This window comes from Amycolatopsis sp. lyj-108, assembly GCF_046549005.1.
Lineage (GTDB): Bacteria > Actinomycetota > Actinomycetes > Mycobacteriales > Pseudonocardiaceae > Amycolatopsis.
The window spans coordinates 114380-169153 of the sequence record NZ_JAJPWQ010000004.1; the positions used below are offsets into that span (position 1 = coordinate 114380).

Consider the following 54774-nt stretch of genomic DNA (forward strand, 5'->3'; position numbering starts at 1 on the left):
ACCGGGCTTCCCGGCGGGCCGGTCGTCGTGGTGGCCAACGGCGACGCCGACAGCGTCGCCACGCTGTTCGGCCTGATGACGTCGGGAGTGGACGTCGTGGTGCTGGAATCACAGTCGTCCACAGTGGACGACCCTCGTTCGGTGGTGCACCGGATCGGCGCGTCCACTGTGGTCGGTGTACCGGAGCGGCCACACCGGGCCTGGCGTGCGGAGGCGGCACCGCCGGGCACCGCCGGGTTCGGCGCACCGGACGGCGAGGTGTTGCAGCTGACGTCCGGGTCGACCGGTGAACCGAAGCTGGCCCGCCAGCCGCTTCGCAACGTGTTGTCAGGTGCGTTGACCTACCGGCGGACCTTCGAGCTGACCGCGGACGACTCAGTCGTCGTCGCCGTCCCCGTCGCGCATTCGTTCGGTCTGATCGGCGGACTGCTCGCGTCCTTGGTGTCCGGGGCGGATGTGTGGACGTTGCCCCGGTTCACCGTTCGCAGGGTGGTCGAGGCGCTCGACGGTGGTGCCACGGCACTGCTGGCCACGCCGCTGGCCTACCGGTTGCTGATCCCGGCGCTGCCCGCGGCGGAGCGTGCGCTGAGAGTGGCGTTGTCGTCCGGCGCACCGCTCACCGACGAGCTGGCGAACGGTGCGCGACGCCGTCTGGGATGTCCCGTGCGCCAGGTTTACGGCAGTACTGAGACGGGGTTGATCGCCTGCCATCCGGCGTCGGCGACGGTGTGGCCCGCCGGTTCGGTGGGCACCGCGCCGCCGGGAACGGAACTGCTGGTCGACGAAGCGGGAAGGGTGCTGGTGCGAACTCCGACCCTGTACGAGGGCTACGCGGGCGCGACCGGCGCGGTCCGCGTCGAAGACGGCTTCTACGACACCGGTGACACGGGTCGCATCGAGGACGGCCACCTGTTCCTCACCGGCCGCAAGACGACGTTCGTCAACGTGGGCGGGAGAAAGGTCAACCCGCGACGGATCGAACGATTCCTCGGTGGGACGCCGGGTGTGCGGGATGTCGCGGTCTACGGCGACACCGACGACAGGACCGGTGAGCAACGCCTGCACGCCGCGGTGGTGCTCGCGCCGGGCACGACCAAGGGGGACGTGTTGGCGTCCTGCCGCGAACTCGGATTGCTGCCTTACGAGACACCCCACCGCCTGGTGGTGCTGGAGCGCGTACCGCGGACGGCGATGGGGAAGGTCGACGCGCGGCGACTACGGGAGGCGCTCGGCGCCGTCCGCGACGACGAGAGCGAGGGAGTCACATGAATCATCCAGGAGCCTCTCCGGGCAGCGGCCCGATCGCCGTGATCGGCTTGGGGTACGTCGGACTGCCACTGGCACTGTCGTTCGCGCGACAGGGCAGGACGGTGGTCGGGGTGGAGACGGACCCCGAGGTCAGATCGTCGCTGGCCGCCGGCCGTCCGCGGTTCCACGAGCCGGGGGTGGCCGAGCTGCTGAGGGAACAGCTGGGGGAGCGGTTCACGGTCGCGGCGCAGCCGCCGTCATGGCCGGACGCGGTGGTGATCTGCGTCGGCACCGCCGTGGACCCGGAGACGAAGCGGCCGAATCTGGCCCATCTGCGCGCCGCCGTCGACGACATCGCGCCACGGTTGGACGACGACACACTGGTGGTCGTCCGCAGCACCGTGCCGGTGGGCACCACTCGGAAGCTGGTGCGTGCCCGGCTGCGGGACCGGGGTGTCGATCCGCTGCTCGCGTTCTGCCCGGAACGCACGATCCAGGGGCGCGCGATGGCGGAGCTGTCAGAACTGCCCCAGGTCATTGGCGCGATCGACGAGCGGTCCCTCGCCAGGGCGAAGGAGTTGTACGCGCCGGTCGCTCCGGATCAGGTTCCGGTGTCCAGCCCGGAAGCCGCAGAGCTGGTGAAGCTCGTCTGCAACGCGCATACCGATCTCATCTACGGTTTCGGCAACGAGGTCGCGTTGATCGCGGAGGCACTCGGGGTCGACGCCAGTGAGGTCATCGCGTCGGCGAACCTGCGGTATCCGCGGCCGGATCTGTGTCGTCCGGGATATGTCGGAGGCAGCTGCCTGACCAAGGATCCGTACCTGCTGGCGCATTCGGCCGAGGAAGCCGGTTACCACCCGCCGATGGTCGCCGCCGCCCGTGAGGTGAACGAGCGGGTCCCGCGGGCGGCGGTGCAGCACGTGCTCGCGGCGCTGGCCACGGCGGGGCGTTCGGTCAAGGACGCGAAAGTCCTGGTGTGCGGCGTCGCCTACAAGGGCCACCCGGAGACCGACGATGTGCGTGGTTCGGCCGCGATCGATGTCGTCCGGCTGCTCGGGGGCCGGGTGGCGGAGCTGGCGGGCCACGACTACGTGGTCGGCGCCGAGCCGACCGCGCGGATCGGCCTCACCCCCGCGTCACTCGACGAGGGGATGGCCGACGCCGACGCCCTGATGGTCCTTGTCGACCACCCCCGCTACACGCGGGAGATCACCGCCGAAGCGGTGCGGGCGCGGATGCGTCCGTCGGCCACCGTCGTCGACATCTGGGGCGTGCTCGAAGACGAGCTCGGCGCTCTTCCGGACGTGAACTACCGGAGGCTGGGCAATGGGCGCTGAACGGGTCATGATCACCGGCGGCGCCGGGTTCGTCGGGCTGCACCTGGCCCGGCACCTCGTCAGCGGGGGCAGCGAAGTCACCCTCGTGGACGACTTCTCCCGTGGACGGCAGGACGAGAACTTCCGCGAACTCGGCGAGCACGTCGCGCTGTTCGAGCACGACCTCCGGGAACCGTTGCCGTTCGACCCGCCCGACGACGGATTCGACGCCGTCTACCACCTCGCGGCGGTCGTCGGGGTGGCCAGGGTCAGCCAGAACGCGGCATTGGTGCTCGACGTCAACCTCCGCTCGGCGCTGAACGTACTGGAGTGGTGTCACCGGTACCCGCCGGGAGCGTTGTTCCTCAGCTCCACCAGTGAGGTCGCCGACGGCGCCGCCGGCCTCGGCCTGACGGCGTACCCGACGAAGGAGGACGGACCGTTCGCACTCGCGGCTCCCGCCGCCCCGCGCGCTTCGTACGCGCTGAGCAAGGTGGTCGCGGAATCCCTGTTCCGGCAGAGCGGTCTGTCGCGCGTGCGGATCGGGCGGTACCACAACATCTACGGCCCGCGGATGGGAGACGAACACGTGATCCCCCAGTTCGTCGCACGCGCGCTCGGGAGGCTCGATCCGTTCCCCGTCTACGGCGGTACACAGGCCCGCGCGTTCTGCTACATCGAGGACGCGATCGACGCGACCGTAGCGCTCACCCGGCTCCCCGATGCCGACCCGATGGTCGTGAACATCGGGAACGACCGGGAGGAGATCCGGATCGACCGGCTCGCCGACAAGGTCGTCACGCTCGCTGGTTACCGGCCGGCACTCGACATTCACCCGGCACCGGCAGGGTCGCCCGAGCGGCGGCTGCCCGACCTCGGCAGGCTGCGCGACGCCGTGGGATACCGACCGCGGGTGAGCCTGGACGAAGGGTTGCGCCGCACCTTCGAGTGGTACCTCGCCGAGCGCACCCGGACCGAGCCATGACCGGGTTCACCGTGCGTGCGGGCCGATTGCTGCGCGACGGCGAGGACTTCGTCCCGGTCGGGGTCAACTATCACCCCTCGGTGGCGGGCTGTCGCATTTGGACGGACTGGGATCCGCACGCGCTGCGGTCCGACTTCGTCCGGATGGCCGCGGACGGCTTCGACACCGTGCGCCTGTTCGTCTTCTGGCGCGACTTCGAGCCCGAGCCCGGCGTTTACCGCGACGAGTCGTTCGAACGGCTGCGTGACGCGGTGCGGTTCGCCGGAGAAGCGGGGCTGGTGTGCGTGCTGTCCCTGCTGACGATCTGGATGAACGGGCAGCGGCTGGATCTGCCGTGGCGGCGGGGCAGGGATCTCTGGCTGGACAAGGGCATGCTCGAACGGCAGGTCGAGTTCGCGAAACGGGTCGCCGGGTCGCTACGCGGCCTTGGCAACGTGCTCGCCGTCGACCTCGGCGACGAGGTGTCCAACGTCGAGCCCGCCGCGGCCGCGGCGCTGTCCCGCACGGATGTCGCCGGGTGGCACTTGCTACTGGCATCGACGTTGCGACGTGAACTGCCAGGCGTGCTGGTGACTCAGGCCAACGACGCCACGGGTGTTTTCGGCGGCTCGCCGTTCGGAGTGGACAACGCGGGAGGCCTGGATCTCATCGCTGTCCACGGATTCCCGACCTGGGCGCCAGGATCCATCGAGTCGACCATGTCGTACAAGGCGACTTCGCTGGTGCCCTTCCTCGCGCGGTTCGCGGGGGCGTACGGCCTGCCTTACGTCGACGAACTGGGTGGTTACGGGGTGAGCGACGAGGTCGCGGCCCGGTACCTTGGCGCGGCCGCGGCGGCGGCGCTCGCCAACGGCGCCGCCGGGCTCGCCGTGTGGTGCTGGCAGGATCTCACCTCGGCCACCGAGCCCTACGACCAGCGCCCTGGCGAGCGCCACACCGGGCTGCGCCGGATCGACGGCAGCCCGAAGCCCGCGCTCGCCCGGCTGAGCCGGGTAGCGGCGTCGGCGACGGAGCTGGCGGGCTTCTCTCGCGGAGGTACCGCGTCCATCGCGCTGTACCTCCCGGAGGCCGTCCGCGCCGGACGGGGCTCATATCTGGACCCGGATTCGGGAACCGTCGCGTCGTTCTACGCGTACCTCCTGCTCAAACGCGCGCATCTCGACTTCGACGTCGTGTCCGGTCCGATCGACGGCTACCGGCTGGTGGTGTGCCCCTCCGTGACGAGGGTCGGCGCGGTGGACATCGAGCGGCTCGGTGCGTGCCTCGCGGACGGCGGCAGTGTCTATTACTCGCTGGGTGACCATCTGCACGGTTTCCCCGGCGACGCGGTGGCCGGCGTGCGGCTTCAGGACTTCCGCCGGTGCGCGGACGGGCGGGAGTCGTTGCGCTGGGGCACGGGCGAGTGGGCGTTGGACTGGGAGAAGGAGACCGCCTCGGACGTCGTGCCGACCACGGCCGACCCGGTCGGGTTCTACGGAGACGGCAGCCCCGCGGTGTTCGTCAACGCCGTCGGGCCGGGGCGGATGCTGTTCTGTGGCGCGCCGGTGGAACGGCAGCTCGACCGGCCGGGACGTCTCGATGCCTGGGGAGGTGAGCGGTTCTACCGTCGGATCGCCGAGTTCGCCGGTGTCCTCCCCGACGTCGACTGCACGCTGCCGGAGGTGGAGGTGGTGCCCGCCAGAGCCGATCCAGGCGGGGCCGCGCTGGTCGTCAACCACGGCGCCGAACCGGCGCGAGTGGTCCTGAGCTGGCGGACGGGCGCCACGGCGGAGGTGGAGCTCGAACCGAAGGACTGGCGGATCGTCCCGGCCGGAACGGGGGTGTCCGGATGAGGGGCGTGGTGTACCACGGGCCGGGAGACGTCCGGGTGGAACCGGACCTGCCGATGCCGACGGTGCGAGGACCTCGGGACGCGGTCGTCCGGGTCACCAAGACGGCGATCTGCGGTACCGACCTGCACCCGTACCGAGGTGAGATTCCGGGGTTCGAGTCTGGCACGGTACTTGGACACGAGTTCACCGGCACGCTGGTCGAGGCCGGATCGGGGGTCTCTTTACATGTGGGGCAAAGGGTCGTCGCCTCGGACATTGTCGCATGTGGACGGTGCGAACGGTGCGCGCGTGGCGAGCATTACCAGTGTGAGCTGGTGACCCTGTTCGGCTACTCGACCGTGGTCGGTGCCGCCCTGCCCGGTGGCCAGGCGGAGTACGTGCGTGTCCCGTACGCGGACGTCGTCCTGGCCGCCGTACCCGACGATCTCACCGACGAGGAAGCACTGTTCGCCGGTGACATCCTGTCCACGGGATACGCCGCGATCCAGGCCACCGCGATGCTGCCGGGACAGGTCGTCGCGGTGGTGGGCGGCGGGCCGGTCGGGCTGTGCGCGGCCATGTGCGCCATCGCCGCCGGCGCCGCTCGGGTCGTCGTGACCGACCTCGACCAGGAACGCCGGGAACGCGCGAACCGGCTCGGGTTCACCGCGTCGTCGCCCGCCGGACTCAGCGCGGCGCTCGCTCGCGCCGGTGCGCCGGATGGCGCACCGGCGGTGGTCGAGGCGGTCGGGACCGATGCCGCGCTGGCCGCGGCCGTGCGCGCCGCCCGCCCGTGCGCCACGATCGCCGTCGTTGGCGCGCACCACGCACCGGATCTGCCATTCCCCGCGGGCACGGCTTTCGCCAGGGAACTCACGGTGAGATTCGTTGTCGGAGACCCGATCCGATACCGGGACCAGGTGTTGGCGCTCGTCCGGGCGGACCGGCTCGACCCGGCCGCCCTCGTGTCGCACCGCATGCCGCTTTCCGCCGCCGCCGAGGCCTATCACCTGTTCGACCGGCGCGAGGCCTTCAAGGTGGTTCTCGACGCCTCCGGATGAGGACACCCGATCAGCGGTAGCCGTTCGTACCGCTCAGTGGCCCGCCCGTTCGCGCATTACCGAGGTCGGCGGGGGTCTGGGAACGTGAGGACATCAGCAAGCGAGGAGGACGGATGACGGCGTTGGCGGCGGTATCGGTGCATCTGCCGGAGGAGGTCACGTCGATCACCCCGTACCTCGCCGATGTAGGCCTCAGCCCGGCGCAAATCAAGCTGTACCACAGGTTCTACGGATTCTCCCGGCTACGGCTCGCACCGTCGGAGTCGATCACCGAGCTGATGCTCGCCGCCGTGGAAGGGCTCGACGCGTTGCGCGGCAGGGAGAACCACGTGCGGTACCTCGTGCAGGCCAAGACGATTCAGCTCGCCGCGCCCTATCCCCGCAACCCGTTGCACGAAGTTCGCGAGGCGCTCGGTCTCGACCACGCGATCGCCTTCTCCCTCACCCAGCACGCCTGCGCGTCCGGACTGCTCGCCGTCGACCTCTGCGGCAAGCTCCTCGCCGCGGACGGCGACCCGGACGCGCTGGCGCTGATCCTGTTGGGGGAAAAGGCGTTCACGCCTTCCGCGCAGCTGATCGCGGACTCCGCGATCATGGGCGAAGGGATGGCGGCCGTCCTGGTCACCGCGAGCGGCGAGCGGGACCGGTTGATCGGTTACGCGACCAGGACCCACGGCGAGTACCACACCGGTCCCTTTCTTTCTCCGGAACTGATGGCGACCTTCGATCGGCTCTACGCCCCCGCGCTCGCGGAGGTGATCCTCGCGGCGGTGGACAGGGCAGGACTGGAAGTGTCCGATGTGGACCTCGTGCTGCCGCACAACGTCAACCAGATGTCGTGGCTCCGGGTGGCGAAGTCGATCGGTCTGCCGAGGGACCGGATCCTGCTGGACAACCTGCCCGAGCTGGGGCACTGCTTCTGCGCCGACTCGTTCATCAACTACCGGACGGCGATCGAAGGCGGGCGTCTCCGCCGGGGAGCCCACTACGTGATGACGTCGGTCGGTCTCGGAGCGACCTTCGCCGCGATGGTCTTCCGGCATTGAGCCACGAGGACGACCGACTGCACCACCCACCCAGAGAAGAACGGCAGGCTGGAGGCAACAACCATGGAGTCGCACAGCGTCGAACGCGGCAAGATCGTCGAAACGGCCATCGGTCTGCTGGCGACGATGAGCCGGCGGGAGCCGGCGACCATGTCCGAGGAGACACGCCTGTTCGAGGAACTCGGCCTCGACTCGGTCAACACGTTGGAACTGCTGATGCAGCTCGAGGAGCTGCTGGACTTCCAATTCGACGCCGAAACGCTGGAGCAGCGGTATCTGGAAACCGTCGGCACCCTGGCCACCTACGTGGCCAAGCAGGCGAGTGTGTGACCGATGTACCTGGCGACTTCACCGGCGGTGGCGCCGATCGCACCGGAGTCCGGCAGACAAGTACCGTTGCGGCTGGAACGGGCCGCGAGCCGCGTCTTCGGCGAGGGCCGCCCCTACGATCCGGGCCTGATCCAGTACTTCGCCGATCTGGCAGCGCTGTACGGCCTGCGGCATCGGGACGACTACTTCACCCGCGTCCGCCGCAACACCTTCACCGACATGATCGGCGGTGTGCTGGCGGATCTGGCACCACTGGACGAGCCGTTCGACCTCGTCGTGCTCGCGCACAGTACGCCCGACGCCGAACCGGGCTGGCCCGCGTGCTTCGCCGCCGACGCGCTGCCTGGCGACCCGCTGGTGCTGGCGGTGTCGGATCAGGGTGCCGCGGCCGCTTTCACCGCGCTCCGGATCGTGGCCGACTACGCGACCGCGGACGGGTTCAATCGCGCACTTGTGCTGATCCTGGACCAGACCACCTTGATGGACGACGATCAGCCTGCCCCGCGCGAGGTGAGGCCCACTCACGACGCCGTGGTCGCACTGGTGCTGAGCCGTCACGCGGACGGCGGCGGCCCGGCGATCCGTTGCCAGGCCGACCTCGGGCGCGATGAGGCGATCGCGTCGGTGACCGCACTGCTGGCCGGCAGCCGGCCCGCGGCACTCGTGGCGGGACCCGCGGTCGGCGTCGAACGGCCGGGCGTCGATCTGGTGGTGGCCGAACCCGGCAGACCGTGCACGGGCGTCTGGGCCGCACTGGTCGATCGGCTCGGCGACTGGGACGCGGGACGCCGGGTGGTGCTGGCCGAATACGACCCGGCACTGCGCTATCTGGGAACCTGCTCGATCGAGACACCCCCGCGAGCGATCGCCCTGCGGTGGACGCGCTGCCGGGCGGTGACGCGGGGCGAGAGCATCGGCGCTGGATTCGACGTGCTGCTGGAGTCGTTCCCGGGCGGGCCCCCAGCGGGGCCGGGTGGGCATGTCCTCGTCCGGCGAGGGGAAGGCGAACCACCCGAGGACGACCTGCCCGCGACGTCAAGGGAATTACTCGCCGCCGAGGGCCTCGCCGTCGGAGAGCGCGATCCCCGCCCGGCCGTCGACGACGCGACGTGGTTGACCGGACTCGCCTGGCTGCGGCTGGGGGCGTCCGAACAGCTCACCGACCGGTGCGTCGCGTACCTGGGGGAGCGTGCCAGCGGCGAAGGCAGCCTTCTCGACCGGCAGCTGGTCGCCGGTCAACTGGCGGACGCCCTGATCGAGCAGTTCGAAATCGAGGCCGTACTCGGTGCGCCCGGCCTCGATCCGCCGACCCTGCGCCGGGTGCACCGCCGGATCACCGACGCAGACCGCCTCCTGTCGCGGCTGCTGGCGGCCAGCGGCTTCCTCAGCGACGGGCCGGGGCGGGTGGCCTACGTGTCCCAGCTGATCGCCGATGTCTGGCTCGGCACGGAGAGCACCGGGGAACGCGGATGACCGAACTGGATGACCGTCTGCTCGCGCTGCGAACGCACGCCCGTGGTTGGGCGGGTGATCTGCGTGCCGTCGCCCTGCGGCTCGAACGCGAGCCCGACCGGATCGTGGAGTCGCTCGGCCTGCCCGCGATGGACCACGTCGGATTGTTCCAGAGCCCGCCGCGGTTCCGTCCCGCGCCACTGGTCGTCGGGTCGCACCGGTTCACCGGGGACAGCCTGCTGGAGCAGGTGGTGCTCGTCGAGGAACTGGCCTGCGGTGATCTCGGGGCGCTGATGGCGGCGCCCGGCGCGCCGATGGCGGGACCGCTGGTCGCGCTGCTGGGTGACGAACAGCAGCAGGAGAGCTTCTTCGGCAGGCTGGCGTCCCGGCCGACCTGGACGTTCTTCGCGCTCACCGAACCGGGTGGCGGTTCGGCGGCCACCAGTCTCGAAACCCGTCTGCGTCGTGACGGCGACGGTTATCTGCTCGACGGCGTGAAGAAGTACATCGGCAACGCCTGCCGCGCCGGGGTCGGCGTGGTCTTCGCCCGGTCGGATCCGGGCCCGCTCGGCATCCGCGCGGTGCTCGTCGACGCCGAAGACGCCGGGTACTCCCCGGTCGCGTTGCCGACCCTCGGGTTATGCGCGGCGGGGCTGAGCGAACTCACGCTGCGCTCCGTCCGGCTGCCGTCGGAGCGTCTGCTCGGACGGCAGCTCTCGGCGGTCCGTCGCGGCATGCTGGGCTGGACCCGGACGTTCGACCGGCTCCGTCCCGTGGTCGCGGCGATGGGGATCGGTGTGGCGCGGGCCGCCCACGACTACGTGCGGGCGCACCGCCGGGTCCTGCGGGGCGACGAGCGCACTCGCTGGGAAGAGCTCGGGCTGCGGATCGACGCGGCGCGACGGCTCGTGCGGCACGCGGCCGTCACCGTCGACGCGAATCCGGCGCAGGGCCACCTGGCCTCGGCGGCGAAAGTGCGCTCCACCCGGCTGGCCGAGGACGTCACCCTCGCGGCGCTCGGATTCTTCGGTCCCGGCGCCCGGCTCGATCACCCGTTGCTCGACAAGTTCGCCAGGGACGCGCGCGGCGTCGAGTTCATGGAGGGCTCGGGCGACGTGCAGAAGCTCGCCGTCCACCACCAGCTCACCCGAGGGAGGACATCATGACTCAGCCGAACAAGCACGGCGGCCCAGGAGAGGCGGCTCCACCCATGCCATCCGGTCCGGGCGGCGGACCGCCGGATCCGGCGGGTGGTCCGCCTCCCGGTGGCGGCCCGCCGCCGTGGGCGGTGCCGGGGCCGGACCGCCGTTCGATCCGCGCCGCGCTCGCGCGGCTGGCCGTTCCCATGGTGCTGGCCGAGGTCATCGGTCTGCTGGTGGTGGTCGGCGTCCAGGCGTTGCTGGGCAGGATGGACGGGGACGCGCTCTACGTGCGTGCGCTGTACATGCCCGTGGCGAGCCTGTTCCTCGCGTTGTTCATCGCGTTCGACATCAGCAATCAGGTCGCCGCGGCCATCAACCGCGGCAGGGGACGGCCTCAGGACGTGGTGCCGATGGCGCTGAGTTTCAGCCGGATGTGGCTGGCGTTCATCTCGGCCCTCATCGTCGTGCTGGCGCTTGTCGCGCCGTTGCTCGCCGACGCGCTGCTGGTGCCGCCGTCGTCCCACGACCACTTCGTTTCCTTCGTCCGTTGGATGGCGCTGGCCGAGCTGACCTACGTCGGCGTGGTCCTCTGCGCGTCCAGCCTGCGCGGGTTCGGCCACGCGCGGCACAGCGCGGCGGTGATGCTGGTGGGAGCGGGTGTTCAGTTCGGCGGGGTGTGGGCACTGGGCATCGGCGCCGGAATGGGCGCGAGCAGTGTTCCGCTGTCGATCGCGCTGTCGTCGGTCGTCGGACTGGCGCTCGGCCTGTTCTTCCTGCGCCGCACCGGTCTATGGCGGCCGGGGCAGCCGAAACCGTGGCAACCGGACGCCGTCCGGCATCTGCGGCAGGTCGGTCTGCCGGTGGCGACCACTCAGGTCATCCTGTTCGGCTCCAACCTCGTGCTGCTGCGGGTGCTCGGGGTTTTCGATCCTACGGTGGTCTCGGCCTACTCCGGCGCGTCGAGCCTGCAGATCCTGGTATTGATGCCCGGTATCGTCCTTGGCTCGGCGACGGCCATCGTGCTCAACCAGCAACGGGGGGCAGGCAAGGCCGAGTGGCTGCCCGGAACGCTCCGCGCCGGCCTGGAGATCGCGATCGGGACCTACGTCGTGCTCGGCGTCGCGGTGTGGGCGGCGAGCGGACCGCTGGGTTCGCTGATGTCCGACGTGCCCGAGGTGTCCCACCAGACCGCGCTGTACCTTGGCACGATCGGGCTGACCTATGTCCTGCAGGGGCCGGTCCTGTCCTCGCTGAACATCATGGAACAGATCGGTTCCGGGCTGGTCGCGGTGTTGTTGAACATCTTCTATTACGTGGTCATCGTGGTCGCCAGTGCGCTGGTCGTTGCCGCGGTGCACGACCCGGTCGCCTTCTACCGCACGGTGGCGTTGGCCAACCTGGCGGGAATCACCGTCGTAGTGGCGGTGGTGGTCGTGGTCCGCAGGGCGAGCCGGATCGAGTCGGGGCAGCCCTGACGTGCGGTTTGGCACGGTCGTGCCGTCGCGGACGGCGGACCGCTGCCGCACATTTGGCATGGCCGGTCAGTGATTCTGCCGGGCCGGGCGCCGAAACCCGCTGCTATCAATGAGAAGCGGCGTTGTTCCGGCCGCAGCGGCACGAGCCGCGACGAGGGGAAGGGGCACAGCCATGACGCATACCGTTCCGGTCGCCGAGGACGCCGGCATGTTCAGCATCGCACTCCTGTCCGGCAACGAGGTCCTGCGGCACGGGCTGGAAATCGTGTTGAGGTCCGTACCCGGTGTCGGGACGGTTCACCGGTGCGGCAGCCGGGAGGACATCGACGGGCTGGCCGCGCTGCCGGTACTGGACTTCGTCATCGTCGCCTCGGCCGACGCGCGGTGGCTGGACAGCGTCGCGGGCGCGTTCGCCGCGAAGACGAAGATCCTCGTGGTGATCGACGAGATGTCGGTCACCGGTCCGGTTCTGCCCACCTCGGTTCCGGTGGACGGCTTCCTGTCCCAGCAGGACCTGTCCGCCGAGACACTCGGCGACGGCCTGCGCCGGTGCGCGCTCGGCGAACTGCCGATGCCTTCGCGGCTCGCCCGGGAGTTGCTGTTCAGGGCGGACGACCCCACCTCGCGTCAGCGGATGCGCGCGGTGAAGCTGACCAGCCGTGAGACCGAAGCGCTCTCCCTGCTGGTGAAGGGGCTGAGCAACAAGCAGATCGCCCGGCGCCTGACCATCTCGAGCCACGGCGCGAAACGGCTCGTGGGCAGCATCATGTTGAAGCTCGACTCGCCGAACCGGACGACCGCCGCGGTCAACGCCATCAAAGCCGGCCTTCTCGACGATCACTGAGGGGACGTAGGACCATGACCGCTGACCTGTCCGACGAGCGCGAATCCTTCGCCGAAGTCGCCAAGACAGCACTGTGGACGGCCGCCGCGCGGGCACGGGAGAGTCGTCGCGACGACAGACTCTTCGACGATCCGTTCGCGGCGACGCTCGCCGGCCAGGAAGGCGTCGCCCTGCTGTCCCACTTCCACCCGTCGCACGCGGCCGACGACGGCAACCCATTCCTTGCGATCCGGACCCGCTGGTTCGACGAGTTTCTTCTGCGGTCAGCCAAGCCGGGGTGCCAGGTCGTAGGTCTTGGCGCGGGTCTGGACACCAGGGCGTACCGGCTGGACTGGCCCGAAACGGCCGTCGTGTTCGAAGTGGACCAGGCGGACTTGCTGTCCTACAAGGAATCCCGCCTGTCGATGATCGGCGCGGAAGCTCGCTGCGAGTGTCGCCGGGTGCCGGTGAACCTCACCGACGACTGGGTTGGCGCTTTGTCCGACAACGGTTTCGATCCGGCCCGGCCGACGATCTGGTTCGCCGAGGGGCTGCTGTTCTACCTCCCCGAGTCGCTGGCCAGGAACGTGGTCGCGCGCACCGCCGAGCTGTCCGCACCCGGCAGTCTGTTCGCGGCCGACCTCATCGGCACCGGAATCTTCCGCTTCCCCTACCTGAAGCCGTTTCTGGGGAAACTGGAGGCGGCGGGCAGCCCGTGGCGCTTCGGCACGGACCGGCCCGGCGGGTTCGTCCAGAACTGCGGCTGGCTGGTGGACGAGGTCGTCGAACCGGGTGCTCCGGCGGCCGATTATGGGCGGTGGCCCGCCTCCGTGGCGCCGGAGACGCTGCGCGACTTGCCCCGTAGCTACCTCGTCGAGGCGGCTGTCTAGACCGTGTCTCCCCGTTCGGCGCTCGGCACTGTTCCCGATGTCGCCGCTAGAGCCAAGAAGGTTCTCTTGAGGGGTGAGGCGAAGGTGTCGTGAGGTCGGGCGGGTCGCGAAAGCCACCGTGGGGACGTGGGATGTCCCGAAAGAGGCGGGCCTCTGAATGTCCACAAAGGACACTATTCGACAGTTGGATATCCGTTTGATGTGTATATGTACGATATTTGAGAGGGGTCGTGAGTGATTTGGGGGTTTATAGAGGGGTAAGGCAACGGTGGCAGGTTGCGAAAGTGGCTTTCGCAACGTCAGGGTCCCTCGCCGAATCCACGGCCCTGCGCAAAGCGCCCGAATCGGGCACGGTGAACCCCGGAAGTGTCCCCTGTGGACAGCCGAGAAGGTGCCAGGCCACGGTGGCGAGCCCACCTCTGCCAGCCGGCACCCACTGACCAGCGGATATGCGACTTTGCCGAGACCCTGACGCTGAGGGTGGTGAAGGAGCCTTCACTACCCTCCGAGGCACGTCCTGGTGACACCGAGACAACCGTGACGCCCCTCGCCTGCTTCACGCCGTTCCCAGGTACATGAAGGCCCCCTTCCTTGCGCCTAGGTACAGGAAGGGGGCCTTCATGTACTCCAAAGGAACCCTCGTGCGGCGCCGTCCTTCAGCCAGTTCACCTTCACCTGAGAGTGAAGACCCTGGTCGGACCGTCTACCTGACCCCCCGGTCGTAGGTGCAGCTCACCGCGAGCGGGAAACAGGACCACCGTGGCCACCGTGTGCTCGTGACGGATGTCGCCGTTCGCGGCGACGTACACGGGCGGCGCCGACAGCAGCGCGAAGTGCTCCGCGGCGCTCGCGTTCGCGCGCAGCCCGGCGAGGCCCGTGACGCAAGCTTCGAGCCGCCGTACCGAAGAGCGGCGAGCGAACCGGTTCACCTCGTCCTGAGCCGTCAAATCCGGGTGCAGGATGTGGTTCGTATGCGCGATAGCCGGTGCGGAGACGGTCCGTATCCGGCCGTCCACCAGCTCGACCCATGCCGCGCGGGACCGGTCGCAGAGCACGAGGTTGCGTGAACTGGCCAGTGGCAGGGTCTGAAGCAGCTCGACGCCCTCCTTCACGTCACGGGCGTGGTCGAGGAGGTACCGGACCGCGAGATAGGGCGGTACTCCCGGTTTCCAGGTCCCTCCCACGATCAGGTTGATGCCGATCGCCAGCCCGGCGTCGTTCAGGCCGAGGTAGCCGAGCTGACCACCGAAGCTGAGCACGAGGGCGCGGCCGGGCGAACCGTCGCGCGCCACCTCGAGGACGGCGATCTGGTCTGCGAGATCGCCATTGAGATCGACCGTCTGCGCCAGTACCGGGGTGCCGTGCCCCACCCGCGCGTAGGCGGTGCAGTCGCCGTGAGCGGGCACCCTACGGTAGCCCAGTATCTCGCGCCGTGCCTGCAGCAGTACCGCCTCCCGACGGCTCAGGCCCGCCCCTTCCGCCAATCCGTCGATCTCGTCGGCAAGCTCCGGCACCGCGGCGGCGATCGCCGTCCGGTAGGCGTCGATCGTGGGACCGAGCGTGGCCGGCGACACGGGCCGCCACAGTATCCGGTTGAGACGGCAGAGATCATCGTCGAGGAAAGCCCGCAAAGCGGTCGCGCGAGCCGTTCCATGCGCACGTCCCCGGGTACGGGCATCGCCCTCGACGCGGACGAACGGAACGTCCGGTACGCGGGTCATCCGGGAGTGATCTTCGGCTGCCGTTCGAGCTGTTCCTTGATCCGCGGCCACTCGGCGCGCAGGACGCTGAAGAACACGGCGTCCCGGCGTCGTCCTCCGGGCATCGGGTTGAAGCTGCGCAGCGTGCCTTCTTCGCGGGCACCGATGTTGCGCAGCGCGCTACGTGCCTGCACGTTGAGCCGGTCGGTTTTGAACTCGACCCGTTCCGCCCCCAGGCGTTCGAAGGCGTGTTGGAGCAGCAAGTACTTCGCCCACCGGTTCATCCCCTTGCCGCGGAAATCACGGCCGAGCCACGACCACCCGATCTCCAGCCTGCCGTCGCGTTCGGCCAGATTGCCGTAGCTCATGCTGCCCGCGGCGCGACCGCCACGTTTGTCGGTGACCAGGTAGACGACCCGTGTGCCGTTGGTGTGGTCGGCGAGCGTGGCGTCGAAGAAGGCTTCGAAGTCGGCATCGGTCTCGACGCGGGAGACGAAGAAGCGCCAGATGTCCGGGTCCATCGCGATGGACCGCACCGCGGCCCGATCCTCGGCCACGATCGGCCGCAGGAGTACGTACTCGTTGTCCAGGGTCGTAGCCGCCAGTTCCAGCCAGCTCATGCCGTTCCTTTCGAATCCGCCGAGTCCGTTCCGCTCATGGTGCCCTGGTAACGCCCGTTCTGTCGTTCACCTCGTTCTCGTGAGCGGCGAGGATCGCCGCACGCCTCGGTTTGAGTTGCGCGGTCAACTGGCCGTTCGCCACGCTGAACCGCTCGCGGGCGAGCACGATCTTGGCGATCCGTTCATCCCGTTCGACCGTGGCGTTCGTCCGCGTCACCCAATCCGTGATCGCGTCGAGGTCGGGCGGACGGCCGACGGCCGAAACCACGGCGACCAGGTAAGTCCGGGAGGGGCAGAAGATGACGCACTCGTCGACCGCGGGGCATTCCCGCAGCCGTTCCTCGATGGGCCGCACGACGATCTTGCGGGCGTTGTCGAGCACGATGACGTCGTCGGCGCGGCCGCGGATGTAAAGGAAACCGTCGCCGTCGAAATAGCCGAGGTCACCGGTGCGGACGGTGCCGTCGGTACCGAACACCTCCTCCGAGGCGCCGGGCGGTCCGTACTCGTACCTTGTGTTCACCGGGTGGTCACCGCGGACGCTGATCACCCCTTCGGCGTCGATCAGGACCTCCTTGCCGGGCACGACCTTTCCGACACTGCCGATCCGCCAGGCCCCGGGGTGGTTCTTGGTGACGATGCAGGTCTCGTTCAAGCCGTAGCCCTCGAAGATGGGCAGGCCCACGTCGCTGAAAAAGCGCAAGGTCGCCGGGCCGGCAGGGGCGGAGCCGGTCCACAGATACCGGATTCGGGGGCCGAAGAACCGTTGCGCGGCGATGGGGAGAGCCGCGGCGGGGTCTGCGGGCGAGATCCTGGCGGCCAGCGACTCGATCCGGCGCCGCATCACCTCGTAGAAGGCCGGGATTCCCATGACCACGCTCGGCGCGGCGCGCCGTAGCGTGGCGAACGCCGCGTTGTGCGTGCTGATCGTGACGTCGTGGCCGTGCAGCAGAGCCGAGTAGATCCAGTACCGTTGCTGGAGCAAGGACAGCGGCAGGAAGACGAACAGGTGGTCGTCCGGTCCGTGGGAGAACAGCTGCTGAACCGCGCGCAGCGAGCTTTCGATGCTGCCTACCGTCGCGGCCAGTCCCTTCGGCTCGCCGGTGCTGCCCGAGGTGAACTTGATCGTCGTCACGTCGCCGGGCCGGTGGCTCACGGGTGACGGCGTGGTCCCGGCGTCCATCCATCGGCGTACCTCGGCCATGTCGTGGACACCGGGCGCGTCCACCGGTGTGTCGGTGAACAGCAGACGCAGGCTGTAGCGCGAGAGAAGCGCGGGATCAACCCTGAACTTCTCCGGTTCCAGTCCCGCGGTGACGACACCGAGCCGGAGCGCGGCGAGGTCCAGCAGCACCCATTCGAGGCTGTTGCTCCCGTGGATCCCGATGCGGTCTCCTCGGACGACACCGAGTTCGGCCAGCCCGCCGGCCACGTGTCCGGCCAGCTCCTGAAGCCGGCTGAGATCAAGCGATTCCGACCCGCCGAAGCGGGTGAAGGTGATGTGACGATCGCTGCGGGCACGGTCGGTGGCGAGGCGGTCCAGCAGTGACTCGCTCACTCGTCCGCCTCCTCGGCGAAGAAGACGCGCCCGGCGAGGTCGACGCGGGCCCCGGGGGAGAGCAGTTCCACGGCCGACGGCCAGCGTTCCGGTGGCGTCAGCCCCAGTGCGCCCGCCAGACGATGGGCGAAGCGGGGCATCACCGGCGCGGCGCAACCGGCGAGCAACCGCGCGGCCGCCAGTTCCAGCGCGATAGCGGTACGGGCCTGATCGCTCCAGCCCGGCAGCCGGCTGCCGGGTTCCTCTCGTCCGGCGAACGCGCGGGCGTCCTGAACCAGCGCGGTCAGGCCACGGGCGGCCTGGTTGAGGGAGAAGCCGTCCGGGCCGAGACTGCCGGTCAGCGCCCGGAGCCTGTTCTCCAGATCGGCGAGGAAGGCCGTGTGCTCGGGTGTCCAGGTACCGGTGTCCGGAGCGTGGCCGCCGTACCGCTCGTCGACCCGGGCGCCGAGGTCACGCAGCCAGCTCTGCCATTGTCCGATCAGGACGGTGCTCAGCACGTCCCCGAACTTGCTCCGGCTGAAGCTGGTCCTCCGCCCTTCGGGACGGGTCGAGGCGAGGAAGTATCGCACCGCGTCGACGCTTTCAGCGGAGAGGATCTCCTTGCCCCAGATCGCATGACGCCTGCTGGTCGAGAACTTGTCCTTCTCCAGCAAGTAGAACTCGTTGACGTGGTAGTCGATGTCGGGCCGCCAATCGGGAAACGCGAGCCGGTAGAGCGCGGGGTACAGCACCGCGTGGTAGAAGCTGTTGTCGAAGCCGAAGAAGTGGACGATCTTCCAGTCGTGCCGAGGCTGATCCCACCGCCAGTTCTTCGCCGACCGGCGTCCCAGCGCTTCGATTCCGTACAGGAAACCGTAGGCCATCTCCGGCCAGGCCCAGATGGCCTGCTCACCGATGTCCGGCGCGGCAGGTGACACACCCCAGCCGGTGGGATGGGTGAGGCTGACGTCGAGCCTGGGGCGGGCGAAGAGGCGGTCGGCCAGTTCACGCAACCGTGCCGGAACCCGGCCGAGCGCGTGGTGGTCCGCGACCGTCGCCCGGAAGTCGTGCAGAGGCAGGGAATGCCGGACGGTCTCCGCCCGTCGCGGCGGTTCCGGGGACAGTGCCGACCGTGGCTGCAGCAAATCGACGCACGCGTTGGGCTCACCGCACTCCTCGCACAGGTTCCCCCCGGTCGGCTGCCCGCAAGCGGGACACGTGCCGCTGACGTCTCCTTCGTGCAGGTACTCACCGGTAGCACCGTCGAACAGCGCGGTTCCGGGCGTCGGGCGGACCTCTCCCGACGCCGTGAGCCGGGAGAAGAACTCGCGCAGCCCCTCCGCATACCGCGGCGCGGTACGCGGGACAGTGAACTGATCCGGTTCGATGTCCATCAGCGCCAGCGTCTCGCGGATCTCCGCGCTGAACCGCGCGGCGGTGGTGGCGGGTGACTCGCCGGCTTCCCGCGCGTACGCCGCGACGTAGCTCTGGAAGTCGTCGCTGCCGGTGAGATGCCATGCGTCCGCACCGTTCATCCGCTGGAACCGGACGAAGACGTCGGCACCGAGGTACGGGCCGGAAAGATGCCCGAGGTGCAGGTCACCGTTGGGTGTGGGCGGAGTGGAGAACACCAGTAGCGGTCGCCCCCGAAGCCTCGTCGGCGATTCCGCCGCGAGGGTCGCGCGTGCGAAATCCCGCCAGTACACGTCGGCGAAGACGAGGTCGGTTTCGCCGGTGTTCTCCACGACGTGGGTCTCGAAGGGCTCGAACAAGGCAACGGTCCCCGGCCCGATGGGATGGGTGACTCCGTTCACGAACAGCTCGCCAGAGCCTTCGAGCACGACGAACATCTCGATCTCGTCGTGCTGGTGTGGGGCCGAGCTGGTGCCGGGGCGCACCCGTGCCCATCCCGCGCCGACGGCGCTCCAGTCGATCACGCTCATGTCGATGCCGAACGCCGGATGCAGTTCGGCGTCGGAGTACTTGTCAAGAATCACCACAGGCTCCTCGAACCGACGGGGACTTCCAGAAGATCGGCGGTCTCTCGGGCGATAGCCGGCGCCAGCCGGTAGCCCGCGCCGTTCGCGGCGCCGGCGAACACCACGCGACCGGTGTCGTCAAGGGTGCGAACCTGCGGCTCGCCGCTGTCGCTGTAGGCGTCACAGAACACCCTGCCCGACCTGAGGGCGGCTCTGGGCAGATAGCGGTTCAGCACGGTCTCCGCCTCGCGTCTGTGCCCGGCCGAGAGGCCCTCCGGCGGCGCGTCGGGATCGACATCCCATTCCGGGCAGGTGTAGCTGAACAACCAGTGCGCCCGGCGGGGCAGCGGGAGCAGGAAGGCGTCCTCCCGGTCGAACACCACGAGGCTGTGCCGCCGGGAGACCGGGTGGTCCAGATGCAGGGCGACCACCCGTTTCACCCTGGCGCCCACCGTGGGTACGAGGGTTCGCCAAGCCGGGTCGCCTAGCCAGGGGCCCGGACAGAGCACGACTCTGCCCGCCGTCAGGGTGTCGCCACTTGCCAGCCGCAGCGCGACATGGGTCGAGCAGGGCTCCACACCGGTGACTCGCAGCCCTTCGCCGATGCCGACCTGTGGCCGCAGGGATCGGGCCAGGAGCTGGGCGAGGGCGGGTACATCGGCGTGCTGGCAACCCCGGCATCGCCACACCGTGGCGCCCGGCGGGAGGGTCACCGACCGGCCCGGGACCGCGTCGACCCGGCGCAGTTCCGCTCCGGCGAGGTAACCGGCCGGAGGCGTGGCGCCGGAGGACACCACGTAGGCGTCGACCGAGCGGATGGGGGAACCCGGTAACTCCGCGCGGAGCCGCCGGTAGTAGTCCTGGCTGTATTCGGTCATCGCCTGAACGCGCGGTGTCGCCCCGCGCGGGAAGTGCACGCCGGCGGACCGCCGCGTGGCACCGGATCCGATGGCGTCGCGGTCGAGCACCACTACCGTGGAACTCGGCTGCCTCGTCACGATCTCCCTCGCGACGAGGCAGCCGACGATTCCGCCGCCCACCACCGCGACGTCGACGGTTCCGTGCATCGTCAGGTCCTCTCCTGGCCGTCGACCGGCCGCTGGGCGGACCACTCGAGGAACGACGGAAGCTGGTCATCGGAGTCGACCTCGCGCAACCGGTCGATGATGCGTCGGCAGCGCCACGCGAGCAGGCTCAGGTTCGGGTCGGCGAGCCCGCGCTGCTGCCGCGTCGCGTTCTGCACGAAGATGTTCCGGTCCCTCGGTCCGTCCCACCGGACGGCGAAGCTGCGGTCGATGCGGTATTCCTCGTTCTCCCGTTCCAGCCTGCTTTCCAGCGGTGTCAGGAAGTCCATCCGGGAGGGCCGGTAGCCGGTCGCCCAGACCACGACGTCCGCCCGCACGCGTTCGAGCGTTCCGGCGTGGGCGTTGTGACGGCAGGTCAGCTCCCACTCGCCGGGCCGCCCGGCGACGTCGACCACCTCCCGGTTCGGGTAGAGCGACACCAGGCCCTCGTGTCCGTAGACGAACCGGTGCAGATAGAACTGCTGATACAGCTGGCGCAGGGTCGACATCGAGATGCCGTCGCTGGAGAGGACCTGGCGGCGGTTGAACTCCGCCCGCGTTGCGGGGTCCAACCCGGCGAAGTAGTCCGAATGGCAAGGCATGTAGTAGTCGTTGGTGAACGGCGAGTCGTCCAGCGGGAGGTAGTTCGGCCGCCGCGACAGCCAGGTCACGTTGGCGACCGGGCGTTCGACCCGGCTGATCAGATCGAGTACCGCTTCCGCCCCGGACTGCCCGCCGCCGACGACGGCGACCCGCTTGCCGCTGAGGTCACCCGCGGTGGTGAGGAAATCGCTGACGTGGAACTGGGTCTCGCCGAGTTTGCCGGTGGTGCAGGCGGGCAGCCACGGGCGCTGTCCGATACCGACGGCGATGTTCTCCGCCGTGAACGTCCGATGGTCGGTCCGTATCCGGAACAGGCCGTCGAACTCGACCGACCGCACTCGTTCACCGAAAAGCAGGTTCTTGTTCCGCTTGCTCGCCCATTCCAGATAGTTGCGGTACTCCTGCCGTGGAATGGCGTCGAACTGAGCGTTGGCGAAGTGGTAGATGCGGCCCTGGTCGTGCAGGTACGCCAGGAACGAGAACTCGTTGGCCGGGTCGGCGAGGGTGACGAGATCCTTGAGGAGCGACACCTGCAGCGTGGCGCCGTGGAACAGTTGCCCGTCATGCCAGCCGAACTCCGGCTCGCGTTCGAGGAACAGATTCGAGATGTCGGGACGGCCGTGCAGCAGCGAGGCGAGGCTCAGATTGGCCGGGCCGATGCCGATCCCGACACACCGGTACCGGATCTGCTCCCGGTTTCGTCCGGCGGCCACCGCCAAACGGTTCGTCTCGGGTGCCGCCACTGTTATCCACCTTCGGCGTGAATCGCTGTTGTCCACACAGGACCCGGCTCGGTCAGTGCTTTCAGTGTTCAGCAGCGCGAAAGCGGGCGGCAGATCCACATTGTGGTATGCCTGTTTTTCCGGAGGGCCTCAGCCGACGGGGATGGCGACGTCGCACACCTGGTCGTCCGGCTCGGCCGAGGCGAAGTCGGCGAAGTACACCTCGCGAGGGGCGCCGGTCATGTTCAGCTCCCGCTGCGAGATCCAGTGCGTGACGAGGTCGTATGCGGACAGGATCTGCGGGAATTCCACCTGGGCGCGACGCAGGCGCAGGTACGCCTCGCGGTGCGCGGGCTCGTGACGGACGGCGAACTTGGCGACGGGTGTCACGTCGAGGGAGATCGGCACGCAGACCTCGACCGGCCCGTCGCTGTCCTCGGAGACGTCGCCGTAGTAGACGGCGAACGGGTGGCCGGCGGGTCCGCCGAGATCCGCGGCGGCCTTGTGCAGTCTGCCGAACGCGCCGCCGAGCCAGCAGGAGAGTGTGTCGACGGTCGTATGCCGCTGTTCGGTCAGGACCTGCTGTGGCAGCACGTCCCGTACGGCGACGGCGGTGGTGTCGGGTGTGTCCCCGCGCATCGTGCCGAGCAGGTGACTGACGAGTTCGCGACGGACGGACATGTCGCGTTCGATCGTCTGCCAGTACCGAGTGATCATCTCGGCAGCGTGCGGCGACGGCGCCGAGATGATCTCCGCGATGGTGGAGAGGGGGATGTCCAGGCGTCGCAGCGTGCCCACGAGCCTCGCGGTTTCCAACTGGCTTTCCTCGTACCACCGATAGCCGGTCTGCGCGTCGACATGCCTCGGTGTGAGCAGGCCGAGCCGGTCGTACAGGCGCAGCGCCTTCAGCGACAGGCGTGACCGGCGTGCGAACACGCCGATCTTCAGCAGGGCGTCCACGCCATCGAGCGTAATACAGGTGAGCGGACGGACGCGGTCATCGAATGGGGAAGGCGATGTCACAGACGTCTTCGTCGTCGGTAGCGGCCATGAGATCGGTGAAGTACACCTCGCGGGGCGCGTCGGAGATGGTATATCCCTGCTTCGCGACCCACTGTGCCACCGTGGCGAACGCGTTCGCGATCTCCGAGGGGTCGGTGAACTGGTGTTTCTTCAGCCGCAGGTACGCCTCGCGGTGTGCCGGCTCGACCCGCGTCGCCAGGTCGCCTGCCTCATCCGGGGCGACGGGACCGCAGATCTCGACGGGGATCTCCGGCGTCTCGTCGGTGAACTGGCCGTGGTAGACGACGAACCAGTGCCCGGTCAGCCCGTTGATCGCCTTGGCGATGCCGAACTGCCGGTCCATCGCCTCGGTGAGCCACTCTTTCACGTCGGCCGCCGCGACGGTCCGCTGCTCGGTGAGCACGAACTGTTCGGGTACGTCGCGCTCGAGAATCTCGGTCATGGGGGGTCTCCCTGTCTGCGCGGACGCTGTTCGCCCGGTCACGAGCGACACTGATGCCTACCCCAAGGGCAGGGTCAAGAACGCGCGGCCGGTTCACCCGATGGTGACGGCTTCCCGTGCGGCGCTGCGCACGGACGAAGGTGGTGCGCTCGACCTTTCGGCGGCACGCTGACCTGCGACGGCACTGGAGATGGGAGACCAGGTGGCCAGCGACGAGAGAGTTCCGGCGCGGCATCCCGCCACACCGGCCGGAACCCCGCTGCGAGACGTGCTCGCCGAGTTCGCGACCGGTGTCACGGTGCTGACGGTCGCCGGTGAGCGGCCGCACGGGATGACCGCCAACTCGGTCACGTCGGTGTCCCTCGACCCGCCGCTGGTGTTGTGCTGCGTCGCCCGCACCGCGCGGATGCACGACGCGATCGCTTCGACCGGCAGGCTGGGCGTGTCGGTGCTCGGCCGAGGGCAGGAACAGTTGGCCAGGTACTTCGCCGACAAGCGTCGCCCTGAGGGGGCGGCTCAGTTCGACCGGGTCGACTGGTGCCCTGGCCCGTACACCGGAGCGCCGTTGTTGAGCGGCGCTCTTGCCTGGCTGGAATGCGAGGTGGCCGAGACCTACGAGGGTGGCGATCACTCGATCTTCCTCAGCCGTGTTCTCGACGCGACCCGCCGCGACCGACGCCTGCCCGGTCTGGTGTTCTTCCGCAGCGCTTTCCACCGCGCCGTAGCGGATCAGGACGCTTTGACGCGGCCGTAGCGCAGTTCCAGTTCGCCGGTGGCGAGACCGTCCTGGACGTGGTGGAGGAGCGTGCCGAGACCCGACTCGTCCAGGTCATCGGCCTTCTTGAAGCGGACACAGTTCTGGCCGAGGCTGACCTTGCCGAGTTTGCCCGCGTAGTCTTCGACGAGGTATCGGTCGTTTCGCACGGCGGCGACGTAAAGACTGAGGTAGTTCTTCTGCAGTGCCAGTCCGATGACCGGCCAGTCGATGGGCTCGGAAGAGGACTTGACCTGATATTGGAACTTCCCGTAGCCGATCAGGCTCATTCCCATGCCGGGCCTTCCCGCGCCGGTGCCGCCGAAGAACTCCCGTTTCAGCTCCGGCGCCGCGTCCCGGACGATGCGGTCAACCGCCCGAAGGTCTGCTTCCCTGGCGGGATCCGCGGCGAAGTATTCCTTGAGATTGGACGCTGCCACTGTGAACATGGCGGCCAAGCGTACTCGCGATGTCGAACGGCGAGTGAGGAATTACGCGCAAGTACATCTTTGGAGGAATATCGCGGTTCGCCCGGCCCCGGCCGTGAACCAGAAGGATTTGCGGATTTCGCATCATCGACGGTCGAGTATTGCGATCGCGGTACCACTTCGGCCGGTCGAATACTGAAGACCGCGCCGCCGCGAGCGTTTCCGGGCTGCCAGTCCGCGACTTCAGGAACGACTTGGCGGCCAGTTGCGCCAGAATGCGAACTGGATGCCGACGGCGGGCGGGCTCGTACTGTCCGGCAGCGTGCGAAGGTGCGGCCCAGGGCGGCTCGGTGTCCTATCTCTGGGCCGCACCCGGGCCGCTTCAGGACCAGTCGCAACCGGTATTAACCGGCTTTCCGAACTGGACTTCCCGTATCACAGAATCAGGTGCGTACTCGTAGTAGTTAGCGCGGCTGGTCGCGCCACCAGCGCTGGCCGGCTTCGGGCAGCGTCGAGATCGGGTCGTAGTACGGGTACTTGCGCTGCAAGGCCTCGGGGTCTTCGCGCTCGATCCCGGTGCGGTAGTTCTTGGTCCAGTAGGAAATCCCGAGCTCGCGGTCGTACTCCGCCAGCTGGTGGACCCACCGCTTCCCGACATAAGGCACGTCGCAGACGATCCGCGGCGTCGCGTAACCCGGCAGATACCCCATGATGGCGTGCTGCAGTTCCTGTGCCTCGTGCACGGAGACCCGCCAGTGCTCGGCGTTGGGGATCATGTCGCACATGTAGAAGTAGTACGGCAGGATGTTCGCCTCGCCTTGGAGCGCGAAGCACAGGTCGAGCAGTTCGGCCGGGGTCGCGTTGACGCCCTTCATCAGCACGCCTTGGTTGCGCACGTCGCGGACGCCGACGTCGAGCGCGGTCCTGGCGGCTTCGGCGACCAGCGGGGTCACCGACTGGGCGTGGTTGACGTGGGTGTGGATCGCGAGGTTGACGCCGCGGCGCTGAGCGGTGCCGGCGACGCGCTCGAGACCTTCGACGACCTTCGGCTGGATCCAGTGCTGCGGCAGGGCGGCGAGTGCCTTGGTGGCGAGCCGGATGTCGCGGACGGTGTCGATGTCCATCAGCCGCATCAGGAACGACTCCAGCTGCGGCCACGGCACGTTGGCGACGTCACCGCCGGAGACCACGACGTCACGCACGCCGGGGGTCTTCTTCAGGTAGTCGATCATCGCGTCCTGGCGGTCGACCGGTTTGAGCGAGAGCTTGTGCTTCTCGACCTGCTCGGTGGAGTTCCCGACGAGGTCCATCCGGGTGCAGTGCCCGCAGTACTGGGGGCAGGTGGAGATCATCTCGGCGAGGACCTTGGTGGGGTAACGGTGCGTCAGCCCCTCCACGACCCACATCTCCGCCTCGTGCAGTGAGTCCCGTTCGGAGTGCGGGTGGCTCGGCCACTCGGTGTCGCGGTCGCTGCGCACCGGGAGCATGTAGCGGCGGATCGGGTCGGCGTACCAGGCCTCGGTCACCTTCGCCGGGTCGGTGCCCGCGTTGGGCGCCATGGTGTTGATCATCTGCGGCGGCAGCAGCATCGACATCGTGGCCATCTCGCGCTGGTCGGCGAGCATGTCCTCGTAGAAGCGCTCCTCTAGCAGGTCACCCATGAGGGCGCGCAGTTGCTTGGCGTTGCGGATGCAGTGCACCCGCTGCCACTGCGCGTCACGCCACTCTGCCTCGGTCACGTCGTGCCAGCCGGGGAAGCGGCGCCAGTCGGGTTCGATCAGCTCGACTCGGGTGTAGTCGTAGGGCTGATCATAGGCGGCCACCGGCGAGGTCGGTTGCTGGATCGCAGTCACTTGTACTCCTCGTCGTCGGAAACGCGTGAAATTATCCTGTCACATCGTTCGGAAGACGTAAATATTCCTGTCCTGCGTGGTGTGTCGAAATCATGCCGACCCGCCGGTCACGTGGTCGTCCGGACGCTGCAAACTCGGGAGGGTGACGAACGCGCGAACCACACTCCTGCTCGGCGGGCGCATCTACAGCCCTTCGGCTCCCGACGCCACGGCCATGGCGATCACCGACGGCACCGTCGTCTGGGTGGGACAGGACGGACCGGCCAAGGCACTGCATCCCGACGCCGAGGTGGTCGACCTCGACGGCGCCTTCGTCGCCCCGGCCTTCGTCGACGCGCACGTCCACGCCACCGCAACCGGCCTGCACCTCACCGGGCTGAACCTCGCGGGGATCCGCGGTGCCGGTGAACTGCTGGCCGCGGTCCGCGACGCGGTCCGGCCCGGTCAGGTCCTGGTCGCGCACGGATGGGACGAATCCCGCTGGACCGACGGCAGGCTGCCCAGTCGCGCGGAGATCGACGAGGCGTCGAACGGGACTCCGGTGTACCTCAGCCGGGTCGACGTCCACTCCGCGCTCGTCTCCAGCGCCCTTGTCTCGCTCGCCGCCGGTGTGCACGAGGCGCCGGGCTGGTCTGCCGATGGACCTCTGACCCGCGAAGCCCACCATCTCGTGCGTGCCGCGATGCGCGAGGCGATCACGCCGGGGCAGCGCCGTGAGGCCCAGCGCGCTTTCCTCGCCGAAGCGGCCGCACGGGGAGTCGTCAGCGTCCACGAATGCGCGGGCCCGGACATCTCCGGCGCCGAAGACCTCACCGACCTGCTCGCGCTCGCCTCCGGACCGGGACTGCCGGAGGTCGTCGGCTACTGGGGTGAACGCGGCGGCGTCGACACCGCCCGCGCACTCGGTGCCAGGGGCGTCGCGGGCGACCTGTTCGTCGACGGCGCGCTCGGCTCCCGCACCGCCGCCCTGCACGAGCCGTACGCCGACGCGCCCGGCACCTCCGGGACGCTCTACCTCGACGCCCCCGCCATCGCCGAACACCTCAGCGCCTGCACCGAAGCCGAACTCCAGGCCGGTTTCCACGTCATCGGCGACGCCGCCGTCGCCGAGGTCGTCGAAGGATTCCGGCTCGCGGAGAAGACTGTCGGCCGCCGAGCGCTCGCCGCCAGGCACCACCGGCTCGAACACGTCGAGATGATCGACGTCGACCAGGCGAAGGCGCTCGCGGGCTGGGGTGTGGTCGCCTCGGTCCAGCCGCAGTTCGACGCCGAATGGGGCGGCACCCACGGCATGTACACCGACCGTCTCGGCGCGGAACGGGCCCCGAAGCTCAATCCCTTCGCCGCGATGGCCGCCGAAGGGCTCCTGCTCGCGTTCGGCTCCGACGCCCCCGTCACGCCGGTCGACCCGTGGGCCACGGTCCGCGCCGGGACCTATCACCGCACACCGGGCTCGGGCTTGTCCGCTCGCGCGTCCTTCACCGCCCACACCCGTGCGGGGCACCGCGCCGCCGGGGTCAACGACGGCGTCACCGGCAGCCTGGTCCCGGGTGCTCCCGCGCACTACGCGATCTGGGACGCCGAGGACCTGGTGGTCGCGACCCCGGACTCGCGGGTACAGCGCTGGTCGACCGATCCGCGGGCGGGTGTACCGCCGTTGCCGAACCTGGCGGAAGGCGCGACACTGCCCCGGTGCCTGCGCACGGTCCGCGACGGGCAGGTCATCCACGATCTGTTCACCCGGACGGCCTAGGGTTCAGGAGTGTCCACGACCGTGACCGATCCGGACCCCGAAACGGCGCCCCGGAAGCGGTTCTCCCGCGCCTGGCTCGTGCGTTTCCTCGTCGCCGCGGCGTCGGGTTTCACCTTGTACCTGAGTTTCGCGCCGCGTCCGCTGTGGTGGCTTGCGCCGCTGGCGTTCACCGGCTTCGCGTTGGTGGTGCACGGACGCCGGTTCCGTGGCGCGTTCGGCTACGCGTTCGTGTTCGGGGTGGCGTTCTTCCTGCCGTTGCTGACGTGGCTGCTGGATTTCCTCGGTCCTGGCTTCGGGCCGTGGCCGTGGCTCGGGCTGGCGATGGCGCTTTCGGTGTATCTCGGCTTCGGCGGGGCTTTCGCCACCGTGGTGTGGCGGCTGCCGCTCGGGCCGTTGTGGGCGGCGCTGGTGATCATCGCGCTGGAGACACCGCGGACGTGGTTCCCCTTCGGCGGATTCCCGTGGGGCCGGGTGGCGTTCAGCCAGCCTGAGGGTGCTTTCGTCTCGCTGGCCTCGATCGGCGGCGCTCCGCTGGTCGGGCTCGCCGTCGTGCTGACCGGCTTCGGGCTGGCGGCGCTGTGCCTGCGACTGAAGGGCGTGGATCCGCGACGTTCCCTGATGGCCACGTCGGCGCTGATCTTGGTGCCGGTGGTGGCCGGTCTCGCGGTGTGGCCGACGATCGGCACCGAGGCGCAGGACGGCGAACTCACCGTCGCCACGGTGCAGGGCAACGCCCCTGACATCGGCCTGGCACTGGAAGGCCGCCGCGACGAACTCCGGAACAACCACCTCGCCGAGAGCGCCCGGCTGCTCGAAAAGCTCAAGGCGACCAACACCAAGCTCGATCTGCTGGTCTGGCCGGAGACCGCGATGGCCATGCGCTCCGGTGACGCCGGCGTCGACCAGATGGTCCGTGACTACGGCACGCAGGCGATCATCGGCGCGCTGGTCCGGCTGCCCGACGGGAGCGCGCAGAACTCCGCGCTCGTCTGGGATCCGGCCACCGGCCCGGGCCAGCGCTACGCCAAACAGCAACTCGTCCCGTTCGGCGAGTACGTCCCGGCCCGTGAGCTCGCGGAGCTGGTGACACCGTTCGTCGACAGCGTGGCGAACATGACACCGGGTGACGGTGCCAACGCCGCCCTGTCCGTTGCGGGCACGAAGGTCGGCGTCTTCATCTGTTACGAAACGGCGTTCGACTACCCGGCGCGAGAGTCCGTCGCCGATGGCGCGGAACTGCTCGTCGTGCCGACCAACAACGCCTGGTACGGGCCGGGGGAGATGAGCTACCAGCAGCTGGCGATGTCGCGGCTGCGGGCGGTCGAGCATGGGCGCGCGGTGATCGTTTCCGCGACCAGCGGAGTGAGCGCGATTGTCGCTCCCGACGGTTCGATCACGGCCTCTACCAGCCTGTTCACCGCAGACTCCCTGGTGGGGCGCGTGCCGTTGAGGCAGCAGACTACGCTGTCGGATCGACTCGGTGTGACGACGGAGTACGGGCTGCTGGCTCTGGCGATCGCCGGGGTTACCGGCGGGTACGTGCTCCGTTTCCGCACCCGGCGCGCGAGCGCCGCCAAGGCAACGAGGGAAGCGGCGGGCTGACCCGCCGGAACACGGAGGAAAAGCGGATGGCGCAGGCGCCGCGGGGGGCCCAGGGAATCGACCCGGTGCTGGTGGTGGTCCCGACGTACAACGAGCGGGAGAACATCGGCCCGATCCTGGAACGTCTGCTCGAAGCACTCCCGGACGTGCACGCCCTCGTCGTCGACGACGGCAGCCCGGACGGGACCGGTGACGTGGCCGACGAACTCGCGAAGGCCGACGAGCGGATCCAGGTCATGCACCGGACCGAGAAGGCCGGACTGGGCGCCGCGTACGTCGCCGGGTTCCGCTGGGGTCTCGCCCGTGACTACGCCACCATCGTCGAGATGGACGCCGACGGCTCGCACGCGCCGGAAGATCTGCCCCGGGTGCTCGCTGCCCTCGAGGACGCGGACCTGTCCATCGGCTCCCGCTACGTTCCCGGCGGCAGCACGGTTAACTGGCCGTTCCGGCGCAAGGCGCTGTCCTGGGTGGCGAACTTCTACGCGAAGGTCGCGCTCGGCATGAAGATCAACGACATCACCGCCGGCTTCCGCGCGTACCGCCGCACGGTGCTGGAGAAGCTCGCGCTCGACGAGATCGCCTCGCGCGGCTACTGCTTCCAGATCGACCTGGCGTTCCGGACGAAGCTGGCCGGGTTCGAGGTCGTCGAGGTGCCGATCACCTTCACCGAGCGTGAGGTCGGTCAGTCGAAGATGAGCGGTTCGGTCGTGCGAGAGGCGATCCTCCTGGTCGGTTTGTGGGGGATCAAGCGTCGCTGGCAGCAGCTTCGCGGGCTGGTCAAGAAGGGCTGACCCCCAGCACGCTCACCCCGAGCCGCCCCAGCTCCTTCACCGTCGGTTCGTCCGGCGCCGCGTCGGTGATCACGCCCGCGACGTCGGAAAGGGGAAGCACGGTGAACGGCGAGGCCGCGCCGATCTTCTCCGAACTGGCCAGCACATAGGTGTCGGCGGCCCGTTTGGCGAGGGTGCGTTTCATCGCGGCCTCGTCCGAGTCGCCGGTGGTGAGCCCGGTCTCCGGATGCACGCCGGTGACGCCGAGGAAGAACAGATCGGCGTTGACGTTCATCGCCGCTTCCGCCGCGGTCGCTCCGCAGGTGACGGCCGAGTGTTTGAAGAGCCGTCCGCCGATCAGGAACACCTCGACCTTCGGGTGCGTGACGAGCGCGGCCGCGACCGTGGGGCTGTGGGTGACGATCGTCGCTTCGAGGTCGACGGGGAGCGCCTTCGCCAGCGCGAGCGCGGTGGTCCCGCCGTCGAGGATGGCGGTCGATCCCAGCCGGATCAACGCTGCTGCACGTTTCGCGATCCGTTCCTTGCCCGCGACGCTGACCGCCATGCGAGTCGCGTAGTCCGCGGTGGCGGGGGAGACCGGCAAGGCACCGCCGTAGACCCGCTGACAGAGCCCGGCGTCGGCGAGTTCCCGCAGGTCACGGCGGATACTGTCCTCTGATATGCCGAGTTCGGCGGCAAGGTCCTTGGCCACGATCCGGCCTTCGGTCTTCAAGCGTTCGAGCAGCAGGTCTCGACGTTGCGCAGCCAACATGTGCATGTTCCTCCTTGTTCTTGCCGATTGTTGCACATTAGGCTCCGGTTCATGAGCAAACCTCTGATGATCCTCATCGCCGGTCCGTTCCGCTCCGGAACGGGCGACGACCCCGAACTCCTCGCCCGCAACCTCGCCCGGCTCGAAGAGGCCGCGTGGCCGATCTTCCGCAGCGGGCACGTGCCGATGATCGGCGAGTGGGTCGCGCTCCCGGTGCTGCGCGGCGCGGGCGGGAAGACCGTCGCGGACCCGATCGCCAAGGAGGTCATGTACCCGACGGCCGACAGGCTGCTGCACCACTGCGACGCCGTCCTGCGCCTGCCAGGGGAATCCACCGGCGCCGACCAGGACGTCGCCATCGCGCTCTCCCGCGGACTGGCGGTGTATCACCGTGTCGAGGACATCCCGGGCTACCAAGCCGCATAATGCGTAACTCGACCGCGTGTGACGTTTCTGGGGGAAGGTGAGCCGTGACCGGGAAGGTCTGCGGGATGTGCGGAGGGCCGCTGCCACCGAAGGCGGGTTCGCGCGGGCGCGTGGCCGTCTACTGCTCGGCCGCGTGCCGCCAGCGGGCCTACCGGTCACGGCACGACCCCGCCCCCGACGTGGAAGCCCTCATCGCCGAGGTCGGCCGCGTCGCGAACCGGCTGGCACCTCAGCCGCCGGAGGTGTTCCTCACCGATCTCACCTCGCTCACCTCCGACGTCGGAAGGCTGCGACGCATCGCTCAACTGGCGTTGCGGGCCGAAGACGAAAACGTCACGCAGGCGCCCGTGACGGAAACCGTGGACGAGGTCGCCTTCGCCGGGAGGATCGAGCAGCACCAACGAGAGTTGCGCGTGCACTGCTACCGCATGGTGGGGTCCTACGACGACGCGGAGGATCTGGTCCAGGAGACGTTCCTACGCGCCTGGCGCGGCCGCGAAGGCTTCGAAGGCCGGTCGAGTTTCCGTGCCTGGCTCTACCGCATCGCCACCAACACCTGCCTGGATTTCCTGCGGCGCAACAAACGGGTCCCGCGCCCGTACGACCCGCTGCCCGGCGTCGACCAGCAAGGCGAACCGCCCCAGTTCCTGCCCTGGCTGCAACCCTTCCCGGACAACGCCGCTGAGATCGCGGAGACCAGGGAAACGATGGAACTGGTCTTCCTCGCCGCCATCCAGCATCTCCCGCCGAAGCAGCGGGCCGTGGTGATCCTCAACGACGTCCTCGGCTGGAAGGCCGCGGAGACCGCCGACCTGCTGGAAACCACCGTCGCATCGGTCACCAGCGCACTCCAGCGCGCCCGTCCCACCCTGCGCGAACGCCTGCCGGAACGCCGCACCGACTGGGCGCGGACGGTCCAGCCGACCGAGGAGGAGCAAACGATCCTGCGGCGCTACATGGCCGCCGCCACCGGCAGCGGCGACAGCCGGGTCATGGCCGAGCTGCTGAGGGAGGACGTGCTGGTCACGATGCCGCCGAACCCGCTGTGGTTCTCCGGCCGCGACGTCTTCCTCGACTTCGTCGCCGAGTCCTTCGACCCCGCGTCACCGACGTACTTCGGCGAATGGAAACACCTCCCTGCCATCGCCAACCGCCTCCCCGCCGCGGCCGGCTACGTCCGGCGGCCAGGCACCCGGATCTACCGCGCACAGGTGCTCGACGTGCTGCGGATCGAGGACGGGAAGGTCGCGGAGATCACCGCTTTCGAACCGCATTTGTTCCCCGCGTTCGGGTTGCCGCTGACGATCACCTGAGCACCGATGAGATCCACGCCCCTTCCGCGTCTCAACGGTCGAACCCGATCAAGCGGAAGGAACACCCTCATGAGCCTCCAGAACAAGAACGCGGTCATCTACGGCGCCGGCGGATCGATCGGCGGCGGTGTCGCCAAGGAGTTCGCCGCGCGCGGCGCCCGTGTCTTCCTCACCGGCCGCCACGAACCGGCGCTGACGAAGGTCGCCGACGAGATCAAGGAGGCCGGGGGACTGGCCGAAGTCGCCGTCGTCGACGCCATGGACGAGACCGCGGTCGACGCGCACGCCGCGTCCGTCGTGGCGGAGGCCGGCAGCCTCGACATCTCCCTCAACCTCGTCCCACGCGGCGACGTCCAGGGCATCCCGCTCGCGGAAATGTCGGTCGAGGACTTCGTCCGCCCGATCACCACGGGCGTCACGACCAACTTCATCACCGCCCGAGCGGCCGCCCGGCACATGATCACGCAGGGCTCCGGCGTGGTCCTCGCCCTCGACAGCGGCTCCGCCCAAGGCAGCCCGATGATGGGCGCGACCGGTTCGATCGACGCCGCGCTCGACACCTACATCCGCAATCTCGCCGTCGAGATCGGGCCGCACGGTGTCCGCGCGCTCGGCATCTGGGTCGCGGGGATCCCGGAGACCTTCACCCCCGAGAAGCTCTCCGCGGTGAACAACCAGCTGCCCGCGAGCCCGGAGATGATGGAGAACGTCCTCAACGGCCTCACCGAAGCCCGGATGACCAAACGTTCACCGCGGCTCGCCGAGGTCGCCGCCACCCTGGCGTTCCTCGCCTCCGACGATGCGATGGGGATCACCGGCACCTTCGTCAACGTGACCAGCATGTTCCCCAGCTGACGGGAGTTCCGCGAGCACAGCCCTGATCGCGGGGCTGGCCTCGGCGCTGCGGCGCCACGCCGCGTGCACCTCGCGCGTCGGCGGGCGCCGCAACGGCCGGGCGACCAGCCCTTCACTCAAGGGCGGGCGCGCCAGGCGCGGGATCAGCGCGACGACCTCACCCGAGGCGACCAGCGACAGCTGCGTGGAGAAGTCGTCGACCAGATGCCGCACGTCGGGCTCCCCGGCCAGACCGGCGAACAGGCGCCGGAACCACTGGTGGCAGACCGTGCCGGGCGGGCTGGTCACCCACGCGTGCCCGGCAAGGTCGGCTCCGTCCAGTGGCGGCTCGGCGCGCGCGAGCGGGTGGGTCTTGGCCATGACGACGTCACCGAGGTCGGTGTGCACCAACCGCCGGGACAAGGCAGGGGACAGCGGGACGGGCAGGCCGTCGGCGTCGTGGAGGAGCGCGAGATCAGCCGTCCCGGCCTCGACCGAATGCAGGGCCTGGTCGGGATCCTGCTCGCTGATGTGCAGCCGGAGATCGGGGTAACGATCCAGCAGTCGCGGGTGAACGGGGGCGAGGAGCCCGCGGATACCCGTCGAGAACGCGGCCACCCGCAAGACGCCGCGAGGCGCACCCTCCGCCACTGACTGCGCGGCCTCCGCGCAGCGCTCCAGCGCCTGGAACACCTGCAGAGAGGAGTCCACGACAGCCTGCCCTGCCGGAGTGAGCACGACTCCGCGTCCAGCCGGAGCGAGAACGGGCATCCCGATCTGGCGCTCCAGCCGCTTGATCTGCTGCGACACCGCCGACGCGGTGAAGCCCAGTTCGTCCGCCGCTCGCGCCAACGTCCCCAGCGCGGCCACCGACCGCAGCGCCCGCAGGGCCCCGACCTCGATCATGAAGTCAGGCTACGCAATACCGATCACAAAGCATCGCTGGACCGCAGGTATCGGTGTCGACAGGATCGTTTCCATGACCGAATCGCTCTTCGGCTCCAACCTCGTCGCCATGGTCACCCCGATGGAACCCGGCGGTGCGCTCAACGAACCCGGCCTCACCGGCCTGGTCGACCACCTGCTCGCCACCGGCTGCGACGGCATCATCGTCGGCGGGACCACCGGCGAAGCACCCACCCTCACCGACACCGAAGCCACCCGGCTCGTCCACACCGTGGCGACCCTCGCCGGAAACCGGGCACGCGTGATCGCCGGCGTCGGCACCTACGACACCACCGCCTGCATCCGACGCGCGAAGGAAGCCGAGGCGGCCGGAGCCGACGCGCTCCTGCTCGTCTGCCCCTACTACTCCAAACCAACGCAGGCCGGAATCGTGGCGCACTGCCGAACGGTGGCCGACGCCACCGACCTGCCCGTGATGCTCTACGACGTACCGGCCCGCACCGGAACCGCCCTGGAGGCGGCCACCCTGATCGAACTCGCCCGCCATCCCCGGATCCGGGCCGTGAAGGACGCCAAGGGCGACCTGTTCGAGGCGATGTCCGTCATGGCGCGCAGCCCGCTGGCCTACTACTGCGGCATCGACGAACTCAACCTGCCCTACCTCGCCGCCGGAGCCACCGGCCTGGTCAGCGTCGTGGGCAACGTCGCCGCCGACCGCAACGCCGAACTCATCGGCGCTGTACGCGGGGGAGACCTCGACACCGCGCGGGCACTCAACGACGCGCTGCTTCCCCTGACGGACGCGATCATGCGTACCTCGCAAGGAGCGATCATGGCCAAGGCGGCACTGGCCGACCTCGGCGTCATCCCGCACGCCACGGTCCGGCTCCCGCTGCTCGAATCACCGCCCGAGCACCTGCGGCGGCTTCGCGACGCCTTGGCGCCCGTCGTCCCCGGGCTGGCCCCCGCCTGATCGCCCGCCAGATGTCAGGAAAGGGTCGTTCCTGACGTTTTTCGTCCTGAACGACCCTTTCCTGACATCCCCGAGACACGGCGAAGCCCCCGCGGAGGGAGGTCGCGGGGGCTTCGCCGATTCGTGGTGGGGCTAGCTACTTGTGCCGTGCGTCAGGCGGACCGGGTGGTCCTGCGTCCCTTCAGCTCGGCGAGACGTTCGTTGAGCAGATCTTCGAGCTCCGGGATCGAACGACGCTCCAGGAGCATGTCCCAGTGCGTCCTCGGGGGCTTGACCTTCTTCTGCTCCGGCTGCCCGCCGTCCACGATCTCGGACTCGCTGCCGTGCAACCTGCACTCCCACACCGAGGGGATCTCGGCGTCGTCGGAGAAGGGCACCTCGAACTCGTGGTTCTTGGGGCAGGCGTAGCGCACGGTGCGGCGGGGCGCGAGGTCGTGGTTGCGGTCGGTCTCGTAGCTGACCGCTCCCAGCCGGCTTCCACGGAGAACACGGTCGGCCATGATGGGGGTCCTTTCAGTCAGCTCCGGGTGGAGCCAGGGTGATGCTCACCCTATGCAACGACAATGAGGGCCAGAGGATTCCCTGAACAGCATGTCCTTGCTCACGATGAGCTGTGTCACCCGGTGGCAACAGCTTCTCCTAGTAGGAGTGGTTTCGCGCTCTGGCGTGACGTCAATACGGCCATCTTGGTGCGGATATCCCCCAGATGGGCTAGTAGTACGCCTGTCACGTCAACCGTAACTGACCGTGTTGGGCCGAGGTCGGCCCCAGGTCGCCCAGTCGAAAGTGCCGACGGCACAATACCTGATAACGGACCGTGTTCGGTTCGCCCTCAGACGGTGATGCCGATGAAGTTTCAACGACCAACTGCTCGGTATCCGCCACCACGACAGTGTCCCCGGCCCGCAACACCTCGCCGTCGGACACCCTCGCGTTGAACCGCCCCGTCTGCCCGCACCAGCACAGCACCTCGACCTGAACGGGCTGCAACTCGTCCGCCAGCTCGAACAACCGCGCGGCCCCCGGGAACAACATGCTCCGGAAATCCGTCGCGATCCCGAAGCAGTACACGTCGATCTGGACGTCATCGGCCAGTTCAGCCAGCTGATCCACCTGATCGGGCGACAAGAACTGCGCCTCGTCGACGATCAAGTAGTCCACGTGCCGCCCAGCCGCCCACTGCTCACGCACCAGCAACCGCAGATCGGTCTCATTCCCGACCTCGATCGCCTTGCGCGTCAACCCGATCCGGCTGGTGATCTGCGGTTCACCGGACCGGTCGTGGCGCACCAGCACCATCCCGCGACGACCCTGCCGCGCGTGGTTGTGGTCGATCTGCAACGCCAGCGTCGACTTCCCGCAGTCCATCGGCCCGTAACAGAACTTCAACTTCCCGACGACCGGCACACCCCGCCGTGAACCCGCCACCGGCACCGACGACAACGCGTCCGTGGGATCCGGGCCACTCTCCTTCAGTACGGTCACGACGCTCGACCCTATCGGCACGCTCCGCCGTCACAGCACCGCCGGTGGCCGGTTGCCCGCCGCCTCGATCGCACGGCGCACCGGCACCAGCCACACGAACACGAAACCGAGCACGAAGAAGATCACCAAAGCGATGATCGCCCACCGGAACGAACCGGTGATCTGCCCGACCGCGGCGAACAACAGGGGACCGAGCCACGACGTCCCGCGCTCACCCACCACGTACAGCGAGAAGTACTGCGCGTCCTTCCCCTCGGGGATCATCTGCCCGAACAACGACCGCGACAACGCGTTCGTTCCACCGAGCACCAGCCCGATCCCGACCGCCACCGCGTAGAACTGCAACGGCTGACCGGCCTCGATGAAGAACGCGAAGCACAACACGACCACCCAGGCCACCAGACTGCCCAGAATCGTCTTCTTCGCCCCGATCCGCGCCGCGATCGCACCGTGGATCATCGCCCCTGCGTACGCCAGGAACTGGATCACCAGGATCGTGACGATCAGCACCTGCGTGCTGTACTTCAGCTCGTCCTTGCCGTACTGCGCCGATACCGCCACCACCGTCGTGATCCCGTCGGTGAAGACCAGGTAGCTGCCGAGGAACGCCAGCGTCAGGGGATAGGCCCGCGCCTCCTTGATCGTCTGCTTCAGCTCCTTGAACCCGGCCGTCAGCACCGACAGCCCCCGCTCCGCGGACTTCGGCACATGAGTCCGGGGGAGTGCGCGCACCGCGGGGACCGTGAACACCGCCCACCAGATCCCCGACGTCAGGAAGCAGATCTGGATCGCCAGATGTTCGCTCACCCCGAAGAAGTCATGCCCCATGAAGAACCCCAGCTGCAGCGCCAGCGCCAGACCACCGCCGAGATACCCGAACGCCCACCCCTTCGACGACACCGCGTCCCGCTCATCAGGCTCCGCGATGTCCACCAGGAACGAGTAATAGACGACCAGCGCACCGCCGTAACCGATGTTGGCCAGGATGAACGTCCAGACCCCGACCTCCCAGTTCGTCCCCGAGATGAAGAACATCAGCGCCGACGCCACCGCGCCAAGGAACGCGAACCCGCCGAGGATCCGCCGCTTGTGCCTGCTCCGGTCCGCGATCGCGCCGGCGATCGGCAGCACCAGCACCTGCGTCACCGTCGCGATCGACAGCAGATAGCCCCACAGCGAGCCCGCCGGGAAATACAGCCCGAACAACGAGACGTCGCAGTTCTGCAGCGTGCTCGAAGCTCCACTCGAATCGGTGCACGCCCTGTCCCCGTTAAGGGTGAAATTCGCCTTGGCATCCGCGGACGCGACATCGCTCAAATAGAGCGCTCCGAAGACGGTGATGACCGACGAATAGAACGGCGAATTGGCCCAGTCGTAGAGGTACCAAGCCCGCCATACCCGCTTGCGTTCACGGGTCACGGCCACCGTCATGCACTGCTCCTGAAGTCGAGAATGTCGAGGTCAGCGGGAGACTACTGGTCATCGAGCCCACCTGTCCGGCACAAGCCGGGACCGTGTTCGTTTCGACGCGAGACGAACCCTTCCCGGCAACCTCCACGACCATCGTCGGCGTGTCGCTGCCACGATCCTTGTGTGTTTCATGTGAGGCTGGAGTGCGAGCTGTGACTCTTGTGAAGCATGTGTCCTGTACTTACTGTTCCGCTCATGAGGACCCATCGCCTTCGCACAGCACACCGCGTAGTGGCGAGAACGCTCCTGCTCGCCCTCGCCGTCACGGGCCTGCAGATCGCCACCACCGGATCCGCCGCCGCGGACCCCCACGGCTCCCACTGGGCCAAGCTCCGCATGTGTGAATCGAGCGGCCGCTACAACATCAACACCGGCAACGGTTACTACGGCGCCTACCAGTTCGACCTGCCCACCTGGCGCAGCGTCGGCGGCCAGGGACGCCCCGACCAGGCCAGCCCCCGCGAACAGGACTACCGGGCCCTCTACCTGTACCGCATGCGCGGCTGGCAACCCTGGGAATGCGCCGGCAAACTCGGCTTCCGCAACGACGGCGACGGCCGCAGCAAACGCGTCCCGTCCTACGACGACTCCGCCTACATCGGCGGGGGAGGACAGCCCGCCCCGCCACCTCCGCCCAAACCGAAGCCGACCCCGCCCGCTCCGCCCGGCGGCCCCCAACCCGCCTGGCCCGGCGTCGTCTACGCCTACGGAGACTGCGCCGCCCCGCTCAAGCAGTTCCAGCTCCGCATGAACGCCTTCGGCTACGGCTTCACCGGCACAGGCTGCTACTACGACAAAACCCGCGAAGCAGTCCTCGCCCTCCAGCGAGCCAACGGCATCAACGACTCGGGCCGCCTCGGACCCAAGACCTGGGACGCCGCCTGGAACGGCAAACCACCCCGGTAACGCCACCCCATCCGCAATTCGTCATCTACTTGCGCTCGCCGGTGAACGCAAGTAGATGACGAATTGCGGGGTCGTCAGGAGGGCCAAGCGCCGCGTTCCCGAAGCACCTCACGCAGCAGATCCGGCCGGTCCGTCACGATCCCGTGCACCCCCAAATCCAGCAGCAGCCGCATCTCCGCCGGATCGTCCACGGTCCACGTGTGCACCTCGAAACCCCCACGCGTCGCCTGCCGCAGGAACGCCCGGTCCACCACCTTCAACCGCCCCTGCCGCACCGGCACCTGCGCCATCGCACCCCGCGACAACGCCCGCAGTGAGACCAGCGGCAAAAACCCGTTCACCCACATCACCGCCACCGAACGCGGCCCCATCGCCGTCACCAGCTTCGGCCCCGCCAGCTTCCGGATCCGCGCGAGCCGCGCGTCGGAGAACGACGCGGCCGCGACCCGGTCGTAGGCGCCGGTCCGCTCGATCGCCCGCACGAAGGGCGCCACCGCCTCGTTCGACTTCACATCGATGTTGAACCGCGCCTCCGGCAACTCCTCGAGGACGTCCTCCAGCCGCGACAACGGCGCGCGACCGCCGACCTTGACGTTCCGCAACTGCGCCCACGTCTGCCGGGAGATCAACCCCGCGCCATCGGTCGTCCGGTCCAGCGCGGCATCGTGATGCACGACCACCACACCGTCCGACGTCGCGTGCACATCCGTCTCGAGATAGCGAAACCCCTCGGCCACCGCCTGCTGGAACGCCGGCAGCGAGTTCTCCAGTCCTTCCAGGTCACCGAGATGCCAGCCCCGATGGGCGAAGGCACGCGGGAGCGGATCGGCGAGGTACGGAAACAAGGTCGGCACCCCACTAGTGTGCACTTCGGCCGTGGCCTCGGCATGATCGTCGGATGGCCAGCTAGGGTCTGATCCGTGAGGGAAGTCGCCGAACACCCGAAGACGTCCGCCGAAGAGGTGTCCGAGTTACGTCGCGCGGGAGCACCCAAACACTGCGGATGGTGCGGCCGACGGCTCGAACAAGGCGGCAACGTCGGCAGGCGCCGCCGCTACTGCGGGCAATCCTGCCGCCAGCGGGCCTACGAACGCCGCACCGCCCTCCAGCGCAGCGGCCTCCCCGAAGACGCCGTCGTCCTCTCCGACACCGAGATCGCCACCCTGCAGGACAGGCTCTTCCAACTCCGCTGCGCCGCCGAAGACGTCGTCACCGCGGCCGACGACGGCGCGTCCGTCGCCGAACTCCGCGGCCTCGCCGGCGAAATCGCCCAGGCGGCCAAGGACCTCGAACAGCTCCGCTGAGCTACACGATCCCGTCCAACGCCCGGTACGTCCGGTTGCTCGCGGCCGCCGCCCGCTGCTCACGACCGGTCGCCTCGATGTAGTTCTGGCTGGTCGCCAGGCTCGCGTGCCCCAGCAGCGCCATGATCTCCGACGCGGTCGCGCCGTCCTCGGCCAGCCGGGTGGCGAAGGTGTGCCGCAACGCGTGGAGATTCGCCCCGACCGGCACACGGTCGTGCAGGCCCGCCCACCGGTAGCACGACTTGACCAGGTACTCGAGCGCGCCGCGGCCGATCGGCTCGCCGGCACGATCCCGGAGGAGGGGAGTGGAGGGCCCGAACCGCTGCTGCGGGAAGCGACGGCGGCACGAAGCCAGGTACTCCTCGATGATCTTCTCCATGATCGGCTGGACCGGGATCGACCGGTCACGGCTTCCCTTGCCGTGGACGTGTAGCCGCATCTCGCCCTGACGGCCGACCAGCGACCGCGCGGTCAGCGCCCGCATCTCCGCGGCACGCAGCCCGGCGACCAGCCCGAGCGCGATCACCAGGACGTCCCGCTCCGGCCACGGATCCCGCGTGCGGCGCGAACCATCGGCGGCGGCCGCGAGCAACTGCTCCGGGGTTTCCTCGCCCCGCAACGGTTTCGGCGTCAACGGAGGTGCCTTCGGGCGCGCGACCGCGCCCATGGGATTGCCCGAGAGCAGCCCGTCGGACACGCAGAAGGTGAGGAACTGGTTCCAGGTCGACCACGCGCGCAGCACCGAACTCTTCGCGTGAGTGTCCGCGAAGGCACCGAAGGCGTTGCGGAGCGCCTGAGCGGTGAGCATCTCGACGGTGAGTTCGTCAGGGGAGCGGCCGAGCTCGCGGAGCAGAAGAGCGGTGATGCCGGCGAGGTCGCGGCGGTAGGCGTCGGTGGTGTGAGGAGAATCCTTACGGGGACGACGTGCGGCGAAAAAGGCTTGCTGTGCCTCGGAAACCCTCATGAGCATCTTGTACCGCATGGCACCGACAGTCTTACACTGGGTTATATTCCGTTTCATGCATAATAGTGATTATGCATGAAACGGAGTGACGGGTCCGGAAACCACTCGCGGGGGATCTCGGTTCGCTCGCCGCTCTCTGGACGTTCGGCGCAGGACTTCCCTGACCGATTTCCGCCCGAAGCTTCACTCATGACACTCGGAGCCTCGGGAGACCTCGGACTGGCCGCCGAGGCGGCGAGGCTGGCGAGATGACCCCAGGTGGCGCCTCCATTGATCAACATCGACCCAAGACGTCCGGATTGATTCGTCACAGTGACGTATTGAGGCCGGGTGATCGGGCATCCGTTTTGCGCCTCCGGGGGTGCTCTGGGTTGCCTCGGAGGATCAAGGGCCACCCGGGTTCAGGGAGAGCTGAAGGGAGCCGTGCCCTCATCCGACGCGGCGAAGGGAGCTTTCGCTGCATGACATGTAGCGAAGGGCCCTTTCGGCTCCCACCGGAGACCCCTCTCGACCCTTGTTCTGCAGGTCAGCCAAAGTGCCGATAATGTACATTATGTCAAGTAACTGCCATCTGGCTGTGCGGAACCGCTAGCCCGCCCTGCCCTACGGCTTTACCGCGCTCCGCATCGCTGAGGTCGTCGCCCAGTCCGACCGAGTTTCGCCTTCGCGCTCGGCGGACCACCGGTTCACCCGCAAGCGCCCTGAACTCGCTGCGCGACCCTGGATCCGCCACGCCCCGCCTTTAAGACCGCTCATCCTCGGTGTTGTCGCCGGTGCTCCGTAAGTCTAGACTTACGGTTCGTGGAGACTTACCGAGTCACAGATGCCGCGTGGAACGCGTTCGGGGATCCGAGTCGGCGCGCGATCATCGAGTGCCTGGCCGAGCGGCCACGGTCCGTCCGTGAACTCGCCGACCAGCTTCCGATCAGCCGGCCAGCGGTGTCCCAGCATCTCAAGGCCCTCAAAGGCGCGGGGTTGGTCACCGACCGCCCCGCCGGCACCAAGCGCATCTACCAGCTCAATGCGGCCACCATGGGCGCGTTACGCGATCAGCTCGACACTTTTTGGAGCCGCGCGCTGGCCGGCTACAAGGACGTCGTCGAACAACCCGAAGGAGATCAGCGATGACCCAGGCAACGAGCACGGTGGTCCGCAAGGAGGTCGTCGTGAACGCCCCGATCGAACGAGCCTTCACCGTTTTCACCGAGCGATTCGGCGACTTCAAGCCGCCCGAGCACAATCTGCTTCAGGTCGAGATCGTCGAGACGGTGTTCGAACCCCACGTCGGTGGGCACATCTTCGACCGCGGGGTCGACGGCAGCGAATGCCGCTGGGCCCGAATACTCGCCTACGATCCCCCGCATCGCGTCGTCTTCAGCTGGGACATCAGCCCCCAATGGCAGGTTGAACGCGACCCTGAGCACACAAGTGAGGTCGAGGTCCGCTTCATCGCCGAAGCCGCGCAGCGTACGCGCCTGGAACTCGAACACCGCAAACTGGATCGCCACGGACCGAGCTGGAAAGCCGTCAGTGACGGCGTCGGAGGCGACGCCGGCTGGCCGCTGTACCTCGCTCGCTACGCCCAGCTGCTGACCGGGGACCGCTGATGGCTGCATCGAGCACAGTCGGCGACACGATGTCGTCCCCAAGGGAACCGTTGCAACGTAAGAGCGATGTGCTCAAACTGCTGCATTCGGAAACCACCGCATGGTTGGCCACGGGTGATGCCGGCGGTTCACACCTCGTCCCGCTCCTGTTCCACCACAACGGCGAGGTGCTCACGTTCGCAACCTTCGCGAACAGCCGGACGGTGACCAACGTGGGCCGCCACCGCACGAGCACGAGCGGCCATCGGCCATCCATACGACGTGGTCATGATCGACGGCACGATGAACGTCATCGAACCCGACGCGATTGATCCGGCCATCGCCGACCCGTTCGCTTCACTGCTGCGGGGCGGTCCTGACCCGCGGCATACACCCGGATTCGTCTACCTTCAGCTCGCCCCGACCCGGTTGCAAGCATGGCGCTCCTTCGCCGAGCTCGGCGACAGGACCCTGATGCAGTCCGGTCAGTGGCTGGTCTGACCGCAAGGCGATCCGCTCTGGTAGACGAGACTGGTGACCACACGTTCGCCTGGCAGTCCGACGTGCTTGTTTCGGCTGCGAATACCTTGCCCTCCAGGCGGTCGTGCATCGCGCGGGCCGCGCACTCACCGACCTGCTCCCCACTGAACGCCTCTATGTCCTGTCCCTCGGCAGCCGGCGTGCCCTACGACCAGCAGCAGACGGCCGTCTTCGAGCCGGGCCGCGGCTACCTCGACGTCCCCGACAACGAACTAGCCGAACCTGCCCGCCGCCTCGGCGAACAGATGGCCACCTGACGCGCGTCGGTGTGGTTCGATGCCTCATGATTCCGACCGAAGCCGACCTTGCGGACGCGTTGACCACGGCAGCTCGTGCGGTTGTCACGGACCTGTTCCGCGACAGCCCCGGCCACACCTTCTACTACGTCACGCTGACCACGCCCGGCGAGGCATTCGGTCCGGCGCTGTCGGCGTGGTCGCGCGAGGCGCTGGCGCAGCGAGCGGACGCCGACGACGTCCGCTACTCCTACGCCGATTCGCCGTTTTCGATTGTGGGCGAGGAATACCTGAAGCCGGTCCGCGAGATGTTCGCCGCCCGGCCGGAGGTGTTCGACATCGCCGACGACGATGCGTCCGACGCGGAGTTCGATCTCCGGCTTCGTGCGATGGAGACAGCGCTGCGCAGGTTGGATGATGAAGGGCTGTTCGGTGTCGGTGTGGCTCGAGCGGACGTGCTGGTTTTGGTCGAGGTCGTTCCTGACGACGAGGAGAACGTGGCCCGGGCTCGTCGGCTCAACCCGCCTGGTCCGGCGTTGGACGCTTGGCTGGCCTACTGGGCGTCTGCCTGATCACCAGTGCGAATACCTGACACAGGATGTCGTGTATCCGGTGGAATGCTCGCGGTTCAAACCGGCGCTGTTCACCTACACGAAGGACGATCGAATTCAGATGGTGTCTCGACTCAACCCGTACATCAGGTACAACGGGAACGCACGGCAGGCGATGGAGTTCTACCGGGAGGTACTCGGCGGCAAGCTGGAGATCGGCACGATCGCGGATTTCGGTGCGCCGGGCTCACCCAACGCCGACAAGGTCATGCACGCGCAGCTCGACACCCCGCACGGATACACGCTGATGGCATGTGACGTTGATGGTCAGGTCGAGGACGTGCCTCACTCCCCTGGCAACAACGTCGCGGTCTACCTCGGTGGCGACGGCGAACTCCGTGGCCATTTCGAGAAGTTGTCCGTCGGCGGCACCGTGACCATGCCTCTGGAGAAACAGGTATGGGGTGACGAGGCCGGCGCGCTCGTGGACAAGTTCGGGATCACCTGGATGGTCAACATCAGTCTGCGGCAAACCTGATCGACAGGCATCCGGCGCTATTCCGCCTCGCGTGGCCCCAGTCGTCGGGTGATCCGGTCGAACAGCTCCCCTAACGGCTCGCCGAGGTCCCGGCCGAAGTCGGTCAGTCCGTAGGTGACCTGGGGTGGTGTCGTGGGTTCGACCTTTCGCCAGATCAGGCCGTCTTGAACGAGTGCGCGCAGGGATTGGGCGAGCATCTTCTCGCTGATCCCCCGGATGCTTTCGCGTAGCTCGTAGAACCTGAGGTCGTTGACCTGCAAGGAGATCAGTACCCAGATCCCCCATCGGCTGGTCACGTGGTCGACCACCTCGCGGGCCGGGCAGTCGGTGTGAAACACCTCATACCGCGGCTTGGTGTCGGCCGGTGTGAACTGCACGCCTCCTGTCATGGCAGGAGCTTACCTCAAGGTATGCCCTTACCAAAAGTAAGCCACTCTCCTAGCGTCGTGATCACAACAAGATCGAGCGAAGGAGCTGTTCATGATCGTGGTGACCGGGGCTACGGGAAACATCGGCCGTCCGTTGACTCAGGCGTTGGTCGAGGCGGGTCAGCAGGTGACGGCGGTGTCGCGGCATGCTGCCGAGGCTCCGCGGGGCGGGCGGCATGTGGTGGCGGACCTTGCCGAGCCTGCCGGGCTCGAGCAAGCGTTGGACGGGGCGAAGTCCTTGTTCCTGCTGCTTTCCGGCGACTTGCATGCCGCCGAGGCCAACCCTGCCGACATCGTCGGCCAGGCGGCGGCCGCCGGGGTTCGCAGGGTTGTTCTGCTCTCTTCGCAGGGTGTGGCGACCAGGCCGTTCGGTACGACGCGGATCGCGATGCGCGAACTGGAGGACGTGGTGCGGGGCTCCGGTTTGGACTGGGCGATCTTGCGGCCGGGTGGTTTCGCCTCCAACGCCTTGTGGTGGGCGGAGTCGGTCCGTTCGCATCAGGTGGTCGCCGCGCCGTTCGGTGACACGGGGCTGCCGATCATCGACCCGGCGGATATCGCGGAGGTCGCCGCCGCTTGTCTGGTGGATGACCGGCATCTCGGTGGCGTGTACGAATTGACCGGCCCGGAGGTGATCTCGCCGCGCGAGCAGGCGGAGGTCCTCGCCGGCGCCCTGGGCGAGCCGGTGCGGTTTCAGGAGCTCACCCGGGAGGAGGCCAAGGCGGGTATGGCCCGGAGCATGCCGGCGGAGCTCGCGGACGACACGCTGGACATCATCGGTTCGCCGAGTGCGGCCGAGCTGCGGGTGAGCCCGGATGTGCGACGGGTGCTCGGCCGTGATCCGCGGTCGTTCGCCGACTGGACCGCCCGGAACATCGCCGCGTTCCGCTGATGGCGTCGCGCTAAGGTCGTCCCCGGAAAGTCGAATCTGGGGGTTACCGCGATGTCCGAGAGCACCGCTGTGCGTGTCGATCCGTCCAACGAGCGGATGTTGAAGGCGTGGGACGGTGATGACGGCTCGCTCTGGGCGAAGCGCGCGCAGCGGTTCAACGATGGTGTCGCCGCTTATCGCGACACGTTCTTCGCCGCGGCCGGTATCGGGCCTGCTGACAACGTTCTCGACGTCGGCTGCGGTGCGGGTCAGACGACGCGGGACGCGGCGCGGCTGGCGACCGCCGGTTCCGCGCTGGGTGTGGACCTATCCAGCGAGATGCTCGGCGTCGCTCGTCGGCTCGCCGTGGAGGAAGGCCTTGTCAACGTCGCTTTCGAGCAGGTGGACGCGCAGGTCCATCCGTTCGCGGGGGCGGGTTTCGATGTGGTGATCAGCAGGCATGGATCGATGTTCTTCGGTTCTCCCCTGGCCGCGTTCTCGAATCTGGCGAGGGCGACCCGGTCTGGTGGCCGTCTGGTCCTGCTGACGTGGCAGCCGTTGCGGCTCAACGAATGGATCACCACGTTCCGGACGATCTTTGCGGCCGGGCGTGAGGTGCCGACCTCGGATCTCGCGCTCAGCGACCCCGTCGAGATCGGAGGGTTGCTGGCCTCCGCCGGGTACGCCGACGTGCGGTGCACCGCGGTGCACAAGCCGATGTACTTCGGTGAGGACGTCGACGACGCGGCCGAGTTCATCGTCGAGCAGCACGGCGGGCGGTTGAACGATCTGGACGAGACGACGCGCGCGGGAGCTGTCGAGGCGTTACGGGCCGATCTCGCCGAGCACCAGGCCGACCGAGGCGTTTTCTACGGCTCGGCGGCCTGGCTCGTCGAGGCCCGGCGGCCTTGACCTACTGCTTGCGGGCGATCAGGTAGGCCTGTGGGGTGCTCTCGAATTCCTCGGACGGTTCGCGGACGAGGGTGGAGAGCACGCTGAACCCGGCATCCCCCAGCTGTTCGGCGATCTTCTCCGGTGCCAGCCGGTACGCGTCACAGGAGATGTCATGCCCGTACGCGTGCTCGATGTGGCGGATTTCGTCGCCTACCTGGAAGGCGACCAGCAGATGGCCGCCGGTGGCGAGGATCCGGTGGAAGTCGGCGAAGATCTCCGGCAGGCGCTCCCGTGGTGTGTGGATGATCGAGTACCAGGCGACGACACCTGCCAGTGCACCGTCCTCAAAGGACAAACCAGGCATCTCCCCGGTCTGGAAGTCCAAGTGCGGGTACCACTTGCGGGCGACGGCGACCATCTCCGGCGAGAGGTCGACGCCGTGGATGTCGAGGCCCAGTTCGTGGAGGTACTGGGTGATGCGGCCGGGGCCGCAGCCGACCTCGGCGACGCGTCCGCCGCCGTCGGCCTTGACGAGTTCGGCGTACGCGCCGAGCATGGCGCGATCCCAGGTGGATCCGGCGAGGTGGTCGCGGAGGAGTTCGGCGTAGTCGGCCGCGACCGTGTCGTAGGCGGTGCGGGTGGTGTGGAGGTAGTCGGTCACGGCGGCGACCCTATCGCTTTGCCCCGACAACAATCGTCGCGTACAGCTCGTCGTCGGTGATCACCTCGGGGATCAATCCGTTGTGCGCCATGGCTTCCGCGGTGTTCGCGGCCTGACTTTCGCCGGTTTCGATCAGCAGGTGCCCGCCTGGTGCGAGCCATTGTGGAGCTTCGGCGGCGACGCGGCGGTGGACGTCGACGCCGTCGTGCCCGCCGTCGAGTGCGACGCGGGGTTCGTGGTCGCGGGCTTCGGGTGGCATCAAAGCGATGGCGTCGGTGGGGACGTACGGGGCGTTGACGACCAAGATGTCGACGCGACCTCGTAGCGACGCGGGCAGTGGTGTGTAGAGGTCGCCTTCGAAGACCTCTCCCCCGGCCTCGGCGATGTTGGCGCGGGCGCAGCGGACGGCGGCGGGTTCGATGTCGGCCGCGTAGAGATGGATTTCGCCGAGTTCGGCGGCGATGGCGGCGCCGAGTGCTCCGGTGCCGCAGCAGAGGTCGAGGACGACCGCTCCTGGTCCGGCGAGGGTGACGGCGTGGCGGACGAGGAGTTCCGATCGTTGGCGTGGCACGAAGACGCCGGGTTCGACGGCGATGCGGAGGCCGTGGAATCCGGCCCAGCCGAGGATGACTTCGAGTGGTTCGCCGTCGACGCGGCGTTGGACCATGGTGTCGAGTTCGGCCGGGGTGCGGGCTTCTTCGGTGAGGAGGCGGGCTTCGTCTTCGGCGAAGACGCATCCGGCTTTCCGAAGCTTGTCGATGACGGTCACTTGTCTCGCAGTCTGGTGAGGATGCCGTCGAGGGCGTGCCGGACGGTGTCGGGGACGCCGTTGGTGCGCAGGTCGGTGAGGAATTGCTCGTTGAGCCCGCCGGGGGTCATGTGTTTCCCGGTAAGGGTTTCGAGGTCGCCGCTCTGCTGGAGCAGGGAGTGGCCGAGCTGGCCGAAGATGTGGCTGGTGAAGGCGGTCGCCGTGGTGTCCTCGATGCCCTGGTCGGTCATCCAGGCGGCGATGGTGCCGAGGTAGTCGAGGTGAGCGGCGAAGGTGGCCGTGGCGCCGCTGAAGACGTCGAGGTCCTTCTCCGCCGAGGGGACGACACTGCCACCGATGCTGTCGAAGAGCGCCCGTGCCCGGGGGTTGTCGGGGTACATCGCGGTGAGGCTTTGGCGGCGGGCGGCCGGGGGCAGCGGGATGCTCCGGACGACTTCGCCCGCGGGGGCGGCCCAGTCGCGCAGCCGGTCGAGGGGGACGCCGGCGAGTGCGCTGATCAGGACGTGACCGGGCTGGAAGGTGAGGTCTCGGAGGACTTCTTCGGCGATCGGCGGGCGTACGGCGAGGACGATCGTGGTGGCGCTGTCGACGACGTCTTGGTTGCTGTCGCGGACTTCGACGTTGGCGAAGCGGGCCGAGAGTTCTTGGCCGACGCTGCGGCTGCGGGGTGAGAGGAAGATCGAAGGCGGGTCGGCGATGTCCTTGCTGAGGCCTTCGACGATCGCGGCGGTGATCTCGCCCGCGCCGATGAATCCGTAGTCCATGGTCAGGCTCCCTTGTGACCGTCGACGCGTTCGCGGATGAGGTCGGCGTGGCCGTTGTGGCGGGCGTACTCGCCGATCATGTGGACGTAGAGCATGCGGAGCGAGAACGGGTTCCCGCCGACGTCGAAGGTGTCGTCGAGGGATCCTCCGGCGGCGGCTTCGTCGGCCAGGCGGATCTCGTCGAGGAGGATGTCGTACGCCTCTTCGGCTTTGGCGGCGTCGAGGACTTCGAAGTCGTGGTCCTTGCCGAGGGCGGGGTCATAGAGGGGTTCGATGTCCTGTGCGGCGTAGCGCAGGCGGAACCAGATGCGTTCGACCTTGGCGAGGTGGCGGATGAGGCCGAGGAGGGTGAGGTTGGACGGCGGGACCGACGCCGTGGCGAGTTGTTCCCCGGTGAGGCCGGCGAGTTTGTGGAGGAAGGTGCCGCGGTGCCAGGCCAGCAGGGAGGGCAGGAGGACTCGCTCGTCGGCGGCGGTGTCGCCGGACGGGCGGGTGACCTCAGGGGCGGTCCATGTCATAGCGGCGATCATGCCATCGGGTGATGTGGGTTCGTGGTGCGCCTGCTGAGGTGAGCGGCGTCACGTGGAGGTCGCTGAATCCTTTTGCGGGGGTCGCGGCTCTTGTAGGGGCCGGGACAAGCTCGGCGCGGGAGGAGGTTGTCGTGGAGGCCGAGTGGCCGAGGGAGTCCTTGATCGTGGCGGCGCAGGGTGGGGACGAGTCCGCCATCGCCGCCTTGGTCTCGGGTTCCCATCCGCATGTGCAGCGTTTCGCGCGGTCGTTGTGTGCTTCGCCGGAGGATGCGGAGGATTCGGCGCAGGAGGCGCTGATCATCCTGTATCGCAAGATCGGCACGCTGCGGGCCACCGGTGCGCTCGCGTCGTGGATGTTCCGGATCGTGCGCAACGAGTGTCTCCGCCGGGCCCGCCGGGCGTTGCGCGGTGACGATCTGGCGGGTTCCGTCGCGGTGGTCTCGGCGGAGGACGACGCGTTGGATCGGCTGGAGGCGCAGCGGGTGGCCGCGGCGATCGCCGGGTTGCCCGCCGATCAGCGTCGCGTCCTGATCATGCGTGACATTCAGGGCCATCCGGGCCGGGCGGTCGCCGACGCGCTCGGGTTGAGCACGGCCGCGATGAAGTCCCGGCTGCACCGTGCGCGGGCGACGGTCCGTTCGGTTCTCGACAACCCCGTTTCCTGACCTTCTTTGAGGAGTTTTCATGCTCGAAATCGGTTCCGTGGCCCCTGACCTCGCCTTGGAGGACACCACCGGGCAGGTTGTCCGGCTTTCGGAGTTCCGCGGCAAGGAGAACGTGCTGCTGTACTTCATGCGCTCGACCACTTGCCCGGTCTGCAACAGCCATGTGAAGGATCTCGTGGGGCGGGCCGCCGACTTCGCGGCCGCCGATGTGCGTGTCTTGATCGCCGTCCCGGAGGGGCGGGAGGAGGCCAAGGCGTGGCGGACGAAGCGGGGGTTGTCGCTGCGGGTGGTCACCGGCCGGGGTGCCACACCGCATGAGGCCTTCGGGCTGTCGAAGAAGATGCTGCAGCAGTCGGGCAGCGTGCTGATCGACCGGGACGGCAAGGTTCGTCATGCACATGCGGCGACGATGCCCATCAGCGCTTATGACAAGAAGGGCATCGCCAAGGCCGTCGACGAGCTCGCCAAGGTGCATTGACTGAAGGTGTGAATCGGTGCTTCACTTCTTGAGTGCCGTATCGCCGTACACCGAAGGTCCAGGAGCGACTGGACGCCCAGCGCGACGCCGTCCTCGCCGCCGCCATGGAGCAGCTGGCCGAGCGTGGGTACGCGGGCTGCTCCGTGTCAGCGGTCGCGGAACGGGCGGGGGTGGCGGTCGGCAGCGTGTACCGCCACTTCCCCACCAAGGCCGCGCTGGTCGTGGAGTTGTTCCGCAAGGTCGTCACGCGTGAGGTCGAGGCGGTGCGCGCGGTGTCGGAGCGGCCGGGCACGCCCGCCGAGCGGGTCGTGGCGGTCTTCGACACCTTCGCGAGCCGGGCGTTGAAGACCCCGCGGATGGCGTACGCGCTGCTGGCCGAGCCCGTCGACGCGCCGATCGAGGCCGAGCGGCTGGTGTTCCGGCGCGCTTTCCGCGACATCGTGGCCCAGCACGTGGCCGATGGCGTCCGCTCCGGGGTGCTGCCCGCACAGGACGCGGAGGTCACCGCGGCGGCGCTCGTCGGGGCGGCCGCCGAGGTGCTGATCGGCCCGTTGACCACCGGCAGTGCGGACGAGGTGTCCGGGCTGCGCACTTTCGTCCTGCGTTCCTTGGGAGGTTCCGATGCCGAGCACTCATGAGGTCACCAATCAGGTGCCGCCGCTGGCGGAGTACGACGTCGCCGCCGATCCGGCCTTGCTGGAGGGGCTGGAGCGGGCGGACGCGGGCTGGGCGGTGGCCGAGGTACACGCCCTCGGCAGGCTGGCCGGGAGCGAGCAGGCGCAGGAGTGGGGCAGGCTGGTCAACGAGAACGAGCCGGTGCTGCGCACGCACGACCGGGTCGGGAACCGGATCGACGAGGTCGAGTTCCATCCCTACTGGCACGAGCTGATGGACGTCGCGGTGTCGCATGGGCTGCACGCGGCGCCGTGGCGGGATTCCCGGCCGGGCGCGCACGCGGCGCGGGCGGCGAAGATGTACGTCTGGGGTCAGGTCGACGCGGGGCACACGTGCCCGATTTCGATGACGTACGCGGCGGTTCCGGCATTGCGGTTCAATCCCGAGCTCTCCGAGCGGTACGAGCCGTTGCTGGCGGCGACGGAGTACGACTTCGGGCTGCGTGAGCCGAGCTCGAAGCGCGGGCTCATCGCCGGGATGTCGATGACGGAGAAACAGGGCGGCTCCGACGTCCGGGCGAACACCACCACGGCGCGGCCGCTCGGTGATGGCGGCTATGTGATCGTCGGGCACAAGTGGTTCACCTCGGCGCCGATGTCGGACATGTTCCTGACGCTGGCCCAGGCACCGGGTGGCCTGTCGTGCTTCCTGCTCCCCCGTGTCCTGCCGGACGGCACGCGCAACGGGATCCGGTTGCAGCGGCTGAAGGACAAGCTGGGCAACCGCTCCAACGCATCGTCGGAGATCGAGTACGACGACGCGATCGGCTGGCTCGTCGGCGAGGAGGGCCGCGGGGTGCGCACCATCATCGAGATGGTGAACAACACCCGGCTCGACTGCGCCGTCGGGAGCGCGTCGGGGATGCGATATGGCGCCGTGCGGGCCGTCCACCACGCTCGGCATCGCCACGCTTTCGGGGCGAATCTGGTGGACCAGCCGCTGATGGGCAACGTGCTGGCGGACCTGATCGTGGAGTCCGAGGCGGCGACGACGGTCGGGATGCGGCTGGCGTCGGCCACCGACCGGCCCGACGACGAGCACGAACAGGCGTTCCGCCGGCTGGGGCTGGCGGTGACGAAGTACTGGGTGTGCAAACGCGGTCCGTCGCACGCGGTGGAGGCGTTGGAATGCCTGGGCGGGAACGGGTACGTCGAGGAATCGGGGATGCCGCGGCTCTACCGCGAGGCTCCGCTCATGTCGATCTGGGAGGGTTCGGGCAACGTCGCGGCGCTGGACACGTTGCGGGCGATGGCGAAGCAGCCGGAGTCGGTGGCGGCGTACTTCGCGGAGGTCGAGCAGGCGTCCGGCGCCGACGCGCGGCTGGACGACGCGGTGGGCAGGCTGCGCAAGGAACTGTCCGACCTGTCGGACATCGAGTACCGGGCGCGGCGGCTGGTCGAGTCGATGGCGTTGATCCTTCAGGGGTCGCTGCTGGTGCGGCACGGGACGCCGGCGGTGGCCGACGCGTTCTGCGCGTCGCGGCTGGGCGGTGACTGGGGTGTCGCGTTCGGGACGCTTCCGTCCGGTGTGGACACCAAGGCGATCATCGCCCGCGCCGAGGTCTGAGCGGCTGAGAGCGGAGAGGTCCGTGAGGGCCTCCTTCCCTACCCTGACGGTAGGGCCAGTCGAAGCCCGCCCGAGGTACATGAAGGACCCCTTCCTTGCGCTAGGCGCAGTGAAGGGGTCCTTCATGTACTGGGGAAGGTGTGAAGATCGAGTTTCCTCGGCTGAGCCGAGGGAAGGGCCTTCACGGACCGGCCTGGCATCAACCGCAGCCGGAGCCTTCACTGCTCGCCGAGGTTCCGGACTCTCGGTGCCCGCATGACCACGTGCTGCGCCGGTCCGGTCGGTTCCGCCGGTCGGACCGGCGCCGAGCACTGCGAACAGCCGCAGGATTGCGGAATTCGGGTGCATCCATACGCTCGCACGTCGGCTACGTTCGCAGGTCATGGTCGATCGCCGAAGATGCCTGTTCCTGGTCCCCGTGGTGCTGCTCGCCTCCGGTTGCGCGACGGCCGAGCCGACGCCGATCTTCGCCGCGGCGAGTTCGAATCCTCCCGCCGGGAGCGGGCCGGTGATGGAGGCGGCGGCTCCGTCCGGCACGCCGTTCGTCGCAGCGGACGGGCGGGATCTGAAGGCCTGCTCCGACGGGGAGTGCGAGGTCCTGGTGCGGACCGGTGACCAGATCCCCAACGACGGCGGCGCCGGTCCGCTTTCGGTCGCGGTCCAGGCCGGAAAGGTGGGTCTAGCCCCCGCCTCCGGCGGGATGGGCGGGGCGGTGTCCGGACCCCCGGGGATGGTCCATCAGATCAACCGGCAGGTGATCGCCGTCGTCGCGGTGCAGGGTGGCGAGGGGATCATCCGGCTCAGCAAGAGGTGACGGGCTCTTCGAGCGCGCGACGAAGGGCGACCGCACGCGCGGCATCGTGATGTTCGACGACGGTCAGATAGTGCCGAACCAGGACCTGCCGAGACCGTTCGAGTTCCGTCAAGCCGACCGACGTCGCCCGGCCGGCACTCAACGCCTCCAGCGCGTGAGCGGGCAAGCGGTCGACCTCCCGGCCATGCCAGGGAGTCAAGCCGTACCGCAGGCACAGCAAGGTGATGATCTGGTCGCGAAGCTCGTCGAGCATCATGACGGCCTGCCATGATCGCCCGCGGGCGATCGCCGAGCGGGCGTGGATCGCATAGAGCCAGGCCATACCGATCGCCTGCGCACTGCTGGGACCTGACGAGCTCGTCGGGTCGTTGGCCCGGCCGAAGACGAGCCGGAAGCCGTCCTCCGTGGCGCGGAACTGAT

At 68.4% G+C, this 54774-nt stretch carries 58 protein-coding genes (2 of these 58 only partly in view); 35 read left to right on the forward strand and 23 right to left on the reverse strand.

What is annotated here, in order from left to right; genetic code table 11:
- From ACLJO0_RS16500 to ACLJO0_RS16555, 12 genes are all read left to right on the forward strand, one after another.
- A protein-coding gene (locus ACLJO0_RS16500) for a class I adenylate-forming enzyme family protein (RefSeq protein ID WP_410579394.1) crosses the window boundary here: on the forward strand, nt 1-1269 show its 3' portion. 174 nt of this gene lie to the left of the window's left edge; 1269 of the gene's 1443 nt are visible here — the last part of the coding sequence; its start codon lies beyond the left edge, outside the window; it ends in the stop codon at nt 1267-1269.
- Complete coding sequence (locus tag ACLJO0_RS16505; RefSeq protein WP_410579395.1) at nt 1266-2588, forward strand: nucleotide sugar dehydrogenase; 1323 nt, start codon at nt 1266-1268, stop codon at nt 2586-2588. Before ACLJO0_RS16500 ends, ACLJO0_RS16505 begins: the two co-directional genes overlap by 4 nt.
- Entirely contained in the window at nt 2578-3552 is a 975-nt protein-coding gene (locus ACLJO0_RS16510; RefSeq protein WP_410579396.1) for an NAD-dependent epimerase/dehydratase family protein, read from the forward strand. The genes ACLJO0_RS16505 and ACLJO0_RS16510 overlap by 11 nt, the downstream gene beginning before the upstream one ends.
- A complete protein-coding gene (locus ACLJO0_RS16515; protein WP_410579397.1) occupies nt 3549-5384 on the forward strand; it encodes a beta-galactosidase trimerization domain-containing protein in 1836 nt (611 codons plus the stop codon). Before ACLJO0_RS16510 ends, ACLJO0_RS16515 begins: the two co-directional genes overlap by 4 nt.
- Nucleotides 5381-6424, forward strand: a complete 1044-nt coding sequence (locus ACLJO0_RS16520) for an alcohol dehydrogenase catalytic domain-containing protein (RefSeq protein ID WP_410579398.1) — start codon at nt 5381-5383, stop codon at nt 6422-6424. The genes ACLJO0_RS16515 and ACLJO0_RS16520 overlap by 4 nt, the downstream gene beginning before the upstream one ends.
- 113 nt (nt 6425-6537) lie before the next feature.
- Nucleotides 6538-7470 carry a 3-oxoacyl-[acyl-carrier-protein] synthase III C-terminal domain-containing protein gene (locus tag ACLJO0_RS16525; RefSeq protein WP_410579399.1) on the forward strand — a complete coding sequence of 311 codons (933 nt, stop codon included), beginning with the start codon at nt 6538-6540 and terminating at the stop codon, nt 7468-7470.
- A gap of 63 nt (nt 7471-7533) precedes the next feature.
- Nucleotides 7534-7800, forward strand: a complete 267-nt coding sequence (locus ACLJO0_RS16530) for a phosphopantetheine-binding protein (protein WP_410579400.1) — start codon at nt 7534-7536, stop codon at nt 7798-7800.
- 3 nt (nt 7801-7803) lie between these two features.
- The gene (locus tag ACLJO0_RS16535) at nt 7804-9273 is read left to right on the forward strand and encodes a hypothetical protein (RefSeq protein WP_410579401.1); all 1470 of its coding nucleotides are present in this window, start codon (nt 7804-7806) and stop codon (nt 9271-9273) included.
- Entirely contained in the window at nt 9270-10418 is a 1149-nt protein-coding gene (locus ACLJO0_RS16540) for an acyl-CoA dehydrogenase family protein (protein WP_410579402.1), read from the forward strand. Before ACLJO0_RS16535 ends, ACLJO0_RS16540 begins: the two co-directional genes overlap by 4 nt.
- Nucleotides 10415-11869, forward strand: coding sequence for an MATE family efflux transporter (locus ACLJO0_RS16545; protein WP_410579403.1), 1455 nt, complete (start codon nt 10415-10417; stop codon nt 11867-11869). Before ACLJO0_RS16540 ends, ACLJO0_RS16545 begins: the two co-directional genes overlap by 4 nt.
- Nucleotides 11870-12041: 172 nt before the next feature.
- Complete coding sequence (locus ACLJO0_RS16550; protein WP_158633142.1) at nt 12042-12713, forward strand: helix-turn-helix transcriptional regulator; 672 nt, start codon at nt 12042-12044, stop codon at nt 12711-12713.
- A gap of 14 nt (nt 12714-12727) precedes the next feature.
- Complete coding sequence (locus ACLJO0_RS16555) at nt 12728-13582, forward strand: SAM-dependent methyltransferase (protein WP_410579404.1); 855 nt, start codon at nt 12728-12730, stop codon at nt 13580-13582.
- A 671-nt stretch (nt 13583-14253) separates the two neighbouring features.
- On the opposite strand, the gene ACLJO0_RS16560 is transcribed toward ACLJO0_RS16555, so the two are convergent.
- The 8 genes from ACLJO0_RS16560 to ACLJO0_RS16595 all read right to left on the reverse strand — a co-directional run bounded on the left by ACLJO0_RS16560 (nt 14254) and on the right by ACLJO0_RS16595 (nt 23272).
- Nucleotides 14254-15303 carry a C45 family autoproteolytic acyltransferase/hydolase gene (locus ACLJO0_RS16560; RefSeq protein WP_410579405.1) on the reverse strand — a complete coding sequence of 350 codons (1050 nt, stop codon included), beginning with the start codon at nt 15301-15303 and terminating at the stop codon, nt 14254-14256.
- Nucleotides 15300-15902 (reverse strand): GNAT family N-acetyltransferase, encoded by a 603-nt coding sequence (locus ACLJO0_RS16565; RefSeq protein WP_410579406.1) that lies wholly within the window; start codon nt 15900-15902, stop codon nt 15300-15302. The genes ACLJO0_RS16560 and ACLJO0_RS16565 overlap by 4 nt, the downstream gene beginning before the upstream one ends.
- Before the next feature lie 34 nt (nt 15903-15936).
- Nucleotides 15937-17460, reverse strand: a complete 1524-nt coding sequence (locus ACLJO0_RS16570) for an AMP-binding protein (RefSeq protein WP_410579407.1) — start codon at nt 17458-17460, stop codon at nt 15937-15939.
- The gene (locus ACLJO0_RS16575) at nt 17457-19436 is read right to left on the reverse strand and encodes a class I tRNA ligase family protein (RefSeq protein WP_410579408.1); all 1980 of its coding nucleotides are present in this window, start codon (nt 19434-19436) and stop codon (nt 17457-17459) included. The genes ACLJO0_RS16570 and ACLJO0_RS16575 overlap by 4 nt, the downstream gene beginning before the upstream one ends.
- A complete protein-coding gene (locus ACLJO0_RS16580) occupies nt 19433-20485 on the reverse strand; it encodes an NAD(P)/FAD-dependent oxidoreductase (protein ID WP_410579409.1) in 1053 nt (350 codons plus the stop codon). Before ACLJO0_RS16580 ends, ACLJO0_RS16575 begins: the two co-directional genes overlap by 4 nt.
- A gap of 2 nt (nt 20486-20487) precedes the next feature.
- The gene (locus tag ACLJO0_RS16585; protein ID WP_410579410.1) at nt 20488-21828 is read right to left on the reverse strand and encodes a lysine N(6)-hydroxylase/L-ornithine N(5)-oxygenase family protein; all 1341 of its coding nucleotides are present in this window, start codon (nt 21826-21828) and stop codon (nt 20488-20490) included.
- 129 nt (nt 21829-21957) lie between these two features.
- Nucleotides 21958-22767 carry a MerR family transcriptional regulator gene (locus tag ACLJO0_RS16590; RefSeq protein ID WP_410579411.1) on the reverse strand — a complete coding sequence of 270 codons (810 nt, stop codon included), beginning with the start codon at nt 22765-22767 and terminating at the stop codon, nt 21958-21960.
- A gap of 37 nt (nt 22768-22804) precedes the next feature.
- Nucleotides 22805-23272, reverse strand: a complete 468-nt coding sequence (locus tag ACLJO0_RS16595; RefSeq protein WP_410579412.1) for a GyrI-like domain-containing protein — start codon at nt 23270-23272, stop codon at nt 22805-22807.
- Here ACLJO0_RS16595 and ACLJO0_RS16600 point away from each other — a divergent pair.
- Entirely contained in the window at nt 23271-23444 is a 174-nt protein-coding gene (locus ACLJO0_RS16600) for a hypothetical protein (protein ID WP_410579413.1), read from the forward strand. The two genes, ACLJO0_RS16595 and ACLJO0_RS16600, sit on opposite strands and share 2 nt — an antisense overlap.
- An 18-nt stretch (nt 23445-23462) precedes the next feature.
- On the forward strand, nt 23463-24026 hold the full coding sequence (locus tag ACLJO0_RS16605; protein ID WP_410579414.1) for a flavin reductase family protein: 564 nt from the start codon (nt 23463-23465) through the stop codon (nt 24024-24026).
- Here the strand turns inward: ACLJO0_RS16605 and ACLJO0_RS16610 are convergent.
- Nucleotides 24002-24475: a DUF1801 domain-containing protein gene (locus ACLJO0_RS16610; RefSeq protein ID WP_410579415.1), complete on the reverse strand. Its 474-nt coding sequence runs from the start codon at nt 24473-24475 to the stop codon at nt 24002-24004. The two genes, ACLJO0_RS16605 and ACLJO0_RS16610, sit on opposite strands and share 25 nt — an antisense overlap.
- Nucleotides 24476-24918: 443 nt before the next feature.
- Nucleotides 24919-26307 (reverse strand): KamA family radical SAM protein, encoded by a 1389-nt coding sequence (locus ACLJO0_RS16615; protein WP_410579416.1) that lies wholly within the window; start codon nt 26305-26307, stop codon nt 24919-24921.
- Nucleotides 26308-26449: 142 nt separating this feature from the next.
- On the opposite strand from ACLJO0_RS16615, the gene ACLJO0_RS16620 reads away from it, so the two are divergent.
- From ACLJO0_RS16620 to ACLJO0_RS16630, 3 genes are read left to right on the forward strand one after another with little or no spacing between them, the layout of a single operon-like run.
- Complete coding sequence (locus ACLJO0_RS16620; RefSeq protein ID WP_410579417.1) at nt 26450-28060, forward strand: amidohydrolase; 1611 nt, start codon at nt 26450-26452, stop codon at nt 28058-28060.
- A 9-nt stretch (nt 28061-28069) separates the two neighbouring features.
- A complete protein-coding gene (gene lnt / locus ACLJO0_RS16625) occupies nt 28070-29662 on the forward strand; it encodes an apolipoprotein N-acyltransferase (RefSeq protein ID WP_410579418.1) in 1593 nt (530 codons plus the stop codon).
- Nucleotides 29663-29688: 26 nt separating this feature from the next.
- Nucleotides 29689-30456: a polyprenol monophosphomannose synthase gene (locus ACLJO0_RS16630; protein ID WP_125795832.1), complete on the forward strand. Its 768-nt coding sequence runs from the start codon at nt 29689-29691 to the stop codon at nt 30454-30456.
- Here the strand turns inward: ACLJO0_RS16630 and ACLJO0_RS16635 are convergent.
- The gene (locus ACLJO0_RS16635; RefSeq protein ID WP_410579880.1) at nt 30443-31207 is read right to left on the reverse strand and encodes a DeoR/GlpR family DNA-binding transcription regulator; all 765 of its coding nucleotides are present in this window, start codon (nt 31205-31207) and stop codon (nt 30443-30445) included. The genes ACLJO0_RS16630 and ACLJO0_RS16635 overlap by 14 nt on opposite strands.
- Before the next feature lie 51 nt (nt 31208-31258).
- Between ACLJO0_RS16635 and ACLJO0_RS16640 the strand changes: the two genes are divergently transcribed.
- The 3 genes from ACLJO0_RS16640 (at nt 31259) to ACLJO0_RS16650 (ending at nt 33801) form a co-directional block, all read left to right on the forward strand.
- Nucleotides 31259-31633, forward strand: coding sequence for a DUF4406 domain-containing protein (locus ACLJO0_RS16640; protein WP_233611761.1), 375 nt, complete (start codon nt 31259-31261; stop codon nt 31631-31633).
- A gap of 44 nt (nt 31634-31677) precedes the next feature.
- Nucleotides 31678-32946 carry an RNA polymerase subunit sigma-70 gene (locus ACLJO0_RS16645; protein ID WP_410579419.1) on the forward strand — a complete coding sequence of 423 codons (1269 nt, stop codon included), beginning with the start codon at nt 31678-31680 and terminating at the stop codon, nt 32944-32946.
- A gap of 69 nt (nt 32947-33015) precedes the next feature.
- Nucleotides 33016-33801, forward strand: a complete 786-nt coding sequence (locus tag ACLJO0_RS16650) for an SDR family NAD(P)-dependent oxidoreductase (RefSeq protein WP_410579420.1) — start codon at nt 33016-33018, stop codon at nt 33799-33801.
- Here ACLJO0_RS16650 and ACLJO0_RS16655 read toward each other — a convergent pair.
- Nucleotides 33694-34686 (reverse strand): LysR family transcriptional regulator, encoded by a 993-nt coding sequence (locus tag ACLJO0_RS16655; protein ID WP_410579421.1) that lies wholly within the window; start codon nt 34684-34686, stop codon nt 33694-33696. The genes ACLJO0_RS16650 and ACLJO0_RS16655 overlap by 108 nt on opposite strands.
- Before the next feature lie 73 nt (nt 34687-34759).
- On the opposite strand from ACLJO0_RS16655, the gene dapA reads away from it, so the two are divergent.
- Nucleotides 34760-35659: a 4-hydroxy-tetrahydrodipicolinate synthase gene (gene dapA / locus ACLJO0_RS16660; RefSeq protein ID WP_410579422.1), complete on the forward strand. Its 900-nt coding sequence runs from the start codon at nt 34760-34762 to the stop codon at nt 35657-35659.
- A gap of 152 nt (nt 35660-35811) precedes the next feature.
- Here the strand turns inward: dapA and ACLJO0_RS16665 are convergent, their stop codons facing one another.
- The 3 genes from ACLJO0_RS16665 to ACLJO0_RS16675 form a co-directional block, all read right to left on the reverse strand.
- Nucleotides 35812-36159: an RNA polymerase-binding protein RbpA gene (locus ACLJO0_RS16665; RefSeq protein WP_005151365.1), complete on the reverse strand. Its 348-nt coding sequence runs from the start codon at nt 36157-36159 to the stop codon at nt 35812-35814.
- A gap of 226 nt (nt 36160-36385) precedes the next feature.
- Nucleotides 36386-37144, reverse strand: coding sequence for a thymidine kinase (locus ACLJO0_RS16670; RefSeq protein ID WP_125795835.1), 759 nt, complete (start codon nt 37142-37144; stop codon nt 36386-36388).
- A 30-nt stretch (nt 37145-37174) separates the two neighbouring features.
- Nucleotides 37175-38575, reverse strand: a complete 1401-nt coding sequence (locus tag ACLJO0_RS16675) for an MFS transporter (RefSeq protein WP_410579423.1) — start codon at nt 38573-38575, stop codon at nt 37175-37177.
- 270 nt (nt 38576-38845) lie between these two features.
- Between ACLJO0_RS16675 and ACLJO0_RS16680 the strand changes: the two genes are divergently transcribed.
- Entirely contained in the window at nt 38846-39520 is a 675-nt protein-coding gene (locus ACLJO0_RS16680; protein ID WP_199746717.1) for a transglycosylase family protein, read from the forward strand.
- Between the two features lie 74 nt (nt 39521-39594).
- Here the strand turns inward: ACLJO0_RS16680 and ACLJO0_RS16685 are convergent, their stop codons facing one another.
- A complete protein-coding gene (locus ACLJO0_RS16685) occupies nt 39595-40374 on the reverse strand; it encodes a glycerophosphodiester phosphodiesterase (protein ID WP_410579424.1) in 780 nt (259 codons plus the stop codon).
- 66 nt (nt 40375-40440) lie between these two features.
- Between ACLJO0_RS16685 and ACLJO0_RS16690 the strand changes: the two genes are divergently transcribed.
- Entirely contained in the window at nt 40441-40824 is a 384-nt protein-coding gene (locus ACLJO0_RS16690; protein ID WP_034320669.1) for a hypothetical protein, read from the forward strand.
- A gap of 1 nt (nt 40825) precedes the next feature.
- On the opposite strand, the gene ACLJO0_RS16695 is transcribed toward ACLJO0_RS16690, so the two are convergent.
- Nucleotides 40826-41806 carry a tyrosine-type recombinase/integrase gene (locus ACLJO0_RS16695; protein WP_396558762.1) on the reverse strand — a complete coding sequence of 327 codons (981 nt, stop codon included), beginning with the start codon at nt 41804-41806 and terminating at the stop codon, nt 40826-40828.
- A 783-nt stretch (nt 41807-42589) separates the two neighbouring features.
- Here ACLJO0_RS16695 and ACLJO0_RS16700 point away from each other — a divergent pair.
- The 5 genes from ACLJO0_RS16700 (at nt 42590) to ACLJO0_RS16720 (ending at nt 45239) form a co-directional block, all read left to right on the forward strand.
- Nucleotides 42590-42916, forward strand: coding sequence for an ArsR/SmtB family transcription factor (locus ACLJO0_RS16700; protein ID WP_125795841.1), 327 nt, complete (start codon nt 42590-42592; stop codon nt 42914-42916).
- Nucleotides 42913-43395, forward strand: coding sequence for an SRPBCC family protein (locus ACLJO0_RS16705; RefSeq protein WP_410579425.1), 483 nt, complete (start codon nt 42913-42915; stop codon nt 43393-43395). Before ACLJO0_RS16700 ends, ACLJO0_RS16705 begins: the two co-directional genes overlap by 4 nt.
- Nucleotides 43396-43662: 267 nt before the next feature.
- Nucleotides 43663-43875 (forward strand): hypothetical protein, encoded by a 213-nt coding sequence (locus ACLJO0_RS16710; RefSeq protein ID WP_410579426.1) that lies wholly within the window; start codon nt 43663-43665, stop codon nt 43873-43875.
- A 322-nt stretch (nt 43876-44197) separates the two neighbouring features.
- Nucleotides 44198-44722: a DUF4303 domain-containing protein gene (locus tag ACLJO0_RS16715; protein ID WP_410579427.1), complete on the forward strand. Its 525-nt coding sequence runs from the start codon at nt 44198-44200 to the stop codon at nt 44720-44722.
- Between the two features lie 100 nt (nt 44723-44822).
- Nucleotides 44823-45239, forward strand: coding sequence for a VOC family protein (locus ACLJO0_RS16720; protein ID WP_410579881.1), 417 nt, complete (start codon nt 44823-44825; stop codon nt 45237-45239).
- A 17-nt stretch (nt 45240-45256) separates the two neighbouring features.
- Here the strand turns inward: ACLJO0_RS16720 and ACLJO0_RS16725 are convergent, their stop codons facing one another.
- A complete protein-coding gene (locus ACLJO0_RS16725; RefSeq protein ID WP_410579428.1) occupies nt 45257-45628 on the reverse strand; it encodes a winged helix-turn-helix transcriptional regulator in 372 nt (123 codons plus the stop codon).
- 91 nt (nt 45629-45719) lie between these two features.
- Here ACLJO0_RS16725 and ACLJO0_RS16730 point away from each other — a divergent pair, with 91 nt between their 5' ends.
- Together ACLJO0_RS16730 and ACLJO0_RS16735 are read left to right on the forward strand one after the other, a co-directional pair.
- The gene (locus ACLJO0_RS16730) at nt 45720-46559 is read left to right on the forward strand and encodes an NAD(P)H-binding protein (RefSeq protein ID WP_410579429.1); all 840 of its coding nucleotides are present in this window, start codon (nt 45720-45722) and stop codon (nt 46557-46559) included.
- 51 nt (nt 46560-46610) lie between these two features.
- Nucleotides 46611-47450 carry a class I SAM-dependent methyltransferase gene (locus tag ACLJO0_RS16735; RefSeq protein ID WP_410579430.1) on the forward strand — a complete coding sequence of 280 codons (840 nt, stop codon included), beginning with the start codon at nt 46611-46613 and terminating at the stop codon, nt 47448-47450.
- Between the two features lies 1 nt (nt 47451).
- Here ACLJO0_RS16735 and ACLJO0_RS16740 read toward each other — a convergent pair whose 3' ends face one another.
- The 4 genes from ACLJO0_RS16740 to ACLJO0_RS16755 are packed head-to-tail and all read right to left on the reverse strand — an operon-like array spanning nt 47452 to nt 50144.
- Nucleotides 47452-48093 (reverse strand): class I SAM-dependent DNA methyltransferase, encoded by a 642-nt coding sequence (locus ACLJO0_RS16740; protein ID WP_410579431.1) that lies wholly within the window; start codon nt 48091-48093, stop codon nt 47452-47454.
- Nucleotides 48094-48103: 10 nt separating this feature from the next.
- A complete protein-coding gene (locus ACLJO0_RS16745) occupies nt 48104-48862 on the reverse strand; it encodes a putative protein N(5)-glutamine methyltransferase (RefSeq protein WP_410579432.1) in 759 nt (252 codons plus the stop codon).
- The gene (locus ACLJO0_RS16750) at nt 48859-49626 is read right to left on the reverse strand and encodes an NAD(P)-binding domain-containing protein (protein WP_410579433.1); all 768 of its coding nucleotides are present in this window, start codon (nt 49624-49626) and stop codon (nt 48859-48861) included. The genes ACLJO0_RS16745 and ACLJO0_RS16750 overlap by 4 nt, the downstream gene beginning before the upstream one ends.
- Nucleotides 49627-49628: 2 nt before the next feature.
- Nucleotides 49629-50144, reverse strand: a complete 516-nt coding sequence (locus ACLJO0_RS16755) for a DinB family protein (protein ID WP_410579434.1) — start codon at nt 50142-50144, stop codon at nt 49629-49631.
- A gap of 143 nt (nt 50145-50287) precedes the next feature.
- On the opposite strand from ACLJO0_RS16755, the gene ACLJO0_RS16760 reads away from it, so the two are divergent.
- From ACLJO0_RS16760 to ACLJO0_RS16780, 5 genes are all read left to right on the forward strand, one after another.
- Nucleotides 50288-50821, forward strand: coding sequence for an RNA polymerase sigma factor (locus tag ACLJO0_RS16760; RefSeq protein WP_410579435.1), 534 nt, complete (start codon nt 50288-50290; stop codon nt 50819-50821).
- A gap of 19 nt (nt 50822-50840) precedes the next feature.
- Nucleotides 50841-51299, forward strand: a complete 459-nt coding sequence (locus ACLJO0_RS16765) for a peroxiredoxin family protein (protein ID WP_410579436.1) — start codon at nt 50841-50843, stop codon at nt 51297-51299.
- A 32-nt stretch (nt 51300-51331) separates the two neighbouring features.
- Entirely contained in the window at nt 51332-51937 is a 606-nt protein-coding gene (locus tag ACLJO0_RS16770) for a TetR/AcrR family transcriptional regulator (protein ID WP_410579437.1), read from the forward strand.
- A complete protein-coding gene (locus ACLJO0_RS16775) occupies nt 51921-53540 on the forward strand; it encodes an acyl-CoA dehydrogenase family protein (protein ID WP_410579438.1) in 1620 nt (539 codons plus the stop codon). The genes ACLJO0_RS16770 and ACLJO0_RS16775 overlap by 17 nt, the downstream gene beginning before the upstream one ends.
- A gap of 382 nt (nt 53541-53922) precedes the next feature.
- Complete coding sequence (locus tag ACLJO0_RS16780; RefSeq protein WP_410579439.1) at nt 53923-54354, forward strand: hypothetical protein; 432 nt, start codon at nt 53923-53925, stop codon at nt 54352-54354.
- Here the strand turns inward: ACLJO0_RS16780 and ACLJO0_RS16785 are convergent.
- Nucleotides 54341-54774: the 3' portion of a nucleotidyltransferase domain-containing protein gene (locus ACLJO0_RS16785; protein ID WP_410579440.1), read on the reverse strand. The gene runs 316 nt beyond the window's last position; the window shows 434 of its 750 coding nt (coding positions 317-750); the start codon falls outside the window, past its right edge — the gene reads right to left on this strand; the stop codon is at nt 54341-54343. The two genes, ACLJO0_RS16780 and ACLJO0_RS16785, sit on opposite strands and share 14 nt — an antisense overlap.

Excerpts from the sequence above, each read along its gene's own strand:
- ACLJO0_RS16780 (WP_410579439.1), top strand. The coding sequence starts at position 53,923 with ATGGTCGATCGCCGAAGATGCCTGTTCCTGGTCCCCGTGGTGCTGCTC.
- ACLJO0_RS16525 (WP_410579399.1), top strand. The coding sequence starts at position 6,538 with ATGACGGCGTTGGCGGCGGTATCGGTGCATCTGCCGGAGGAGGTCACG.
- ACLJO0_RS16610 (WP_410579415.1), bottom strand. The coding sequence starts at position 24,475 with ATGTTCACAGTGGCAGCGTCCAATCTCAAGGAATACTTCGCCGCGGAT.
- ACLJO0_RS16555 (WP_410579404.1), top strand. The coding sequence starts at position 12,728 with ATGACCGCTGACCTGTCCGACGAGCGCGAATCCTTCGCCGAAGTCGCC.
- ACLJO0_RS16720 (WP_410579881.1), top strand. The coding sequence starts at position 44,823 with ATGGTGTCTCGACTCAACCCGTACATCAGGTACAACGGGAACGCACGG.
- ACLJO0_RS16655 (WP_410579421.1), bottom strand. The coding sequence starts at position 34,686 with ATGATCGAGGTCGGGGCCCTGCGGGCGCTGCGGTCGGTGGCCGCGCTG.
- ACLJO0_RS16725 (WP_410579428.1), bottom strand. The coding sequence starts at position 45,628 with ATGACAGGAGGCGTGCAGTTCACACCGGCCGACACCAAGCCGCGGTAT.
- ACLJO0_RS16750 (WP_410579433.1), bottom strand. The coding sequence starts at position 49,626 with ATGGACTACGGATTCATCGGCGCGGGCGAGATCACCGCCGCGATCGTC.
- ACLJO0_RS16545 (WP_410579403.1), top strand. The coding sequence starts at position 10,415 with ATGACTCAGCCGAACAAGCACGGCGGCCCAGGAGAGGCGGCTCCACCC.
- ACLJO0_RS16515 (WP_410579397.1), top strand. The coding sequence starts at position 3,549 with ATGACCGGGTTCACCGTGCGTGCGGGCCGATTGCTGCGCGACGGCGAG.
- ACLJO0_RS16560 (WP_410579405.1), bottom strand. The coding sequence starts at position 15,303 with ATGACCCGCGTACCGGACGTTCCGTTCGTCCGCGTCGAGGGCGATGCC.
- ACLJO0_RS16675 (WP_410579423.1), bottom strand. The coding sequence starts at position 38,575 with ATGACGGTGGCCGTGACCCGTGAACGCAAGCGGGTATGGCGGGCTTGG.
- ACLJO0_RS16735 (WP_410579430.1), top strand. The coding sequence starts at position 46,611 with ATGTCCGAGAGCACCGCTGTGCGTGTCGATCCGTCCAACGAGCGGATG.
- ACLJO0_RS16565 (WP_410579406.1), bottom strand. The coding sequence starts at position 15,902 with ATGAGCTGGCTGGAACTGGCGGCTACGACCCTGGACAACGAGTACGTA.
- ACLJO0_RS16600 (WP_410579413.1), top strand. The coding sequence starts at position 23,271 with ATGGGGGGTCTCCCTGTCTGCGCGGACGCTGTTCGCCCGGTCACGAGC.
- ACLJO0_RS16710 (WP_410579426.1), top strand. The coding sequence starts at position 43,663 with ATGATCGACGGCACGATGAACGTCATCGAACCCGACGCGATTGATCCG.
- ACLJO0_RS16730 (WP_410579429.1), top strand. The coding sequence starts at position 45,720 with ATGATCGTGGTGACCGGGGCTACGGGAAACATCGGCCGTCCGTTGACT.
- ACLJO0_RS16765 (WP_410579436.1), top strand. The coding sequence starts at position 50,841 with ATGCTCGAAATCGGTTCCGTGGCCCCTGACCTCGCCTTGGAGGACACC.
- ACLJO0_RS16605 (WP_410579414.1), top strand. The coding sequence starts at position 23,463 with ATGGGAGACCAGGTGGCCAGCGACGAGAGAGTTCCGGCGCGGCATCCC.
- ACLJO0_RS16595 (WP_410579412.1), bottom strand. The coding sequence starts at position 23,272 with ATGACCGAGATTCTCGAGCGCGACGTACCCGAACAGTTCGTGCTCACC.
- ACLJO0_RS16665 (WP_005151365.1), bottom strand. The coding sequence starts at position 36,159 with ATGGCCGACCGTGTTCTCCGTGGAAGCCGGCTGGGAGCGGTCAGCTAC.
- dapA (WP_410579422.1), top strand. The coding sequence starts at position 34,760 with ATGACCGAATCGCTCTTCGGCTCCAACCTCGTCGCCATGGTCACCCCG.
- ACLJO0_RS16650 (WP_410579420.1), top strand. The coding sequence starts at position 33,016 with ATGAGCCTCCAGAACAAGAACGCGGTCATCTACGGCGCCGGCGGATCG.
- ACLJO0_RS16755 (WP_410579434.1), bottom strand. The coding sequence starts at position 50,144 with ATGACATGGACCGCCCCTGAGGTCACCCGCCCGTCCGGCGACACCGCC.
- ACLJO0_RS16530 (WP_410579400.1), top strand. The coding sequence starts at position 7,534 with ATGGAGTCGCACAGCGTCGAACGCGGCAAGATCGTCGAAACGGCCATC.
- ACLJO0_RS16540 (WP_410579402.1), top strand. The coding sequence starts at position 9,270 with ATGACCGAACTGGATGACCGTCTGCTCGCGCTGCGAACGCACGCCCGT.
- ACLJO0_RS16715 (WP_410579427.1), top strand. The coding sequence starts at position 44,198 with ATGATTCCGACCGAAGCCGACCTTGCGGACGCGTTGACCACGGCAGCT.
- ACLJO0_RS16550 (WP_158633142.1), top strand. The coding sequence starts at position 12,042 with ATGACGCATACCGTTCCGGTCGCCGAGGACGCCGGCATGTTCAGCATC.
- ACLJO0_RS16635 (WP_410579880.1), bottom strand. The coding sequence starts at position 31,207 with ATGTTGGCTGCGCAACGTCGAGACCTGCTGCTCGAACGCTTGAAGACC.
- ACLJO0_RS16505 (WP_410579395.1), top strand. The coding sequence starts at position 1,266 with ATGAATCATCCAGGAGCCTCTCCGGGCAGCGGCCCGATCGCCGTGATC.
- ACLJO0_RS16520 (WP_410579398.1), top strand. The coding sequence starts at position 5,381 with ATGAGGGGCGTGGTGTACCACGGGCCGGGAGACGTCCGGGTGGAACCG.
- ACLJO0_RS16640 (WP_233611761.1), top strand. The coding sequence starts at position 31,259 with ATGAGCAAACCTCTGATGATCCTCATCGCCGGTCCGTTCCGCTCCGGA.
- ACLJO0_RS16630 (WP_125795832.1), top strand. The coding sequence starts at position 29,689 with ATGGCGCAGGCGCCGCGGGGGGCCCAGGGAATCGACCCGGTGCTGGTG.
- ACLJO0_RS16775 (WP_410579438.1), top strand. The coding sequence starts at position 51,921 with ATGCCGAGCACTCATGAGGTCACCAATCAGGTGCCGCCGCTGGCGGAG.
- ACLJO0_RS16510 (WP_410579396.1), top strand. The coding sequence starts at position 2,578 with ATGGGCGCTGAACGGGTCATGATCACCGGCGGCGCCGGGTTCGTCGGG.
- ACLJO0_RS16705 (WP_410579425.1), top strand. The coding sequence starts at position 42,913 with ATGACCCAGGCAACGAGCACGGTGGTCCGCAAGGAGGTCGTCGTGAAC.
- ACLJO0_RS16535 (WP_410579401.1), top strand. The coding sequence starts at position 7,804 with ATGTACCTGGCGACTTCACCGGCGGTGGCGCCGATCGCACCGGAGTCC.
- ACLJO0_RS16695 (WP_396558762.1), bottom strand. The coding sequence starts at position 41,806 with ATGCGGTACAAGATGCTCATGAGGGTTTCCGAGGCACAGCAAGCCTTT.
- ACLJO0_RS16580 (WP_410579409.1), bottom strand. The coding sequence starts at position 20,485 with ATGCACGGAACCGTCGACGTCGCGGTGGTGGGCGGCGGAATCGTCGGC.